Raw genomic sequence first — 56,561 nt, 5'->3', positions numbered from 1 at the left:
CGAACATATTGAAGGGCAAAGTCGCCCTGGTGACCGGCGGCTCGCGCGGGCTCGGCGCCGCCACGGCCGAGGCGCTGGCCGACCAGGGGGCGGATGTTGCGATCAGCTACGTCGCCTCTGCCGAAAAGGCCGAAGCCGTGGTCGAGACGCTGAGGGCGAGGGGTGTGCGGGCTCTGGCGATCCAAAGCGACCAGGCCGACATGGCGGCGGCCAAGCCCCTGGTCGACAAGGTGGTGGCCTATTTCGGCAAGCTCGACATCCTCGTCAACAATGCGGCGATCGCCGTGCAGGGCAAGACGGTCGACGATCCCGATCTCGATACGGTCAATCTCGATCGCCAATGGCAGATCAATGTCATGGGCGCCGTGGCGACCACGCGCGCGGCGGCGTCGGTGCTGTCGGATGGCGGCCGGATCATCTTCATCGGCTCGGCTCTCGGCACCCACGTCCCGTTCACCGGCGCTGCCGACTACGCGGGAACCAAGGCGGCGATCGTCGGATATGCCAAGGGCGTCGCCCGCGATCTTGGCGGACGCAATATCACCGTCAATGTCATCCAGCCGGGTGTGATGCCGACCGACATGGCGGCAGAGGTGCTGGGTGATGGTGTCCCCGAGGCGCTCATGAACCTGCACGCCATCCGCCGGATCGCAACGCTTGAGGAAGTCTCTGCCCTCATCTGTCATCTGGCCGGGCCGAACGGCGGCTACATCACCGGCGGCGTGATCGACGTGGCGGGTGGCCTGGCAATCTGAAGGTCGAAGACCAAGACTCTTACTCACGCAATTGAAGGAAAGAAGATGACCGAGAAATTTGGTGCAAAGTCGACCGCCGACGAGGTGCTTGATGGCGTTGACCTCAAGGGAAAGCGGTTTCTCATTACGGGCGTATCGTCGGGCATTGGGCTCGAAACCGCCCGCGCACTGGTGGCTCACGGCGCAAGCGTTGTCGGCGCAGTCAGGGATCTCGCCAAAGCCGAGCGGGCCACTGCATCGGTGCGTGACGCCGCGTCTGGCAGCCTGGAGATGATCGAGCTCGATCTGGCATCCCTGCAAAGCGTTCGCGCCTGTGCGGACAGGCTGTTGGCTGACGGCCGGCGGTTCGATTCCATCATTGCCAACGCCGGCGTCATGGCCACGCCGTTCGCTCGGACCGCCGACGGCTTCGAACTCCAGTTCGGGACCAACCATCTCAGTCATTTCGCTTTGGTCAATCGGATCGCGCCGCTGCTTGCCGATATCGGCCGCCTGGTGGTGCTGTCGTCGCAGGCGCATCGCGTCGCCGATGTCGATCTGGACGATCCGAATTTTGAGCGACAGGCCTATGACCCATGGGTCGCCTATGGCCGATCGAAGACGGCGACCTCTCTCTTCGCCGCAGAATTCGATAAGCGGCATCGCGATCGCGGCATCCGAGCCGCCTCGGTGATGCCCGGCAATAGCCTCACCGATCTCCCCCGCCATCTCCGGCAGGAAGACTTGCAGAGCCTGTTCGAGACCGTTGGCAAGGCCCGCGCCGAAGCCGGTCTGCCGCCGGCGGAGCTGAAAGACATCCCGCAGGTGGCCGCAACCTCGGTCTGGGCCGCAGTCGTGGCCGACAAGGACGAGATCGGCGGACATTATCTCGAAGATTGCGCCGTCGCGCCGATCAATGACACGCCCAACCCGTTTGCCGACGGCGTCAGGTCCTATGCGCTCGACGCCGACAAAGCCAAGCGGCTTTGGGCGAAAAGTGAGGAATTGATAGGCGCAAACACAGCCGCCATTTGAAGTCGGTAAGCTGGTGTCGGCTCTGAATCAGAGCCGACCCATCAACGGCACTGCAAAATTCTGGCGCTGATGTGATCTGTGGCAAGCTCCGCGACCGGCGCTGGCCTACCAAGCAGATATCCTTGGCCGATGTCGCAACCCAGGTCCTGAAGCCGCTGAAGCTGGCTCTCCTCTTCGATACCCTCGGCCGTTATCGTCACGCCAAGTCCCACACCGAGAGCGATGATCGCCCTGATCACCTTGTCTTGCTTATCGTCGGTTTCGAATGACGAGACGAAACTCCTGTCGATCTTGATCTTGTCGAACCGGTAGTTGGATAGTTGTGAGAGGCTGGAATAACCTGTTCCAAAGTCGTCGAGGGCAATCCCGACGCCGGCATTCACCAGATCATCGAGGACGATTCGTGCCGTAACAGCGTCTTGGATGATGGCGCTCTCCGTCACCTCAAGCTCGACCCTGTGCGCCGGCAGACCGACATCACTGAGCCCCAGCAACCGATCGCTCAGCTGGATCGGAGAAAGGTTGAATGACAGGACGAGCTCACTTGGCCAGGAAAGCGCATCGGTGCAGGCGTGGCGAAGCAGTTGGTCCGTCAATTCGACGATCAGCCCGGCTTCCTCTGCCACAGGAATGAATTCGTTCGGCGGGATGAATTCGCCGGAGGCGGTCTTCCAGCGTGCCAGCGCCTCGAAGCCGATAATCCTATTCGTCTTCAGGTCCACGAGCGGTTGATAATAGGGGACGATCTCGGCCTTCCTGATGGCTGCTCTCAGATCAGCTTCCACCCGGACCCGCTTTGCCAACTCGTCCTGCATCGAAGGCACGAAGGGCTTCACCAGATTGCGCCCCTGCTTTTTGGCGACATACATCGCGCAGTCCGAATGTCGGATGACCTGGCTTAGGTCATCGCCGTTCCCCGGATAAAGCGCGAAGCCGACACTGGCGCCGAGGTCGACGGCGACACCATTGAATGTGAACGGTTTGCCGATGACGGTCACTATGCGGTTCCCCAACGCGACAAGATCGGGATTTCCGGTGCGCCGCGCCAGAACAACGAACTCGTCTCCACCAAGGCGGAAAACGTGTTCACGGGGAAAGAGGGAAGAGAGCCGCTGAGCAACAGTCTTCAGCACCGCATCACCGTGATCGTGCCCCAGGAGGTCATTGACCTTCTTGAAGCCGTCGAGATCGATGCTGAACACGGCGTAGGTTTCTTCCCTTTGATCGCTCATCGCCTGCGCGCAGATGGAATCCAGAAACCTGCGGTTCGGCAGTTCGGTCAGCGTGTCGTGACAGGCAATCCAGTCCACGTTCTTTTCGGCCTGCAGCCTGCGATGAACCTCCCTCGAAAGATCGCGGATCCTCAGCGCGGAATAAATCAGCCCGAGAAACCCGGAGATATTAAGGGCAAGGAGCGCGTGGTCGAGCGGATAGTCATGATGCCTCTCGATGAACCCATCCAGCCCCTCATGCCAGTCGAAGAACCACGATAGGCAGAAGAGAAGCAGGAAGACCGCAAGCCAGGCAACGATCTCTACCTGAGGTCTGGTTGGTTGGATGCGAGGCATACGAACAGACTCCTGTTGTGTGACGAGCCGTCATGGCCAGTTTGGAGAACCGCATCGTCCCCGACATGTTTTCAATCAACAGCCGACATGGCTGATGCTCGCATCACCGAATGCCGGGTTGGGCATTGCAGTCGTTGATCAAGCTGCGCAGCACCGACAAGTCCGTAAGATTGTCTGACCTTCGAAGGTTAATGGCGGGTTGCATTGACGAAGGTGCGGGCGTTTCGCTGCGTGAATTGGATATCTTTCCCGTAAATCGGATGAGACCTCGATTCCATGGTGTCTGCCGGTCGCCGCTATTTGCGATTCTTCGAACGGCTGAAGAACCCGCCGGAGGATCAGTAGTCCTTGAAAAGGAATGGGCGTGACGGGTTTACAGCGCCCCCGCGTCTTTTCAGCATCTGCGCGTCGCCGGCGACCGCGGATCGGCTCGGCAATCTCGCCAGGGTAGGGCAGGGCCGATCAACCTGCCAGCATGGTGTCCGCCAGGCTGTAGCAGTGGCTCGCCTGATAGGCGTTCCGACCTCGGTTCATGTGCGTCACATTGAAAGTCCGAATGGCGCGCAGGATGCGGTGCTCCGCGACGAATTTGCGGATCGAGGCCGAGCCCTGCACAGTGATGCCGAAAATGTCCTCGCCGCGCGGAAAAAAATAACCGACGTCTTCGGGCGTCGTGACGCAGTCCTCAAGAAAAGGCTCATCCACATCGCCCTGCGCGGGTGAATGGTCCGTGGTGAAATGCGAAAGATGCACCAGGAATCGTGCACGCAGGCCCTCGCCGTCGGCGTAGAGCGTGAAAAGCTCCATCCAGCTCGCATTAACGCGGATGAGCGGCTTGTCTGAGGTCGAGGGCAGACATGAAACCGACCAGTAGTGACGCTCGGTCTTGCGCGGGATGGGGATGCAGCTTTGCCCGTATAGCCTGAGAATTTCCAGAATGTCTTGCGCCTGCGGGCGACGAAGCAGCTTCTCGTACCGGACGACATACTTGAACCGCTGTTCCAGGGACTCCAGGCGCTCTTCGGCGTCGATCAACTCCGCCTCGCCTTCTATCCAATCGCGCTGCTGCTCAGGATCCAGAAACTTGCGTAGACCCGTGATGCTGCGACGAGGAACCGCGCTCATGTCAGGTGCCATGTGAGATCCCGTGTCCTCATCGCTTCATCGGCCTGATCCCGCACGTGTCCATGCAGCCGCGCGACGTCGGCTCCTGGTGCTGAGGCGCCGTTGGCAGCACTTGGCTTACCGAGCGGTTTGCCGGCGCGGTGGACCAAACCACCGGCCGCACAATAACATCTAACCAACCAATGGCGAAAGACTGACCTTCGGCTGGACCGAAAGCCAAAGCTTACCGACGACCAGACCGCTGCGCACTTTTGCCGGAATTGTTCTAATAGACGAACGGATCGACCCCGGCGGTTCCATGGGTGCCCGGCTCTTTCGGATAGATCACGCCCTTGCGCAGGATGATGTTGGCATAGAGCCTGGGCTCGCCGGTCTGGATCAGCGCATGGGCAGCCTTCACCCTTCCGTAGAAATCCTGGCCGATCAGCGGCACCACCTGCCGGTGCGGTTCGTGGCGGGCGCAGCAGTCGATCATCTCCTCATGCACGGGATCGAGCTTGTCGCGTTCGGCCTTGACGGTCGAGCGGAAGATCGCCTCCGCCACGAAATCGTCGATCGGCAGAACGCTAAGCACGGCGTTGAGGACCGGGATGAGGTGGTGGCCGTCGAGCCGAATCAGCCGGCGGGCATGTTCGACGCCCGGATAATTGCCGTCGACGATGGCGATCTCGTCGCCGTGGCCCATGGCGCGAAGCGTCAAAAGCAGCTCCGGGCTCAACAGCGGATCAAGTCCTTTCAGCATGGTCTACCTCCTTGAAGAGTACGTTCTGGTCGGTGAGGTAACGCGCGAAGATCGGCAAGCTAGCGCCGCCGATGGCGCGCGCCTGCGCGCCGACCGCGCCCTCGATGATTTCAGGCATGACGACGCCCTGCAGGTCGAGCTTGGCCGCTTCGTCGATGGTGGCCTGCACCACGCGGCTGCGCACCCAGCTGGGAAAGCCGCCGTCGATCACAGCCGCGCTGAAATCGACGATCGAGGCGGCGGCGACGATCGCCTGCGCCAGCGCCTTGGCGCTGTCCTGGATCCAGGCTTCCATCGGCTCGCCGAAATCCACCCAGTCGTCGGCCGAATACCAGAGCGGCTCGGGATCGATGCCACGCTCGCGCAGCATGTTTTCGAGCACGAAGATCGAGGCGATTTCGAGCAGCTGCTTCGTCTCGCCGTTCTTGCCCCGCACAGGCAGCGGCCCGATCGCGCCTGCCGTGCCGGTGCGGCCGGAAAAGATCGCCGAATTCAAGACGATGCCGCCGCCGATGAAGGAGCCGATGAAGAAATAGACGAAATCCGGATAGGACGGCCCGACGCCGAAGACCAGCTCGGCGCCGCAGGCGCTGGTCGCATCGTTCTGCATGAAGACCGGATGGGAGACGCGGGAGGCGATGTCGGTCTGCAGGTCGATCTCCCGCCAGACCTCCATAGCGCCGGCCGGCGCCCCCACTTCTTCGGCCCAATTCCAGAGCTCGAAAGGCGCGGCGATGCCGAGGCCGGCAATACGGCCGCGCTGCTTGTCGTCGAGCCGCTCTTCGAGTTCCCGGATGCCCGAGGTGACGAAGGCGAGGATTTCATCCGGCAGCGGATAGGCATAGGTCCGGTGCAGCTGCATGCGGATGCGGCCGACGAAATCCATCAGCACCAGATCGGCGCTGCGCCGGCCCATCTTCAAGCCGAAGGAATAGACGGCATCGGGATTGATATGCATCGGGATCGATGGCTGGCCGACACGGCCGCGCACCGGTTCCCCGCGCGACAGCAGCCCTTCCTTTTCCAGCACCCGCATGATGACGGAGACGGTCTGCGCCGACAGCCCGCTGCGGCGTGCGATATCGGCCTTCGACAGTGCGCCGTAGAGACGCACCAGCGACAGCACGAGCCGTTCGTTATAGGCTCGCACCCTGACCTGGTTCGCACCTCCGGCCGGATTCAGAATTGGTGGCGGGACCGGCGTGTGTTCCGGTCCATCCAAGGACGACATGGCCGCTCCTCCCGATTGTTGGCCTATGCCCGAATTCGATCGAGCATGCCACATCGAATTAATAATTCAATTGGATTTATTTATTGACAAGCCAATTTCTTTTCGCTCTTAATTGCCGTCGTCAAGGGCACGGGACCGCTGGGAGGCATTAGCGATCCACGGCGAAGTGTCATATCTTAAGCTTCCGGCCCCGCAGGGGCGGCGCCGGTAAACTCTGGGAGGAGTTCCATGAAGAAATCTGTTCTCGCTTTCGGCGCGCTCGCGCTTGGTGTCACCTTTTCCGCTCCTGTCATGGCGGCTGACGTTGCTGCCTGCCTCATCACCAAGACCGACACCAACCCCTTCTTCGTCAAGATGAAGGAAGGTGCGACGGCCAAGGCCAAGGAACTCGGCGTTTCGCTGAAGTCCTATGCCGGCAAGGTCGACGGTGACAGCGAAAGCCAGGTGGCCGCGATCGAAAGCTGCATTGCCGACGGCGCAAAGGGCATCCTGATTGCTGCTTCCGACACCAAGGGCATCGTCTCTTCGGTCAAGAAGGCCCGTGAAGCCGGCCTGCTGGTCATCGCTCTCGACACACCGCTCGAGCCGGCCGATGCCGCCGACGCCACCTTCGCCACCGACAACCTGCTCGCCGGCAAGCTGATCGGCCAGTGGGCCAAGGAAACGATGGGCGACAAGGCCAAGGATGCCAAGGTCGGCTTCCTCGACCTGACCCCGTCGCAGCCGACGGTCGACGTTCTGCGCGACCAGGGCTTCATGATGGGCTTCGGCATCGATCCGAAGGACCCGAACAAGATCGGCGACGAGGACGATGCTCGTATCGTCGGTCATGACGTGACCAACGGCAATGAAGAAGGCGGCCGCAAGGCCATGGAAAACCTTCTGCAGAAAGATCCGAGCATCAACGTCATCCACACGATCAACGAGCCGGCCGCGGTCGGCGCCTATCAGGCGCTGAAGGCCGTCGGCATGGAAAAGAACGTGCTGATCGTCTCGGTCGACGGCGGTTGCCCGGGCGTGAAGTCGGTCAAGGAAGGCGTCATCGGCGCCACCTCGCAGCAATATCCGCTGATGATGGCAGCCCTTGGCGTCGAAGCGATCAAGAAGTTCGCCGACAATGGTGAAAAGCCGAAGCCGACCGAAGGCAAGTCCTTCTACGACACCGGCGTCTCACTCGTCACCGACAAGCCGGTTTCCGGCGTCAAGTCGATCGACACCAAGGAAGGCACGGACAAGTGCTGGGGCTGAGCCCTGATTGTTGAAAGCAGACCGGCCGGGGCTTGATCCCCGGCCGTTTTCGACGGACGATGTTCCGTCGCCTCACGAACCGGCTAATCAAAGACCGGATGGATATCGGTGACGGCCCCCGCGCGAGTTCGGCGCGCGGATGCGGAGGAGGAACCATGACCGGAACACAGGAATTCGAACGTGTCCTCGACGGCAGCGACAAGAGCGTTGCCTCCTTCGAGCACGAGAATGTCTCGCTGATCAAGCGCGCGCAGCATTTTCTCCACTCGACGCCGGCCGCCGTGCCGCTGATCGTGCTGGTGCTGGCGATTATCATCTTCGGGCTCACCATCGGCGGACGGTTCTTCTCGTCCTATACGCTGACGCTGATCCTGCAGCAGATCGCCATCGTCGGTATTCTTGGCGCCGCCCAGACGCTGGTCATCCTGACAGCCGGCATCGATCTTTCGATCGGCGTCATCATGGTGATCTCGGCGGTCATCATGGGCAATGTCGCCATCACTTACGGCATACCGACGCCGATTGCAGTGGTCGCCGGGCTTGTCGTCGGCGGCCTTTGCGGATTGCTGAACGGCTTCCTCGTCGCCTACATGAAGCTGCCGCCCTTCATCGTCACGCTCGGCACCTGGAATATCGTCATGGCGACGAATTTCATCTATTCCGCCAATGAGACGATCCGCGACACCGACGTCGACGAAAAGGCGCCGCTGCTTCATCTTTTCGCCGTGAGCTTCAAGCTCGGCAGCGCCGTGCTGACCCTCGGCGTCATCGCCATGGTGCTGCTCGTCCTGGTGCTCTGGTATGTCCTCAATCACACCGCCTGGGGCCGGCATGTCTATGCCGTCGGCGACGATCCGGAGGCAGCCAAGCTCTCGGGCATTCAGACCAAGAAGGTGCTGCTGACCGTTTACGCGATATCGGGCGTCATTGCCGGCTTGGCCGCCTGGGTCTCGATCGGCCGCAACGGCTCGATCTCGCCATCCTCCGCGGTGACGGATTTTAACCTACAGGCGATCACCGCGACGGTGATCGGCGGCATCTCGCTGTTCGGCGGCCGCGGCTCCATTCTCGGCACACTCTTCGGTGCCATGATCGTCGGCGTCGTCTCGATGGGCCTCAACATGCTCGGCGCCGACCCGCAATGGAAAGTCCTTTTGACAGGCGTGCTGATCATCGCCGCCGTCGCCATCGATCAATGGATCAGAAAGGTTTCGGTGTAATCATGGCTCGCGAACCTCTTCTCACTGCCCGGGGCCTCGTCAAGCGTTATGGCCGCGTGACCGCGCTCGACAATGCCGATTTCGACCTCTATCCGGGTGAAATCCTCGCCGTCATCGGCGATAACGGCGCCGGCAAATCCTCGCTCATCAAGGCGATATCGGGCGCCGTCACCCCGGACGAGGGGGTGATCACGCTCGAAGGCCGGCAGGTGCAGTTCCGCTCGCCGATGGAGGCGCGCGACGCCGGTATCGAGACCGTCTATCAGAATCTCGCTTTGTCGCCGGCGCTGTCGATCGCCGACAACATGTTCCTCGGCCGCGAGATTCGCAAACCGGGCGTGCTCGGCTCGATGTTCCGCATGCTCGACCGGCCGGCGATGGAAAAGCTGGCGCGCAACAAGCTCACCGAACTCGGCCTGATGACCATCCAGAACATCAACCAGGCAGTGGAAACGCTCTCCGGCGGTCAGCGCCAGGGTGTCGCGGTCGCCCGTGCCGCAGCCTTCGGCTCGAAGGTCATCATCATGGACGAACCGACGGCCGCCCTTGGCGTCAAGGAAAGCCGCCGCGTGCTGGAGCTGATCCTCGACGTGCGCGCCCGCGGCCTGCCGATCGTGCTGATCTCCCACAACATGCCGCATGTCTTCGAAGTGGCCGACCGGATCCATATCCATCGCCTCGGCCGGCGGCTGACGGTGATCGATCCGAAGGAATACACCATGTCCGACGCCGTCGCCTTCATGACCGGCGCCAAGGCGGTGCCGACGGAGCCCGTCGCCGCATGAATGCACGCATCGATGAAATCGCCGGCGCAGTTCTTGACCGCGCCGGTCATTCCAAGCGTTTCCTGGTCGCCATTGCCGGACCGCCGGGTGCCGGCAAATCGACCATGGCCGACAATCTGGCGGAAGCGCTGAAGGCGAAAGGCGAGAGTGTCGCGGTGCTGCCCATGGATGGTTTCCACATGGACAATGCCATTCTCATTGAACGCGGCCTGCTTGCCCGCAAGGGCATTCCGGAAACCTTCGATGTGCGTGGCTTCCTGGATATCGTCCGCGCGGTTCGCCCCGCAGATCAGGAAGTTCTCGTCCCCGTCTTCGACCGCTCGCGCGAGCTTGCGATTGCCTCTGCCCGCCCGATCGCTCCCGGGGATCGTTTCATCATCATCGAAGGCAACTATCTGCTCTTCACGCAGGGCAAATGGGCCGAACTCGACGGCATCTTCGACTATACGATCATGCTCGCCCCACCAATCGAGGTGCTGGAAGAGCGCCTTTGGGATCGCTGGCGCGGTTACAACCTGACCGAAGAGGCCGCCAACGCCAAGGTCTACGGCAACGATCTGCCGAACGGCCGGCTGATCCTCGAAAACCGCCGCCCAGCCGATGTGACGCTGGAGATCGCGCTGGCGTGATGCCGCGGCGATTGTTTTCATGTAAAAGATAGTGCTATCGAGACGGCAGACGCATCGCTTCGGAGGCCTGCCATGCAATCGATCACCATCCGCCGTCCTGATGACTGGCACCTGCATCTGCGCGATGGCGCCATGCTGGAGGGCGTGATCGCCGATACGAGCCGCACCTTCGCCCGCGCCATCATCATGCCCAATCTCGTGCCGCCGGTCGTCACCACCACCGATGCCAAGGCCTATCTTGAGCGCATCCTCAAGGCCTTGCCGGAGGGTCATCGCTTCCAGCCGCTGATGACGCTTTACCTGACCGAACATACCAGCCCCGATGACGTCGAGGAGGGGAAGAACAGCGGCCTCATCACCGCCGTCAAGCTTTATCCCGCCGGCGCCACGACCAATTCGCATGGCGGCGTCCGCGACATGGAAAAGGCGATGCCGGTGCTGGAGCGCATGGCAAAGATCGGCCTGCCGCTCTGCGTCCATGGCGAGGTGACGACGCCGGAGGTCGATATCTTCGATCGCGAGGCCGTCTTCATCGAGACCGTGCTCGATCCGCTGCGGCAGCGCCTGCCGGAGCTGAAGGTGACGATGGAGCATGTGACGACATCCGATGGCGTCGATTACATCAAGGCGGCCAGGGGCAATCTCGCCGGCTCGATCACCACCCACCATCTGATCATCAACCGCAACGCCATCCTCGTCGGCGGCATCCGCCCGCATTATTACTGCCTGCCGGTCGCCAAGCGCGAAAACCACCGGCTGGCCTTGCGTGCGGCGGCCGTCAGCGGCGACCCGCGCTTCTTCCTCGGCACGGATTCTGCCCCGCATGTCGATCCGCTGAAGGAATGCGCCTGCGGCTGCGCCGGCATCTACACCTCGGTCAATACGATGAGCTGCCTCGCCCATGTCTTCGAACAGGAGGGCGCGCTGGAGCGGCTCGAGGCCTTCGTGTCGCTGAACGGGCCGGCCTGGTACGGGCTTCTGCCGAACGAGGAGCGCATCACCCTGTCGAGGCAGGCCGAGCCGGTCGTCTTTCCCGCGAGGATTGAAACCGGCGCCGGTCCGGTGACGGTGTTCGATCCGATGTTTCCCCTGCATTGGCAGGTGGTGCAGCAGGCGTAAGCTTTCGGATTTCAATTTTAAATAGAATATTCATTTTAAACTTCAGCGCGACGTTAAACGCGTAACATTTGCATTGTGCGGTGCATCATTTGTTAACGGATGCATAAGACATTTCTCCTCGCGGACCGATAAGCCGCCATTCGAAGCGACACTAGCTGCGGAGACTGAAAAGCATGATGCTTGACTATAACTCCCTCTTGTTGGCGCTCGGCGTCTCCGCGGCCTGCCTTGCCGTGACGCTGATGGGCAGCTGGCTTGTCCGTCGCTCGGAAACCGTGCTGTTGACCGCCACCGTCGGCCTTGTCCTCGTCGTCAGCGGCATTTTCGTCTATAGCGCCTATGTCAATACGCCGGAGAAATGGCTGGGCGTCGCCAATTTCGTGCTGTTCCATGCCGGTTTTGCCACCATCTGGGGAGCCGGCAAACAATTCCTCACCGGCCGGCTATCTCTGCTCGCCATCGCGATCCGCGCGCTTGCGGCGATGGTCTTCTCCGTCGTGCCGATGCTGTCGGGTTATGACGGCCTGGCCTTCATCGCCGACAATCTTGCCATCGCTCTTTTGCTCTTTGCCACCGCCCGGCAATATTGGCTCGCCCGTGCCGAGGCGCCGGCGCCGCTGCTCGGCATTACCGTGCTCTATACGCTGACGGCGATCTCCTTCTTTCTCTGCGCCGCGGTGCTGATATCCGACGGCAAGCTGGTGCTGGGCCACGCCCCCAGCAACTGGGCCGAAGATCTGAGCCTTGCCGTCTGCATCGCCGGCATGACCGGGATCGGTGCGCTGTCGCTGGCGCTGCATCAATGGCGGCTCGCTGCCCGCCATCGTCTCGATGCAATCACCGATCCGCTGACCGGCCTGCTCAACCGCCGCGCCCTTTTCGATCAATACGGCACACGCCCGATGGGAACGACCACCGCCGTCATCGTCTTCGATATCGACCATTTCAAATCCGTCAACGATCGCTTCGGCCATGCCGCCGGCGACCGCGTGCTCAATGTCTTCGCCGGCGAACTTTCGGCCCATTGCCGCACCGGCGACACCGCTGCCCGGCTCGGCGGCGAGGAATTCGTACTGGTGCTGAAGGAGATCATGCCCGGCCGGGCCGAACTCACGGCTGAACGCATCCGCCGGGCATTCGAGGCGCGCGAGATCCATATCGACGACGAGGTGCTGACATGCACGGTCAGCGTCGGCGTCGCCCCCGGCCGTTCGAAGAGCTTGGATTTCGACACCATGCTGAGTGCCGCCGACAAGGCGCTCTACGTCGCCAAGCGCGCCGGCCGCAACCGGGTCGAGCTTGCCAGCTACCTCAAGGCGGTTCCCGTCGAGGCAACGCGCACCGCGTCTTGATTCCTGACCGACCCTCTCATATTATCGCCTTCGGCCGGATGCGGCCAGCCGCCCCGCGACGCTTCTGCGTTATGGTGAATGCATCCAGACAACATCCTTCACATCCCTTGCCGTTTGGCGATCGATGGCGAACGGGTCAGCAGACGCGGGCACTGATCTTCCTGTTTGCCGCCAACGGAAGGATGACATCATGCGCGATTTTCGCGATGCCAAGCTCATGGCAAAGACATTGCGGCAGGCCCTTGCCGACCGCGATATCTCGCTCACCCACAGCGAGACACTCGAAATCGTCGCCCGGCAGTTCGGGCTCGATCAGTGGAATATCCTCTCGGCAAAGATCGATGCGGCGGGGGCGAACCCCTCTGCCATCGGCATCGAGCCGCCGATGCCGATCTTCCGCATCTTCTCGGTCGAAAAGGCCATGGAGTTCTATTGCGGCTTTCTCGGCTTCCATCTCGATTGGGAGCACCGCTTCGGCGAAAACTTCCCGCTCTATTGCCAGGTCTCGCGCGACGGTATGGCGCTGCACCTCAGCGAACATTCCGGCGACGCGAGCCCCGGCGCCAAGGCCTTCGTCCGCGTCGCCAATATCAGGGCCTATCACGCCGAACTCTCAGGCAAGGACTATCGCTACATGAAGCCGGGCGTCGAGGAAGCACCGTGGGGGCTGGAGATGACCGTCACCGACCCCTTCAGCAACCGCATCGCCTTTTGCGAGCAGACGTAGTCGGTCAACTCCTCTTTCGCCACGCGTCGGCTAAGGAGAGACGCAAGGCGCTGCCACATGTCTCTTCTCCCCGCTGGGGAGAAGAGGGAAACCGCGGCACCCTCCAACGTACCTCATCCTGAGGTGCGCAGCCCGCAGGGCGAAGCCTCGAAGGACACGCCGCAGCACTGCTCCTTACATGCATCCAACGCGGGAACCCCCGCCTCGTCCTTCGAGGCCCCTTGCGGGGCACCTCAGGATGAGGCTCTCTTGAATGCCGGCGCCCCGGGGCGGTTGGCGTGGGACGGCGCCATGAGGTCGCGTGGACATGCCTGCCGAGAGGAACGAAATGAAATATCTTCCAGTCTTCGTCCTAACGCTTCTGTCGATTTTTTTCGGATGGTTATTCTATGAAAGGTACTGGAAGTTCCGAGATTGCATATCGCAGGCCCGATCCAGTTGCCTCACTCCCGACGGTGACAATCTAACGCAAGGCGGCTCTCTGTGGGCTGGTTTGGCAGGGCTGTTCTTGTTGATCGCTGTGATCTCAGCCTGGCGCTCTTTCCGAAGCCGGGATGCTGGCAAATAAGCTGGAGCGGCCAGCTCTTCCGCCACTTCTCAGATGATCATCAACGCCCGCACGAAGGCGACCGAGGCAAGCAGCGAGGCGATGGTTCGCACATGGTTCCACCACGTCCAGTCCCTGACATAGGTGGTCCAGAGCTGAACCGCTTCCGGGCCGTTGCCGCCGACCTTTGCCAGCGCATCGTTCATCGGCACGTTGAAGATGATGGTCGAGAGGAAGGAGGCGAAAATGTAGAGGGCTGCACCCGCCAGCATCAGAAAGGATGCCCCGCCGCGCCAGTCGATCAGGGCGAGCACGGCGATGACGAGGCAGAGGATCGCCGTCGGCACGAAGAGGCCCATGAAGGGCGAGCGGACGATCGTCACGTTGATCGAGTTCATCGCCGCAATGCCTTGCTCCGCCGGAATCCGCGAGAAGGCGCTCATGATGAAGGTCGAGAAGGCGACGAAGATGCCGGCGACGAGGCCGCTGCCGATCGCCGCGGCCACGAGGAAGAGGGTGAGAAAGATCTGCATGGTCAGGCGCTCCATAGTCCGGTTGCCGCGGTCCGGCGGGCATATTCGCTGAAATCGGTGGCGGGACGGCCGAGAATTTCGGCGACACCGCCCATGGTGCCGGAATTGCGCCCATCGAGCACCTGGCCGAAAAGCTCCTCCAGAAGATCGATCAGGCCCTGCGGCAGGCCGGCATCCGCAAGCCCGCCGGTGAAATCCGCCATCGACACCTGCTCATATTCGATCGGCCGCCCGGCGGCCTTGGCGATCTCGGCGACCGCCTGACGGAATGTCAGCGCCCGCGGGCCGGTCAGTTCGTAAGTCTTGTTGCGATGGCCGGGATCGGTCAAGGCGGCGACGGCGGCATCGGCGATGTCGTCGGCATCGATGAAAGGTTCGCTGATCTCGCCCGCCGACAATTGCAGGCGGCCGCTCAGGATCTGCTCCAGGAAGGCGCCCTCGCTGAAATTCTGGCAGAACCAGGAGGCGCGCAGGATGGTGGTGTTCATGCCGGACGCTTTCAGCGCCGTTTCGCTTCGCTGTGCGCCCTCTTCGCCGCGGCCGGAGAGCAGCACGATATGCTCAAGCCCGCATTCCACGGCGACCTTGGCGAGCGCTTCGATCGCCTCCGCCGCCCAGGCGACGGCAAGATCCGGCTGGAAGGCGACATAAGCGCTCGATGCGCCGTCAAGCGCGCCGCGCCAGGTTGACCTGTCCTCCCAGTCGAAGGGCCGTGCGCTGGAGCGCGATGCCGCGCGAACGGTGAGGCCGCGCTCTTCCAGACGTTTGATGATGCGGCCGCCGGTCTTTCCCGACCCACCGACGAGGACGATTTCGGAAGTCTGCATGTCAAAATTCCTCCCAAATTTTGAAAACAAGAGAAACTCTCTCATTTGCAAAATGAGATAATCTCTCTTATTTTGTTTGTCAACTTGGAAAAGGAGAGAGCATGTCGGAACAGCCGGTCGCAGCGCGCGGGCGCCAGCAGGAGTCTACCGGCCAGTTGCGCCGCATCCCCAGCCAGCAGCGCGGCCGCGAGCGCTTCGAAAAGATCCTCACCGTGGCCGCCGAGCTGATCGAAAGCCACGGCAGCGACGGGTTGAAGATGAGCGAGATCGTCGAAAAGGCCGGTCTCTCCTTTGGCGCCCTCTACCAGTATTTTCCCGACAAGACCTCGATCATCCGCACATTGGCCGAGCGCTTCAACGAAGAGGGCAGGCGCTGCGTCGAAGAGGAACTGGCGAAGGTGACCGACGCTGCGGCCCTGCAGGGCGCACTCGCCAATATCGTCGACGAATACTACGCCTTCTTCCGCCGCGAGCCTGTCATGCGCGACATCTGGCATGCGACCCATACCGACAAGCTGCTGCAGCAGGTCGATGCCGAGGACATGGAATTCCATGCCCAGGCATTTCTCGCCGTGCTGGTCCGCCTGTGGCCGGATCGCGACCGCAGGGAACTGCTCGCGATCGCCCGGCTGACGATGCAGCTGCTTGCCGCCGCCGTGCGTTATGCGGTGTCGCTGGATGCGGAAGAGGGCGCCCAGGCGATCGCCCTCTTCAAGAAGATGCAGATCGTTGATATCGGCCGCCTGCTGCAGCAATAGCCCGCCTTTCGTCTGGAAACGGCGGGCTCTTGCTGCTATTCCCGCAAGGATCCAAGCCGAAGGAGAGCCGCATGATCCAGACCACATTTCCCGACCGCGCCGTGATGGCTGAATTGCTGGCCAAGATGCTCTGGGAAATCAAGGCGGTGCATTTCAATGCCGCCCAGCCCTACAAACTCTCCTCCGGCATGGCGAGCCCTGTTTATATCGATTGCCGCAAGCTGCTCTCCTTCCCACGCATCCGCTCGACGGTGATGGATTTCGCCGCCAGCACCCTGCTGCGCGATGCCGGCTTCGAGCAGTTCGATTGCATCGCCGGTGGCGAGACCGCCGGCATCCCCTTCGCCGCCCTGCTGGCCGATCGTCTCGGCCTGCCGATGATCTATGTCCGCAAGCAGCCGAAGGGCCACGGTCGCAATGCCCAGATCGAAGGCAACATGCCGGAAGGGTCGCGCGTGCTTGTTATCGAAGACCTGACGACAGCAGGCGGCAGCATGTTCAAGTTCATCGATGCCGTCCGTGCCGCCGGCGGTATCGTCGATCACGGCATCGCGCTGTTCTTCTATGGCATCTTCGGCGAACAGCGCTTTGCCGATGGCAAGGTCAGGCTGCATCACATCGCCACCTGGCGTAATGTTCTGGCCGTTGCCAGGGAGCAGAAGCTCTTCGACGACAAGACGCTGTCGGAAGTCGAGGCCTTCCTCGATGCGCCGCTCGCCTGGTCGGGAAGGAATGGCGGGGTGAGTGAGCTTTCGCTCTAGCTAGTTGACAAAAGCTCGCTTAATCGGTTGATGCACACATAAGTGCTGTTGGAGGAATACGATGATTTTGTGCTGCGGCGAAGCCTTGATCGACATGCTGCCGAGGGACACGACGCTGGGCGAAAAGGGCTTTGCGCCCTATGCCGGCGGCGCGATCTTCAACACCGCAATCGCGCTCGGTCGCCTCGGCATCCCCACCGCCTTCTTCACCGGCATTGCCGATGACATGATGGGCGAAATCCTGCTGGAGACGCTGAAGGCGAGCAATGTCGATTACAGCCCATGCGCCATCACGCCGCGTCCCTCGACCATCGCCTTCGTCAAGCTGGTGAACGGCCAGGCGACCTATGCCTTCTACGACGAGGGCACGGCCGGCCGGATGATCACCACGGCCGACCTGCCGGATCTGGGCGACGATTGTGAAGCACTGCACTTCGGCGCGATCAGCCTGATCCCCAGCCCCTGCGGCGAAACCTATGAAGCCCTGCTCGACCGCGAAGCCGCTCGCCGCGTCATCTCGCTCGATCCGAATATCCGTCCCGGTTTCATCAAGGACAAGCCGTCGCATATGGCCCGCATCAAGCGCATGGCCGCGAAATCCGACATCGTCAAATTCTCCGACGAGGATCTCGAATGGTTCGGCCTGCAGGGCGACCATGATGCGCTCGCCGCCCACTGGCTGAACCACGGCGCCAAGCTCGTCGTCATCACCAAGGGCGCGGAAGGCGCGTCCGGTTATACCAAGGAGCGCAAGGTGACGGTGCCGAGCGAACGCGTCACCGTCGTCGACACAGTCGGCGCCGGCGATACCTTCGATGCCGGCATCCTGGCGTCGCTGAAGATGGATAATCTGCTGACCAAGGCGCAGGTCGCTTCGCTGGACGAAAAGGCGCTGCGCAACGCCCTGACCCTCGGCGCCAAAGCCGCCGCTGTCACCGTCTCCCGCGCCGGCGCCAATCCGCCCTGGGCACATGAGATCGGCCTTTAAGGCTTAAGCCGCGACCTCTCGATTCCCTCTTCTCCCCAGCGGGGGTCCGAAGGACGGGTTGAGACCGGTGGCTCAACCCTGGCAAAGGTGCCCTTAGGGCGGATGAGGGGGCCGGCGAAGCCGGTCTTAACGTCGCTCCTACGGGGTTCGGCCGCGCTGGAATCGTCTCGACCTTGTTCAGGGCGTTGGGGCACGGCATTTCGGGATGGGTTTTAGATGAGAGGGCGTGCCGTGCGGCCCCCTCATCCGCCTGCCGGCACCTTCTCCCCGAGGGGAGAAGAGATACGCGGTAACGTCTCGATTCCCTTTTCCCCCCCAGGGGATCCGAAGGACGGGTCGGCCCGAAGGGTCAGATGCGCGAGGACGGGTCGATGCCGATCGATCAGGAGACTATCCGGGGTCGCGCTCCGGGCGAAGCTCGGGAGCAAGCACGAGATCCCCCAAGAAGTTTTCGCACCAAAGCGAGACGTCGTGGGTTAGCAGATGCTCCATCATCATGCTCCAGCGGTCGCGGCGCTCCTCCAGCGACATGGAAAGGCCCTTGGCGATGGCATTGGCAGTACCTTCGACATCGTAAGGATTGACCAGCAGTGCGCCCTTCAACTCGCGAGCCGCGCCGGCGAAGCGCGATAACACCAATACGCCCGGCCGATCCGGGTCCTGGGCGGCGACATATTCCTTGGCGACGAGGTTCATGCCGTCGCGCAACGGCGTGACCAGCCCGATCGTCGCCAGCCGGTAGATGCCTGCGAGCACGTTGCGGCTGATCGATCGGTTGACATAGCGGATCGGCACCCAGTCGACCGTCCCGATGGCGCCGTTCACGCGGCCGGCCTGTTCGGCAACCATCTTCTGCATATGCTCGTATTCGGGAACTTCCGATCGCGATTTCGGCGTGACCTGCAGATAGGTGACCTTGTTCTGGTAGGCAGGATTGCTGGTGAGGAAGGTTTCGAACGCTTCCAGCCGCTGAATGATGCCCTTCGAATAATCGAGGCGGTCGACCCCGATGATCATGTCCCGGCCTTCAACGCTGCGCCGGGTCTTCTGTACCATGATATTGTTTGCGGCTCTCTCGGCGAATTCGGCGAAGGCAGCAGTTTCGATCCCGATCGGATAGGCGCCGGCCTTGAATATCCGCCCATGGGAATCGAACAATCCATTTCCGAGGTCGTCGCCAATTCCTTCCCTTCTGAGATACCCGGCAAAGTTCTGGAGGTCGTAGTCGGTCTGGAAGCCGACGACATCGTAATGCGAGAGCCCGCGCATGATTTCCTCATGGACGGGCATCGTGACGAGAATGTCGGCCGGCGGCCAGGGAATGTGCAGGAAGAAGCCGATCCGGTTTTTCAGCCCCATTTGGCGGAGTTCGGCTGCCAGCGGGATGAGGTGGTAATCATGAACCCAGATGATGTCGTCTGGCTCGATCATCGGCGCCAACCTATGAGCGAAGAAGCGGTTGACGCGGAAATAGCCGGCCATTTCCTTCCGGCCATATTCGGCGAGGTCCAGGCGGTAATGGCAGATGGGCCAGAGAACGCGGTTTGCAAAACCGCGATAATACTCCTCGACATCGGTGTCGGTGAGATCGGTCAGCGCATAGGTGATGTTGCCCTTCTGCAGTTGCGACAACGGGCCAGGTTCCCTGTCCCCGCTCGATTCTCCCGACCATCCCATCCAAATGCCGCCACGTTCCTGCAGGGCTGCCTGCAGCGCAACGGCCAGACCGCCGGCAGCGGCGCTCCCATCTTTGGCCGGCATGGGAACACGATTTGAAACGACGACAAGACGGCTCATGAGCTTCCTTTGTTGAAGATGGGCCATGAAAACGCTGTGTGACGAGCGTCTTGAGGCATCTCCTGAACTTGGGCAGGGACCATGCGGTGAAGGCGCCGACATCGACAGAGCCGACCCGGACGCGAGCGGTCCGGTGCAGATGCCAACAAGAACAACGAACGGCGCATTTTCCGCACAGATTTTGCTTGAATCTAGGGCGATTCCAACGAATTGAAAGAATTCATTCTACAATTTTTGATTAGAAGAACGTTCAATCCGGTTTCGCATGACGAAGCCCATCATGCGGAGGCACCAAGCCCGCCGATATCAGTTCATTATTTACGGCGGCAATGACGATGTTGGCGGCAGTCGGCACTGGGCGCGTGGGATCGGCCTTTGAGACGGGAGCCAGCGTCAGCCCCTCATCCGCCTGCCGGCACCTTCTCCCCGTTCAGACGGGGAGAAGGGAATATGCCGTGACCCTCTCCGTTCCTCACTCGCCTTTCGCAGGGCACGTCCCCTCTCCCCGTCAGAACGGGGAGAGGGTTAGGGTGAGAGGCAATCTCGATCGGTTACTTCGCAAGCTTCGCCAATGCCGCAACCAGGCCCTGCGTCGAAGAATCATGCGATGCCGCACTTTCCTTGCCTTCGACGACCGGCAGCAGGCCCGTTGCCAGTTCCTTGCCGAGCTCGACGCCCCACTGGTCGAAGGAGTTGATGCGGAAGAGTACGCCTTCGACGAAGACGCGGTGTTCGTAAAGCGCGATCAGGCGGCCGAGCGCGTAAGGCGTCAGGTTGTCATAGACGAAGGTGATCGACGGCCGGTTGCCGGTAAAGACGCGGTGGGGCGCGATGAAATCGGCCTTTTTGTCGTCCATGCCCTTGTCGGTCAGCTGCTTCTTGGCTTCTGCGAAGGTGCGCCCCTTCATCAGCGCTTCCGACTGGGCGAGAACGTTGGAGATCAGCAGCTGATGCTGATGCCGCAGCTCCGGCTCGAAGGCGTTGGCGGCGATCATGAACTCGGCCGGGATGATGCTCGTGCCCTGATGGATGAGCTGGTAGAAGGCGTGCTGGCCGTTGGTGCCGGGCTCGCCCCAGACAACAGGGCCGGAATTGCCTTCGACCGGCGTGCCGTCGATGGTGACGCCCTTGCCGTTCGATTCCATGTCGAGCTGCTGCAGATAGGCCGGGAAGCGCGACAGGCGCTGGTCATAGGGCAGGATGGCGCGTGTGGGATAACCGAGCACGTTGCGATGGTAGAAGCCGATCAGGCCGAGCAGCATCGGCAGGTTTTCGGTAATCGGCGCCTTACGGAAATGATTGTCGACGGCATGGGCGCCGTCGAGGAACTTGCCGAAATTCTCCGGCCCGACGGCGATCATCAGCGGCAGGCCGATCGCCGACCAGATCGAGTAGCGGCCGCCGACCCAGTCCCAGAAGCCGAAGACGCGGGCGCTGTCGATGCCGAAGGCGGCGACCTTGTCGAGCGCCGTCGAGACGGCGGCGAAATGGTGCTGCACGGCCGCTTCGCCGAGCGCCTTGGCGATGAAATTGCGCGCCGTCTGCGCATTGGTCATCGTCTCCACCGTCGTAAAGGTCTTCGAGGCGACAATGAACAGTGTCGTTTCCGGCTGCACCAGCTTCAGGATATCGGCGATATGGGCGCCGTCGATATTGGAGACGAAATGCGCGCGCGGGCCATCATGGAAGGGGGCAAGCGCCAGCGTCGCCATGACCGGCCCGAGATCCGAGCCGCCGATGCCGATATTGATGACGTCGGTGATCGCCTTGCCGGTCGCGCCCTTCAGCGTGCCGGAGCGGACGTCGTCGGCAAACTTGCCCATGGCGGCAAGCACGGCATTGACGTCGGGCATGACGTCCTTGCCGTCGACCAGAACCGGCGTGTTGGAACGGTTGCGCAGCGCGGTGTGCAGAACGGCGCGATCCTCGGTGAAGTTGATCGCCTTGCCGGAGAACATTTCCTCGCGCTTGGTCTCGACGCCGCCTTCTTCGGCGAGCTTCACCAACAGCTTGAGGATGTCGTCATTCACCGCCGTCTTGGAAAAATCCATCAGCAAGTCGTCAAGCGCGACGGAAAAGCGCGAAAAGCGCTGCGAATCGGCGGCGAAGGCGGCACGAATATCGGTTGCCTTGGTGGCATCAGCGGTGCTTTTCAGCTGTTCGACGATGGCGTTCATGGGAGGCTCCTTTGGAGGCGGAAAGGTTGCGGAAACTATTCGCTTTCTCACCCGCAAATCAAGTTCAGCCACCTGCCGAAATGGAAAAAAGCCACCCGCGGCAAGCGGATGGCCGTCAATTTCATCCAATCGTCAAATTCAGCCGCGCAGGTCCTTGCGCAGGATCTTGCCGACCGGCGACTTCGGCAGCTCGGTACGGAATTCGATGAAGCGCGGGCGTTTGTAGTTGGTGAGGTTGGCGATGCAATGGGCTTTCACCTCGGCTTCCGTCAGGTTCGGATCCTTCCTGACCACGAAGAGTTTTACCGCCTCGCCCGAATGTCCGTCCGGTACGCCGATGGCCGCGGCCTCGAGGATGCCGGCATGCATGGCGGCGACTTCCTCGATCTCGTTCGGATAGACGTTGAAGCCGGAGACCAGGATCATGTCCTTCTTGCGGTCGACAATCTTGGTATAGCCGCGGTCGTCCATGAAGCCCATGTCGCCCGAGCGGAAATAGCCGTCATCGGTCATCACCCGCGCCGTCTCCTCCGGCTTCTGCCAGTAGCCGGCCATCACCTGCGGCCCGCGGATGCAGATCTCGCCGACGTCGCCGAGCGGTAGCGAATTGCCAGCTTCGTCGCGGATGTCGAGTTCGGTGGAGGGAAGCGGCAGACCGATCGTGCCGGTGAACTCAGGCGAATCGAAGCGGTTGGCGGTGGCAACGGGCGATGTCTCGGAAAGGCCGTAGCCTTCCGTCACCGCCGTGCCCGTCATCTTCAGCCAGCGGTCGGCGACCGGGCGCTGCACGGCCATGCCACCGCCGAGCGACATGATCAGCGAGGAGAAGTCGAGCTTGGCGAAATCGGCATTGTTCATCAGCGCATTGAACAGCGTGTTGAGGCCGGGGAAGATATGCACCTTCGACTTTTCGAATTCCTTGACGAGACCGGGAATGTCGCGCGGATTGGCGATCAGGATATTGTGGGCGCCGAGCGACATGCCCATCAGCGAATTCACCGTCAGCGCGAAGATGTGGTAGAGCGGCAGGGCGCAGAGGAAATTCAGCACCTCCGGCTCTTTCTTGCGCTCGAAGGCCGATCGAAGCCAGAGCGACAGCTGCGCCTTGTTGGCAAGCAGGTTCTGATGCGTCAGCACCGCGCCCTTGGCAACGCCCGTCGTGCCGCCGGTATATTGCAGGAAGGCGATATCGCTGCCCGTCAGCGTCACCGGCTGGAGCTTTTTTCCCGCACCTTCACGGAGCACCTGGCCGAAGCTCTTGTGCTGAGGGATCGACCAGGAGGGAACGAGCTTCTTCACCTTGCGCACGACGAAATTGACGATCAGCCCCTTCGGCCCCAGCATTTCCCCGAGCGAGGTGACGACGACGTGGCGAAGGTCCGTCTTGTTGAGAACCTGCTCGACCGTGCGTGCGAAATTTTCCAGCACAAAGATCGCCTTGGCGCCGGAATCCTTCAACTGATGTTCGAGCTCGCGCGGCGTATAGAGCGGGTTGACGTTCACGACGACAAGGCCGGCGCGCAGGATGGCATAGGTGGCAATCGGGTTCTGCAGCACGTTCGGCATCATCACGGCGACGCGGTCGCCCTTCTGAAGGCCGGTGCTTTGCAGCCAGGCGGCGAGTTTGCGCGTCTGGCTCTCCAGCTCGCGGTAGCGCATCGCCTTTCCCATGCTGGAAAAGGCGGTCCGGTCGGCGTAACGGGCGCAGGATTTTTCGAGCAGTTCGGCGAGCGAGGCATATTCCAGCGGCGGAATCTCTGCCGGAACGATATCGGGATAGGCGGCAAGCCAGGGTTTGTCAGGCTTGGCTCCGTTCGGATGGACGGAAATGCTGTTCATCTTTGTCCTCTCTCCCTTGCTGCCACCGCCAGCGCCGAGCCGGCAATCGACCAGAAGGATCCTCCATCTTCCAGTCGGCAGCTTATGCCATTGCCTGAACGGTTCAAGCCGAATGAAGCTATACTAACCTTGACGTAAACGTCAACATTCGGTCGTCGCACGATCGTCGGACGGATGGGAACTTTGAGTCTGCCATAACGTTGATCTTGCATACTCATCATGAGGAAACACCAAAAAGGAGGTGCACAATGTTGAACCAGGATACCGACGCCACCCGCCGTGACCCGAATGTCAAGAGCACCCACTCGCTGATCGCCAGCGACCGCGTCGAAGGCACCCGTGTCTATGGGGCCGATGGTAAGCATATCGGCTCGATCGAACGCCTGATCATCGGAAAGCTCGACGGCCGTGTTGCCTATGCCGTGCTGAGTTTCGGCGGCTTCCTGGGCATCGGTCACGATCACTATCCGCTTCCCTGGGAAAAGCTGAACTACGACACCCAGCTGGATGGCTATCGCATCGACCTGACCAAGGAGCAGATCGAAGGCGCCCCGAGCTATTCGGACGATGACGACACCTGGTACAACGACAATGGCCGCCGGGTCTATGATTACTACGGCGTGCCGCCCTACTGGATGTAACGTCGTCCGATAGGCCGAGCTGGAAGGGCCCCGCGGATGCGGGGCCTTTTTAGTGTTTGGCGACAGACGTCTTTAGTGTTTGGCGACAGACGTCGCGACTCGCGCCCCTCATCCGGCTGCCGCCACCTTTGTAACTTCCCTTTATCCGCTCCTGGCGCTGTAATGCCTCTTGCGGTGGCGGATGGAAGACCGATGCACCTTTGGGACACCAAGCCCGTGGGAGAGCGTGGGTCTCCATCCGCTGTTCCATTGAACCCGAACAGTCGCCAGGGCCGCTTGCGAAAGCAAAGCCCGATTAGGCAAGGATGGGGATCAGATGGAGATTGTTGTTGGGATCGACGTTTCGAAAGAGCGCCTGGATGTTGCGATCCTGCCGCAAGGCGAGGTCTTTGCCGTCGGCAACGACCATGCCGGCATCGATGAACTGGTCGAGCGGCTCAAAGGCATCGGTGTTGATGCGATTGCGCTGGAAGCGACCGGCGGCTTCGAGATGCTGGCGGTTGCCGGACTGTCATCGGCGGGATTGACGGTGCTCGTCGTCAATCCGGCGCAAGTGCGCCTATGCCCATGCGATCGGCCGCAGGGCCAAGACCGATCCGATCGATGCCGCCGTCATCGCCGCCTTCGTTTTGGCGACGAAGCCCGAGATCCGGCCGTTGCGCGATGCCGAGACACAGGCGCTTTCCGAGCTTGTGGCCCGCCGGCGCCAGATCGTGCAGATGGTCGTGGCCGAGGAGAACCGGTTGCGCATGGCGCTGGCAAAGCAGGCGCAGAAAAGCATCAAGCGCTTGCTGAAAGCCTTGCGGCGCGAGCTCGAAAGCCTCGATGCCGATCTCGACAGCCATATCCGCAAGTCGCCGGTCTGGCGGGTGCGCGAGGCGCTGTTGACCTCGGTGCCGGGTGTCGGAGCGACGACAGCGCGCACGCTGCTGGCCGAACTGCCGGAGCTCGGCAGCCTCGACCGGCGCCAGATCGCATCGCTGGCTGGCCTTGCCCCATGGACGCGGCAGTCGGGAAAATGGAAAGGCAAGAGCTTCATCGGTGGCGGCAGAGGCAAAGTGCGCGCCGTCCTATTCATGGCCGCCCTCGTCGCCAGCCGATACAACCCCGACCTCAAGGCCTTCCGCGACCGGCTGGTCGCGGCCGGCAAGCCCAAGATCGTCGCCATCGTCGCAACCATGCGCAAGCTACTCACCATCCTCAACGCCATCATCAGGGACGGACGACCATGGCAAACCGCTTGACAAACAAGACAGTCGCTCTCCCCGTAAACGGGGCGAAGAGACCATGCCGCGAGCTCTCCGTCCCTCGCCAGCCTCTCGCAGGGCACCTCCCCTCTCCCCGTTTTTACGGGGAGAGGGTTAGGGTGAGGGGCAGCCACTAGCGCGAACCGACAACAAGATCATTGGCCGATCGCAGCACGGTGCCGACAGTGATGTCACCTGTTTCAATCGCTCTTGCCGTCTTCACAGCAAACACATGGCTCTCGCCCGGCAGCAGCGTCACCAGCATCGTGTCGACGACGGCATGCGGATCCAGCCGATCGGCCATCAGGCAAAGATCCTTGAGGAAATTTTGCGCCGTCACCTTGACCTCATACCCGCCGTCGATCCCGACGACATCGACCGTCAGCCGCGGCGCCGGCAGGGCAAGCTCGATATCCTCGACGAAATAGTGGAAGGCCCGCCTGTCGAGCATCTGCACGACGATGACCTCGTCCTTCGGTAAGTCGGGGGTGACGATATCCTCGGGCAGCGGAAATTCCTTTGCTTCGAAACGGTCGCAGAGCAGCCGCCAGAATTCGAATTCGGCAAGCACCGTGCCGTCAAGCTTCAGGCGTTTGCCGCTGATCTTCGCCCGCCAGAACAGCGTCCGTTCATTGACCGCAACCGCCGCAAGCCCGCCGCCGCGCGGCTGGATCGTCAGCAGGCGCGGATCATAGGCCGCCTTCAGCGCATACCAGAGCGGCTTGCGGCGTCCGGCGGAATCGAGGGCGGCCCAGGAGGTCACCGGCCAGCAATCGTTGAACTGCCAGACCACCGCACCCTTGCAGATATTGCGATGCGAGCGCATGTGCTCGACGCCGAAACGGATGGCACGCGCCTGGTTGAGCTGGGTGGCGAAATGCCAGTCATCCATTGTCCGAGGCTCCGGCAGATGGCCGGAGAGGCCGCGGATCAGCTTGTCGTTGCCCTCCGTTGCCTTCTGATGGTGGAAGACGCCGTTCGATTGCGGCGTCAGCGGCGCGTCATGCACGCTTTCTTCGATCGTCGCCCAGGCAGCCGGCGCCTGCCAGCCGAATTCGGAGCAGAAGCGCGGGATATAATTGCGGTAGACCTCGTAGCCGACATCGTTCCACACGTCCCAGATATGTTTGCAGCCATGGCCGTCGGCATTCGGTTCGATCTCCATCGAGCCGGAATAGGGACTGCCGGGATAATAGGGCCGGTCCGGATCGAGTTCGGCGCAGAGTTTCGGCAGCAGGTCGAGATAATAACCGAGCCCCCAGCTTTCGCCCGCCTTGATGATCGGCCGCCAGCCCCATTCGTCGAAGCCCCAGATGTTCTCGTTATTGCCGTTCCAGAGGACGAGCGAGGCATGCGGCATCAGCCGCACGACATTGTCACGCACCTCCGCCTCGACCTCGCTTCTGAGCGGCTCCTCCTCCGGATAGGCGGCGCAGGCAAAGAGGAAATCCTGCCAGACCAGCATGCCCATGCGGTCGCAGGCCTCATAGAACTCGTCGGCCTCGAAGATGCCGCCGCCCCAGACGCGCAGCATATGAATATTGGCGGCCTTTGCCTCCTCGATCCGCGCGGCATAACGCTCGGCCGTCACCCGCGGAGGAAAACAATCGTCCGGAATCCAGTTCGCCCCGCAGATGAAGAGCGGCACGTCGTTGATGACGAAGGTAAAGGCCGAGCCGTGTTCGTCGGCCGAAGTATCGAGCCGCAGCGAGCGAAAACCGAGTTCGCGCTGATAGCTGTCGAGCAGACCGTCGCTGGCGTCGTCGATCAGCCTCAGCGTCATTGGATAGAGCGGCTGCGCGCCAAGATGGTGCGGCCACCAGAGCTGCGGCGAGGGGAGGGCAAGCTCGAAGGAAACCGCATCTTCGTCCGGCCCAATCGCCACCGTCTTGGTCACGCCGCCGATTTCGGCAACGAGCCTCAACGGCGTCTTATCTCCATGCCGCGCCAGCCGGGCATGGACCTTCACCAGGCCGTCGCCGCCGGCAAGTGTTGCCGATACCCGTGTCTCGGCAAGCCGCGCCCGGTCCCAGCTTTCCAGCCGTACAGGCTTCCAGAGACCTGCCGTCACCAGCGTCGGCCCCCAGTCCCAGCCGAAATTACAGGCCATCTTGCGCATCAGATTGCCCGGTCCCGGGTAGTTGTTGGGACGGTAGCCGTAATGTTTTTCCATCTCCGCTCCATAGGCGTAGGCGGAGCGGAAGGTGACCGTGAGTTCGTTCTGGCCAGCCTTCAGAAGCCGGGAAACATCGAAACGATAGCTGCGGTGCATGTTGAAGGTACGGCCGATCTCTTCGCCGTTGAGGGTGATCACCGCGATCGTATCGAGCCCGTCGAAGACCAGTTCCTGCACCCTGGCATCGTCAGGTATCGCCTCGAAGCTGCAGCGATAGGTCCAGTCGGTCTTGCCGATCCAGTCATTGGTGATTTCGTTGACGTCGATATAGGGATCGGGGATCAGCCGGTTGGCGAGAAGGTCGAGATGCACGCAGCCCGGCACCGTCGCGGGTATTGCAGCCGGCAGACCGGGCCTGGCTGTATCGTTGCAGGAGAGCGTCCAGCCGGAATTGAGCGCAGTCTTTTCGATCATGGCGGGCTCCTGATGCATGCCGCTTGAAGCTGTGGGATTATCTGTGGATTGGAACGTATCGGTGGTTCGGCCAGATGCCTCAGAGAAACCGGCCGTGGCGCTGCAGCACCTCGATCTTGTAGCCATCGGGATCGCTGATGAAGAAGAACAGGCCAAAGAGCTTGCCGTCGCGGTTGAACTCCACCAGTTCACCGGGCTTGAGCCCGAGCTTTGACAGCCGCTCGCGCTCGACCGCCACCTCTTCGACCGAGACGGCGAGATGGCCGTAGGCATTGCCGAGGACATAGGGCGCGGTCCGGCCCTTGTTGACGGTCAGTTCCAGCTCGAAGCCGGTCTCGGCATTGCTCATATAGATCAGCGTGAAGGTTTCGAAATCGACGCGGTCGGCGACCGAAAGGCCGAATGCCCTCTCGTAGAATTCGACGGAGCGCGCCTCATCGAGAACGCGGATCATGGAGTGGATCATCTTCGCCAAGTCTGCCTCCCAATGTGCCGATCACCGCAGCCTTGGTACCCGTCCTCTTACGCCGCGCGCAAGCCGATTCTTCGGGTGATCACTCCTTCGACCAAGCCCATGGCATCATAGATCAGCACCGCCATCAGGCCGACGATCAGGCCGCCCTGCAGGATGAAGGCGGTATTGTCGGAGATCAGCCCGGCGATGATGACCTCGCCGAGGCCCTTGGCCGCAACCGTCGAGCCGATCGTCGCCGTGCCGATATTGATCACGGTGGCGACCTTCAGCCCCTCGAGGATCAGCGGCAGGGCAAGCGGCAGCTCGACGCGAAACAGCCGCTGCGTGCCGTTCATGCCCATGCCGTCGGCGGCATCGAGCACCTGCGGCGAAACCTGCTTCAGCCCGGCGACGGTGTTTTCGAAGATCGGCAGCAGGCCGTAGAGAAAGAGCGCGATCAGCGTCGGCATGGCGCCGAAGCCGGTGGCGGGAACGGCGAGCGCCAGCACTGCGACCGGCGGAAAGGTCTGCCCGGCATTGGCGATGGCGCGCGACAGCGGCAGGAAGTCAGCCCCGCTTTCCCGCGTCACGAAGATGCCGCCGATAACGGCGAGCACGGCGCTGCAGACGATCGAGCCGATCACCAGCTGCAGATGGCCGGCGGCCAGCGAAGCAAGGCTGTTCTGCGTATAGACGGCAGGCGCATTGTTGCTGGTCAGCGGCACCAGCATGAAGGAAAGCCACTCCGTCCTGAACAGCAGGATGAGCAGCAAAGCCAGCGCCGCCAGGCGGAAGAGATTGGCGACGACGAGCTTCATGCCTTGCGGCCCAGTTCGAGCAGCCGCGTCATCGAGATCGATCCCACCGGCGCCTTTTGCGCATCCTGCACCGCCGCCTCGTCGACCCCCTGCCAGATCATTTCGGCCAATGCATCACGCAGGCTGAGCGATTGCGGCAGGGCATAGGCGAGACCGTTCTTGGCCGGCTCCATGCTTTCCTTCAGCGGCAGCAGCGACATCAGCTTCAGCGCCCGGTCGGAGGTGCCGGTCAATTGCTGCACGAAGGGATCGGCGGGTTCGGTGAGGATCTTTTCCGGCGTCGAGCATTGCAGCAATCTGCCCTCGCTCATCACCGCGATCTGGTTGCCGAGATGGAAGGCCTCGTCCATGTCGTGGGTGACGAGGATGACCGTCGTGCCGAACTGCTTCTGGATCGCCAAGAGGTCGTCCTGCGCCTTGCCGCGGATGACCGGATCGAGCGCGCCGAAGGGTTCGTCCATCAACAGCAGTTCCGGTTCGGCCGCCAGCGCCCGGGCGACGCCGACGCGCTGCTGCTGGCCGCCGGAGAGCTGATGCGGATATTTGTCGGCAAATGTTGCCGGATCGAGGTTAAAAAGCCCGAGCAGTTCCTCGACCCGCTTGGCGATGCGGGCGGAATCCCAATCCAGAAGCTGCGGCACGGTGGCGATATTCTGCGCCACGGTCCGGTGCGGAAAGAGGCCGTGCCCCTGGATCGCATAGCCGATCTTGCGACGAAGCTCGGTCACTGGAACGTCCATCACATTCTGGCCGCCGACGAAGATTTCGCCCTCGGTGATCGGCACCAGCCGGTTGATCATCCGCATCAGCGTCGATTTGCCGGAGCCAGATGTGCCGACGATGACGGTGATCTCGCCCTTCTCGACGCTCATCGAGACGTTGTCGACGACGGTAGCCGTGCCGTAGCGCTTGGTGACGTTCCTGATCTCGATCATGGTCATGCGGCAGATCCCCGGATGCTTTCGATGACCGCATCGAGGATGACGGCCGATGAGAAGGCGAAGAAGACGGTCGGCACGGCGCCGAGTAGGACGAGGTCCATGGCCGTCTGGCCGAGCCCCTGGAAAATGAAGATACCGAAGCCGCCACCACCGATCAGTGCGGCGATCGTCACCATGCCGATCGCCTGCACCAGCACGATGCGGATGCCGGTGAGGATGACGGGAAAGGCGAGCGGCATGTCGATTCCAACAAGAATCTGCCACCGTGTCAGCCCCATGCCGGCCGCGGCGTCCCGCACCGAGGGATCGACGCCCTGCAGGCCGACGACGGTGTTGGCGACGATCGGCAGCAGCGAATAGAGCACCAGCGCGATCAAGGCAGGCGCCGTGCCGATGCCGCGGATGCCGATTGCGGCGGCGAGCGGCACATGGGTGGCGAGGTAACCGAGCGGCAGCATCAACAGGCCGAAGAGCGCCAGACTCGGGATCGTCTGGATGAGGCTGAGGCCCTGCAGCACGATGGCGCGTAGCCTCGGTACCCAGAAGCAGAGGATGCCGAGCGGCAGGCCGAGAATAATGGCGATCGCAAGCGAGCCGAACGCCAAGAGCAGATGCGAGATCGCCTCCGTCTCGAACTGCGGAGCCCGCGTCGAAAATTCCTTCATGATCGAAAGGCTGTCGAGCAGGCCGGAGGAGAGCGAGATGAAGAGCAGCGCCGTATAGGCTGCAAGGGCTGCGATCCGCATCCAGGGCGCAAGGCGGATCTTCACCAGCGCATCGGATATGACGAGGCCGATCACCGCAAACAGCACCCAGAAGCCGCCGCCGGGCGTCATGCGCGCCACCGTGCTGCCGGGCGGCGTTGCCGCGGTCGAGACGAGGCCGATCGCAACGATCAGCGCCGCAAGGCAGAGTGTCGCAATCGCAAGCCGCGCGATCGCATGGCGTAGGAACAGCGTGGCGAAGGCGGTGAGAAGGAGAAGGATGGTCAGGATGATGACGGAAGGCTGGGGAAGAAGCTGCATCAGCAGCATCGGCTTGCCGGCGGCGATGCGATTTGCCTTCACGTAGATGAAGGGCATCAGTGCCGTCGCCGCGATGCCGCCGGCCACCAGAACCACGCCGAGCCGGTCCAGCCTGCGGACCGCTAAGGTTTCTTCCATTAAATCAACCCTGTCTGGCCAACCCTGTCAGGAAAGCCAATCCTGTCAGGAAAGAAAGCTCCGCCCGTAATCGGGCGGAGCGGGCAATGACTACTTCAGGAAGCCTTTTTCCTTGAGATAGGCTTCGGCGACCGACTTTGCCGGCTCGCCGTCGACCTGGATCTTGGCGTTGAGCTTGCGCAACTCGTCGGCGGTCAGGCTCTTGAAGATCGGCGAGAGCACTTCCTCGATCTTCGGATTGGCCTTCAACACCTCTTCGCGGATGATCGGCGTCGGGGCATAGACCTGCTGCACGTTCTTGTCGTCTTCGAGAACGGTGAGTTCGGCCGCTTCGATGGCGCCGTCGGTGCCGTAGACCATGGCGGTGTTGACGCCGTTCGTCTGGTCGGCGGCCGCCTTGATTGTAGCCGCCGTGTCGCCGCCGGAAAGAACGACCATCTGGTCGGGCTTCAGCTGGAAGCCGTAGGTCGTCTGGAAGGCGGGAAGCGCGCCGGCCGAATTGACGAATTCGGCGGAGGCGGCAAGCTTGGCGGCACCGCCGCCGGCAACCCATTTGCCGAAGTCGGTGAGGCTCTTCAACTTGTTCGGGCCGGCGACGTCGCTGCGCACGGCGAGCGCCCAGGTGTTGTTGGCAGGCGACGGCGTCAGCCAGACGATCTTGTTGGCATCGTAATCGAGCTTCTTCGCCAGCTCATAGCCCTGGTCGATGTTCTTCCAGGCGGCGTCATCGGCCTTGTTGAAGAAGAAGCCGGCATTGCCGGTATATTCGGGATAGATGTCGATTTCGCCTGCGGTAATCGCCTTGCGCACGACCGGTGTCGCGCCAAGCGCGATGCGGTCCTGCGTCTTGATGCCGTTCGCTTCGAGAGCGAGCGCAATGACGTTGCCGAGCAGCGTGCCTTCCGTGTCGATCTTCGACGAGACGACGACGTCGGCGGCATGGGCCGCACCCACCGCGAAGGCGGAGAGCGAAACGGCAAGTGCGAGTTTCTTCAGCATGGAATATCCCCTTGTTAAACACCGTTGAATGAGGCTCAAGCCCTTGGCGGGAGGCTTGCGCGCAGAAAAATCCGCCGGCGAAGGCGACCAAGTCGCCATCATGCCGGAATTGCGTGCGTCATGGAAATAGCGTTCATGCCCGAAAAATCGATGCAAGCCCCCTCCAGTATTTGCGGTCGCTGCACGATTATGGCGGCGAATGCACGTCCGCGCGCGGAAACGCATTCCCTTTTCCAAGGCCGGCGCGATTTGTTTTTGTCCCCTTGCGTGTTTCCACGATATTCCCAGGCTCTGTTGCGGATTCCCGCCGCCCGGATTTTTCTATGATCGAACGATAGCCCGGCTCTCCGGAGGCAGGGATATCTTTTTTCCTGAACACATCATATCGTCCGGTTTTTCCAGCACTTTCCGGAGGTGGCCGTTTGCATCTTGGTGCCCTGTTCATCGCCAGCCATGTCCTGACCTCCGGTTCGGTCCGCGAGACCGCGCGGCGCTTCCAGCTGTCGCCCTCCACCGTCTCGACGGCAATTCATAATCTTGAGACCGAACTGGCGATGAAGCTGACGGAACGCGCCTCCGGGGAGCTCGCGACCCTGATTGCGAGCGGCAGGGTGCTGGAAGGCTTGGAGCCGATCATGGCTGCGATCGGTGAGCTCGGCCAATGGGTCGGTCACGACGGCGCCAGCGCCGAGATCGACGAGGCCTGGACATCCCGCATTCCCGTCAAGATCGTCACGATGGAGCGTTTTCTCGAAGTTGCCGACCAGGGCAGCATCAACCGGGCCGCCCGCCGACTTCGCCTCGGTCAGCCGCAGCTTTCGCTTCAGCTTGCCAATCTTGAGAAATTTCTCAAGCATCGCCTGTTCGAGCGGCAGGCACAGGGCTCGGTGCTGACGGAGGAGGGCAGGCGCGCCTACCAGATTTTCATGGCGATCAGCCAGGCGTGGAACGATCTGAAATCGTCGGCCGACGAGCGCTATCGGCGCACCGCCCGGTCGCTGCGCATCGGCTCGATCATTCCGACCGGATCGGAAAGCTGGGTGGCGCGCTGCCTGGGATCGCTGGTCTCGGAATGGAATCTGCGCCGCAACAACAATGCGATCTCGCTGGTGTCGATGACCGCCGACGATCTACGCGAGGCGCTGAAGAACGGCCGCATCGATGTCGCGATCCTGGATTCGGTCTTCGGGCTGGAAAACTTCCGGCATCGCGAATTGCTGCAGACCGACATGGTGGTGATCGCGCCGCCTGACAGTACCGAGACCAGCGTTGCCGAACTCGTTGCCGGCCACCCGATCTGCATGCCGAGCCCGCGCACCGGCCTCGGTCATGCGGCCATGGCCTTCAGCTACGAACGCGCGCCCAACCGGCGCCTGCGCGGCCAGGATATCACCGCGGCGGATTCGCTGCCCGTGATCGTCGACCTCGTCGCCAATCATGGTTACGTCTCCTTCCTCGGCCGCGTCAGCGCCATGCCGATTGCCGACAAGGTGCGCATCGTCGATCTCGACGAGCATTTGCCGATGTCCTATCACGTCGCCTTCAACCATCGCAAAGCCGCCGCCGATGCCTGCACTGTCATCATCGAGGCGGCGGCGAGAATTACGTCGGAAGCCGTCGTGCGAACCATAAGACCGACGGACGCCGGAGCCAGGGAGACTGCAGCGTGACGATCTTGCTCGAAGTGTGCGTGGACAGCGCCGAAGGCCTTGCCGCCGCGATCGAGGGTGGCGCCGGGCGCATCGAGCTCTGCTCGGCGCTCGAGCTCGGCGGCCTGACGCCGCTGCCGAGCCTGATGCGGATCGCTGCCAAGGCCTCCATTCCGGTCTATGCGATGATCCGCCCTCACGCCGGGCCCTTCATTTTCGACGGGGCGGACGAGGAGGCGATGATGATCGATATCGATGCCGTGCGCACATCAGGCCTTGCCGGCGTCGTCATCGGCGCCAACCGGCCGGATGGTACGCTAGACATGCCGTTGATCCACCGTTTGAAGGCGCATGCGGCCGGCCTCGGCTCGACGCTGCATCGCGCTTTCGATCTGGTGCCCGATGCCGACCAGGCGCTGGAACAGGCGGTCGAGCTCGGCTGCGAACGCATCCTGACATCAGGCTGCGCGCTGAAGGCGGCCGACGGCCTCGAAACGCTGAAGCGCATTTCGGCAAAGGCCGCCGGCCGGATCGCCATCATGCCCGGCAGCGGCATCCGCCCGGCAAATGTCGGCGAGATATTGAAGGCGACCGGCGCCCGCGAGGTCCACGGTTCCTGCAGCTCGCCGGTCGAAAGCGCCGATCCGCGCGCGGTGGCCTTCGGCTTCGAGGCGAGAAGCACGAACAAGACGGATGTCGCCGTCGTCAGGCAGATGCGCAGGGCGATTGAGGCGACGGGTTAGGATTTGTAGCACGCGCCAAAGCGACGGCTATCGGGTCACCTCGGCCTTGGAGGTCGCCGAGACCAGCCCCTCATCCGGCTGCCTGTCCCTTCTCCCCGCCTGCGGGGAGAAGGGACAGGCCGCGGACCTCTCCGTCCCCCCTATATCTCGCAGGGCACGTCCCCTCTCCCCGTCAGAACGGGGAGAGGGTTAGGGTGAGGGGCAGCCATGATCTTGAACAGATCTCAAGCCCCGCAAAGACCGCTCATCACTCGCGGTCGTGGACGACGCCCATGATATCGCCCCTGCGCGAGACGCTGACGAGGAGATCGTCCCCGTCTCGCCATGCCCTGATCAGATATCGCTCACCCACGTCCTTCACATCTCTGACGCGATAGCCGCGCCGTTCGAGGAGGCGAACGGCATCGTCCGGCCCGAAATTGTCCCGACCCGAGCGCCATTCGCTTCGCTGGTCGTGGTGGCGATTCCATCGCTGCAGAAAATCCGTTTCCGTCTGGTTATCGTCAGGATCGGCATAGAAATCCGATCCCTGGCCTTCCTGGATGACCACCTGCGCGCGAGCCGGCACGACAAGTGGCATTGTCAGCGCCGCAGCCATTGCCAAGGAAGCAATTCGCATTTTCATCGCCCGACCCTTTCCATCACTCAATTGATGAACATCTGCCGAGTATCCGGCGGGCCCCACTTATGGACACTTCCGTTTTCTACTGTGTGCTTTTTGATTGAGAAATGTTGCGCGAAATCGCGGGCACAGGTTCGAGTCGGAACCGCGTTGTTTCCGGGCGCACCCATTAGAACGTCTCGTGGAAGACCAAGGGTCAATGGCTCCCGGCGGGATTTGCCAGAAGCGTTCAAGGCAATCGCGATACGACGTCGTACCTCGGGATTGCCCTAAGCACGGACGCTGATCACCGCCTTGATCAGCCCATTCTTCTCATGCGCCCAGCGCGCGAGATCGCGCGGCGCATCGGCAAGCGTCGTGCGGTGGGTGATGAGCTTGTCCACCGGCACCAGCCCTTTGGCGATCGAATCCGCCACATGCTCGAAATCGACGCGGGTGGCGTTACGGCTGCCGATCACCATCATCTCGCGCTTGTGGAATTCGGGGTCGGAGAAGCGGATATCGTCCTTGACGACGCTGACCAGCACCAGCGCGCCGCCATGGGCGACGAAGGAGAAGGCCTTCTCCATCGAAGGGCCGTAACCCGTCGCGTCGAAGACCACGTCGAAACCGTCGCCATCGGTCTTTTCCCGCACGGCCTCCGCTGTTTGCTCGTTGGCAACGATGCCGGAGGTGAAGCCGAAGCGTTCCGACGCCATCTGCAGCCGCTCGGTGCTGGTATCGAGCAGCGTCACCTCATGGCCTGCGATGCGCGAGAAGATCGCCGCCCCGAGCCCGATCGGCCCGGCGCCGATGACGAGCGCCCGTGCACCGGCACCGGTCATCGAACGGCGCACCGCATGCGCGCCGATCGCCAGGAACTCGGTCGTCGCCGCCGCTTCGAGGCTTACACCTTTGGCGGCATAGAGGTTCTCGGCCGGAACCGAAATCTCCTCGCAGAAGGCGCCATCCGTATGGACGCCGAGCACCTTGATGTTGGTGCAGCAATTCGGTTTGCCCTGACGGCAGGCGACACATTGCCCGCAGGAGAGATAGGGATTGACGATGACGGGCGTGCCGACTGCGATAGTGACGCCGTCGCCCGCTTCCAGCACCGTCGCCGAGATCTCGTGCCCCATCACCCTGGGATATTCGAGGAAGGGATGTTTGCCCTCGAAGATGTGGTAGTCGGTGCCGCAAATGCCGACATGGCTGACGGCAAGCCGCACCCAGCCGGCGGCGGGAGCCGTAGGTGAAGGACGCTCGACGATATCGAGCACGCCGGGCTCCCGGCAAAGAACTGCTTTCATGACGGGTCTCACATTCCTGGTTCTTTACTCTCTGTCGTGCCACTGCTGTTCGGTTCGTGCGGATAGCTGCCCCTCACCCTAACCCTCTCCCCGTAAACGGGGCGAGGGGACGTGCCCTGCACGACGTCAATGGGGACGGAGAGGTTTGCGGCATATCCCCTTCTCCCCGTCAAAACGGGGAGAAGGTGCCGGCAGGCGGATGAGGGGCCGGCCGGCGATCTCTTGCTCGCCTCTCAATTGCTCCGGCGGCGGCGCAGCTGGTCGAAGAACACGATCACGATGATCAGCAGACCGGTGATGATGCGCTGCCAGAAGGAGTTGACGTTCAGAAGGTTCGCGCCGTTGTTGATGGTGGCGAGAATGAAGGCGCCGATCAGCGGGCCATGCACCGAGCCGACCGCGCCGAACAGGCTGGTGCCGCCGATGACGGAGGAGGCGATCGCCTGCAGTTCCCAGCCGTCGGCCTGCGTCGCATTGCCGATGGCGATGCGCGAGGCAAGCAGCACGCCGACGAAGGCGGCGAAGGAGGCCGACAGGATATAGGCGAGGTAGATCATACCCTTGACGTTGACGCCGGAAAGGCGCGCCGCCTCGGCGTTCGAACCGACCGCGAAGAGATACCGGCCCCAGCGGCTCAGATGCAGGAAGATGAAGGATGGGACCGCCACCAGGATGACCATCCAGAACAGGCTCGGAATACTGAGCAGATCGGCGCGGGCGAAATTGCTGAAGCCTTCATTGGTGATGTTGATCGTCGAACCGTTGGTGATCAAGAGGCCGATGCCGCGCAGCGATGTCAGGGTTGCCAGCGTGATGATGAACGGCGGCAGGCCCATATGCACGATGCCGAAGCCATGGAAGGCGCCGATCGCCACACCCATGAGCAGCGTCAGCGCGATCGCACCCCAGACCGGCACGCCCGCCTGCAGCAGCCAGGCGATGATCACGGTGCAGAAGCCGACGATGGCGCCGACCGAAAGGTCGATGCCGGCGGTGATGATGACGAAGGTCTGGCCGAGCGCCAGGATCGCCGTCATCGCACCCTGACGCAGCAGGTTGGAGATATTGAGCGGCGTCCAGAAGCTCGGAGTGACAACGCCAAGCACGATCCAGAGGAAGATCAGCAGGCCGATCAGCGTCAGGCCGAACAGGATGTTCATTTTCCGGCGCGGCGGCGGCGCGACGATTTCGGTGGGGGTGGCAGTCATGAATTTTCTCCCTCTTATTCTTTTGGCTCAGACGCCGATCGCTTCGCTGAGCACTTCTTCATGCGTCGCCGCGTGGTAATCATGGCTCGCGACGATTTTGCCGGCGCGGAAGACGTGCAGCCGGTCGGCCAGTTCGTAGACCTCGGGCAGGTAGGAGGAGATCAGGATGATGCCGGCGCCCTCCTTCAGAAGCTTGGCGAACAGCCGGTAGATTTCCGCCTTGGTGCCGACGTCGACGCCGACGGTCGGCTCGTCGAAGATGAAAAGCCGGGCGCCGTGGCTCAGCCACTTGCCGATGACGATCTTCTGCTGGTTGCCACCCGACATGCTGGAGGCCGGAACGCGCCGGCTCGGCGTCTTGATGCTGAGATTGCGGATCTGCTGGTCGGCATTGGCCGATTCGCGCGCGTGGTTGATCACCGGCCCGTGGCTCAGCCGCCCGTACACCGGCAGGTTGATGTTGAGGCCGATCGGCAGGTTGAGGCAAAGCCCCTGGTCGCGCCGGCTTTCCGGCGCCAGCGCAATGCCGAGCTCCATGGCGGTGCGTTCGTTGCGGATATCGACAGGCTTGCCCATCCATTGGACATCGCCTGCTGTCGTCGGCTGGCGGCCGTAGAGCCCGAGCGCGAATTCGCTGCGCCCGGCGCCGATCAGGCCATAGAGGCCGACGATCTGTCCTGATTTGACGCTCAGCGACACATCTTCGAAGCCCGGGCCGGAGAGGCCGTTGACCGTGAGGATCGTCTCGCCGATCGCAATCTCTTCCTTGTGGTAGATCTGTTCGATCGAGCGGTTGATCATCAGCGCGATCAGCTCGGCGTCGTTGGTCTCGCCGATCAGGCGCGTACCGACATGCGTGCCGTCGCGCAGCACCGAGACACGGTCGGCAAGCTCGAACACTTCCTCCATGCGGTGGCTGATATAGACGATGGTGACGCCTTCGCCCTGCAGCCGGCGGATCAGCTTGAAGAGCTGCGCCGATTCCTGGCGCGTCAGATAGGCCGTGGGTTCGTCGAAGATCAGGAACTGCGTGCCGCGCATCGCCGCGCGCGCCGTCGCCACCAACTGCTGCTGGCCGATCGTCAGTGAGCTCAACAGCGCACCGGCCGGCAGGCCGAAGCCGAGATCGTCGAGCACGGCCTGCGCCATCTTCTCCATCTGCTTCTTGCGCATCAGGCCGAAGCGGTTGACCTCGTCGCCGAGGAAGAGATTGGCGGCGACCGTCAGGTGCCGGCAGAGCACGACTTCCTGGTGCACGGCGTTGATGCCGCGCGCAATCGTCTCGTTCGGCGTCGCCAGCCCCACCGGCTGGCCGCACCACAGCACTTCGCCGGCGGTGCGGGTGATGACGCCGGTCAGCAATTTGATGAGGGTGGATTTGCCGGCGCCGTTTTCGCCGACGATGGCGTGGATTTCGCCGGCAAGAAAGGTCAGCGTCGCTGGCTTCAGCGCCTGCACATGACCGTAATTCTTCTGCAGGCCCTTGAGTTCGAGGATAGGCGATCCGGCGGGAATTCGATTGGCTTCTTTCAGCGTCGCACTGTCATCATGGCGATGACTGACCTCTTCCAGTCCGATCATGGACCTCTCCTCCTTGTATCGCCTCTGCTCTCCACCCCTGGTGACCATACCATGGATAGAAAAGGCCGCGCCGGTTTTTGAAGCCGGCGCGGCCTGTCTGTCGTTGTTACTTGATCTTCGGGTTCAGCAGCGCGTCGATCTTCGGATCGGCCATATTCGCCTTGGTGACGAGGTTTGCGCCGGTGTCGACATTCTCTTCGACCTTCTCGCCCTTGGAGACGGCAAGCGCGGTCTTCACGCCGTCATAACCCATGCGGTAGGGGTCCTGAACGACGAGGCCGGCGATCGCACCGTCCTTGAGGAAGCCGACCGTCTTGTCGTCGCTGTCGAAGCCGATGACCTTGATCTTGTCGCCGAGCTTGTTTTCGGCGATCGCCTGGCCAACGCCCTGCGCCAGGATCAGGTTCGAGGCGAAGACACCGACGAGGTTCGGGTTTGCCGTGATCAGGTCGGTCATCATGTTGAGGCCGGTCGTTGCCTGGCCGTCGCCGTACTTGTCGGCGATGACCTTAAGACCCGGATATTTGGTCTTCACCTGATCCAGGAAGCCTTCGCGGCGCTGTTCCAGCGAGCCGACGCCCGGAAGGTTGGTGAGGATGACGATTTCGCCCTCTTCCTTACCCGACATTCCCTTGATGGCGGCAGCCAGACCATCGGCGGCGATGCGGCCGCCCTGAACGTTGTCGGTCGTCAGGAACGACTTGAACGCCTTGGAGTCGGCGCCCGAGTCGATGCCGATGATCGGAACCGACTTGGCCGCTTCATCGATCGGCTTGCCGAGCGCCTTGAATTCGGTCGGCGAAATGACGACAGCGGCCGGCTTGCCGGCAACGGCGTTCTCCAGAATGCTGATCTGGCCGTTGACGTCGGATTCGGCTTGTGCGCCGAGTTCCGGCACGTTGACGCCGAGATCCTTGCCGGCCTTGCGGGCGCCGGCCAGAACGATCTGCCAATAGAAGGACGTCGTGTCCTTGACGATGATCGGGATCGTCACGTCGGCGGCAAACGATGGTGCCGGCATTGCCGAGGCGATGACTGCGGCACCTGCAAGCGCGGTAAAGGCGCGGCGGGATAGAAGGGATTTCACGATACTCATAAGGGTTCTCCTCTCAGGGTGCGTTCTCCTCCAAATAAATCGGCCGCAGAACGCAGGCGGACGATTTTTATCGATAAAAAACATTTGCCAGGTGAAGCTAGCCGAGGCGCAATCAAATTGCAAGAGCGTCAAACCGGCTTTTTTGCTTTGCTAAACTCCTGCCAAGCAACTGATTTTATTCCAATACCACGCTGCCCTAAAATAGGGATCAGGCCTTGTTGATCTCGTGCGGATGGACGACGCCCTTTTTCAAAATCAGGTTGCCGTACAGCCGGAATTCCGTCGTCGCGACGATGTAGGTCGCCTTGCGGGCCATCGCGTAGAAAGCAAAACGCTCCACCGGCACGATGCGGAAATCGCCGGCGCACTTGGCAACGATCTGCTGGAATTCGGTGCAGACCTCCGGCACCGCATCGGGATCGCCGACCACCTCCATCCGCCACGCCGCTTCCGGCACGAAGGTGTCGAGCGGCATATGCGTCAGGATGGCCTCGGCCATGTCAGTGGCGCTGACGCCGTCGGCGCGAATGACCGGCGGGCCCATCGAGCCCGAGGGAAAATTGGCGTCCGATATGACGATATCGTCGCCATGTCCCATGGTCTTCAGCGCATGGAGCAGGTCGGGGCCAAGCAGCGGATGGATACCCTTGAGCATAATCTCTCCTCAGACTCGCACGGCTTCGGCGCCGAGCGGCGGCGCGACCAGCGTATAGGGTTCGAATTCGGCATAGATCGCGTCGGCAAGCCGCGGCTCGACGATCTCCATATTGCGCGTGAGGCTCGACGGCTTGGCCGTGCCGATCAGCACCGATGCGACGATCGCCTCGCGCAGCGGAAACTGCAGGGCGGGCGCCGCCAGCGGCACGCCGTGGCGTTTGGCGATCGCCTCCATGGCGCCGACCTTGGCAAGCACATCGTCATCGGCGGGCATATAGTCGAAATGCGAACCCGGTACCGGACCGGTGGCGAGGATGCCGGAGTTGAAAACGCCGCCGACGACGAGCGAGGTGCCCTTCTGCCGGCAGAGCGGCAGCAGTTCGGCGACGGCCGAGCGGTCGAGCAGCGTGTAGCGGCCGGCCATCAGGATGCAGTCGAGATCGGAATGGCGCATGACGTCGAGGCAGACGGGCACTTCGTTGACGCCGAGGCCGAAGGCGGAGATCGCGCCAGACGACTTGAGTTCCTCCAGCGCCTTCACGCCGGAATCGAGAAACTGCTTCTGGTAGACCGCATTCTTCGCCGCGCCATGTGTGTAGACGCCGAGATCGTGCACATAAAGAATATCGATGCGATTGAGGCCGAGGCGCGCATAGCTGAATTCGACCGAGCGCATGATGCCGTCATAGGAATAGTCGTAATCGGCATCGAAGGAGAGCGGGTCGACATAGCTGTAATCAGGCACCGTGCCGGTCGGCACCGGCCGAAGCAGCCGGCCGACCTTGGTGGACAGCACGTAAGAGCCATCCGGCTGGTCGCGCAGGAAATCGCCGACCCGCCGTTCGGCAAGGCCGAGCCCATACCAGGGCGCCACGTCGAAATAGCGGATGCCGCTATCCCAGGCCGCCTGCAGCGTGTCCATTGCCTGCTCGCGCGGGCAGGCGCGGTAGAGACCGCCGAGAGCGGCTGCGCCGAAACTGATTTCGGTCACCTCCAGCTTGGTCTTGCCGATCTTTCTCGTCTTCATCATTCCTCCTCACGAAGAAGCTGAACTATCTGGAGCAATCCCAGGAAAAGTGTGAAGCGGTTTTCGTCCGGGATTGCGTAAAACAAAAAGGTCAGAGCGTCGCACCGAGATGCCAGGGCACGAATTCATTGTCGCCGTAGCCGAAGAGCTCGCTCTTGGTCTTCTTGCCCGAAGCCGTATCGACGATGAGGTCGAAGATCTCGCGGCCCTTGCCGCTGATCGTCGCATCGCCGGTGGCGATCGTGCCGCAATCGATGTCCATGTCCTCTTCCATCGAGGCATAGAGCGCCGAATTGCTGGAAAGCTTCAGCGACGGCGCCGGCCGGCAACCGAAGCAGCTGCCGCGGCCTGTGGTAAAGGCGATCATGTTTGCCCCGCCGGCCACCTGGCCGGTTGCCGAGACGGGGTCGTAGCCGGGCGTGTCCATGAAGACGAGGCCGGGGGCCGTGACCCGCTCGGCATAACCATAGACCGCCGTCAGCGGCGAACGCCCGCCCTTGGCAACCGCGCCGAGCGACTTTTCGAGAATGGTGGTGAGACCACCGCGCTTGTTGCCGGGCGAGGGGTTGTTGTCGAGCGAGGCGCCGTGCAGGGCGACGTAATCCTCCCACCAGGCAATCTTGTCGTCGAGCTTCTTTGCCACCTCATCGCTGACGGCGCGGCTGCGCAGCAGATGTTCCGCACCATAGATTTCCGAGGTTTCCGACAGGATCGCCGTGCCGCCGGCCGCTGCCAGCAGGTCGGCCGCGACACCGAGCGCCGGATTGGCGGTGATGCCGGAAAAGCCGTCGGAGCCGCCGCATTGCAGGCCGATGATGATCTCACCGATCGACATCGGTACGCGCTTTTCCTTGCCGACATCGGCGGCGATTTCGCGCAGCATGCCCATGGCGCGTTCCACCGCGCGGCGCGAACCGCCGGCATCCTGGATGTTGAAATGCCGCTTCGAGGCGCCCGCACCACTCTGGCCGTAAAGCGTCAGCTGGTTGACCTCGCAGCCGAGGCCGATCATCAGCACGCCGCCGAAATTCACATGCCTTGTATAGCCGGCGAGCGTCCGGTGCAGCACGTTCATGCCGTCGCCGGTCGAACTCATGCCGCAGCCCTGGTCGTGCACGATCGGCACGAAACCGTCGATGCCCTCATAATGCGGCAGGATCGTCCGGTTCGCCTCGTCGGCGATTGCCCGGCAGACCGTGGTGGAACAGTTCACGCTGGCGATGATGCCGATATAGTTGCGGGTCGCGGCCCGCCCGTCGGCGCGGCGATAGCCCATGAAGGTGCGCCCGACGTCGTCGGCTGTGGCCGTTTCCGGCGCCGAATTGGCGGTCGCCGCCAGCCGGTCGTTTTCGAAATGCAGGTTGTGGCTGTGCACATGGTCGCCGGCCTTGACCTCGGCCGTCGTGCGGCCGATCGCCTGTCCGTATTTCACCACGGGCGAGCCGAGCGGAATATCCGCTATCGCCACCTTGTGGCCGGGGTCGATCTTCTCGCGGGTCTGAATGCCGGCAACCGTCGAACCCGGCGCGATTGCCGCCGTTGCGACCGCGACATTGTCACCGGCCGAAAGGATGATCCAAGGCAGTTTGTCCAATTTATTCTCCCTGGGAAAGGCTCGCTACATCGGCGAAAGCGCATTGATTTTGTTTTTTATCTACAATAAACATTTTCAAGTCAACGGGAATATTGATCCTGTGGACGAGGGAGGCAATGAGCCGCAGGCGACCGGAAATAAGCTAAAGGTCGTTTGAACAAGCCCCGGTCCGCTCCGTCCTGCTTTGAAGCGGGGCGACGGTCACGAGGGCGGAAAGCGGGGTCTGGTGGCAAGGCAGAATACGGTCTTCAAGGAAGCCTATAACAGGTATGCCGTAGCCCTGCGCACGGATACCGCGCTGCCCTCGGAACCGGAGATCGCCGCCCAACTCGGCGTCAGCCGCTCGACGGCGCGCGCCATCCTGACGCGGCTCAGCGAAGAAGGCATCATCCGCTGGAACAAGCGCCAGAAGATCGTGCTGCGCCAGCCGACCGACCACGACCTCTTTCCCTCCGAAGAAACCGACTCCCTGCATGATATCATCGAGCGCAGCTTCATGCAGCGCATCCTTGCCGATGATGCAGCACCCGGCATGCAGATCAACGAGCTGGAGCTTGCCCGCGAGATCGGCACCGGAACGACCAGCGTGCGCGAATTCCTGATCCGCTTCTCCCGCTTCGGCCTCATCGAGAAGCGCCCGAACAGCCACTGGACGCTCAAAGGCTTCACCCGCGAATTCGCCCTCGAACTTGCCGATGTGCGCGAAATGTTCGAGCTGCATTCCGCCGCCGAATTCGGCCGGCTTTCCAGGGATAATCAGAGCTGGGCCGATCTTGCGGCTATGCGCGACGAACATCACGCCATGCTTGCCGACATCAACCAGCGCTTCAAGGATTTCTCCGTCCTCGACGAACGCTTCCACTTGCTGATCCACCGCGCCTCGAAAAACCGCTTCATCGCGGATTTCTACGACGCCATCGCCATCGTCTTCCACTATCACTACCAGTGGAACAAGACCGCCGCCCGCCAGCGCAACGAGCGCGCCATCCACGAACATCTGGATTATATCGCAGCGCTGGAATCCGGCGACCAGGCGGCAATCGAAACCGCCTGCCGCGCGCATCTTCACTCCGCCCGCCAGACCCTGCTGCAATCCCTGCCGCAGGTCGCGACGGAGAGCGCCTGAGCGGGGGACATCTCGGACCAGAGATCGCCGATGCCAGCCCCTCATCCGCCTGCCGACACCAACCGGGGTCGAGCCACGGGTCTCGACCCGTCCTTCGGACCCCCGCTTGCGGGGCGAAGGGGAGATGTGGCGACCTCTCCGTCCCTCTTTCGCGTCCCGTATGGCACGTCCCCTCTCCCCGTCAGAACGGGGAGAGGGTTAGGGTGAGGGGCAGATTACGGCGGATGGCAGCCATCATGAAACATTTCGATGTGTAAGCCGTTATCGCGCTTATGACCGACGCTAAACTCAAACCGAAATCGGTCGACGGCACCGAACCGCACGGTGCCGGGAACTCGCCCCAGGAGACGGCATCGACTGTCGAGGTCATGCCGCCGCCAGATGCCATCGAACCCGATCCGGAGCTGACGCCTGAAGAGGCCGAGCAGGCGCGCAAGCGGTATTTGCTCAAGCGTTTCTGGATCAGCGCGCGCCGTTACTGGGGCCGCGGTGGCGACAAGTTCGCTTGGCCCTTCTCGATCGGGCTATTGGCGATGATCTGCATGAATGTCGGCTTCCAGTACGGAATCAATCTGTGGAACCGCGGGATCTTCGACGCCATAGAGCGGCACGATGCCGGCACCGTCTATTTCCTGAGCGCCGTATTCGTGCCGCTCGTGCTCGGAACTGTCGCCATTGTCACGATACAAGTCGCCGTTCGCATGATGATCCAACGTCGCTGGCGTTCCTGGCTGACGACCGCCGTCATCGCGCGCTGGCTCGCAAACGGCCGTTACTATCAGTTGAATCTCATCGGCGGCGACCACAAGAACCCCGAGGCGCGCATCTCGGAGGATTTGCGGATTGCCACCGAAGCACCTGTCGATTTCATCGCCGGTGTCATTTCCGCATTTCTGGCGGCCTCGACCTTCATCGTGGTGCTCTGGACGATCGGCGGGGCCCTCACTCTGCCGATGGGGGGCTCGACCGTCACCATTCCCGGCTTTCTCGTCATCACTGCGGTCCTCTACGCCGCGATCACCTCCAGCTCGATGGCGGTCATCGGCCGCTATTTCGTCCACGTCTCCGAGGCCAAAAATCAGGCAGAAGCCGAGTTTCGCTACACGCTGACGCATGTCAGGGAAAACGGCGAGAGCATCGCGCTTCTCGGTGGTGAAGAGGAGGAGCGTAACGACCTCGACAAAACCTTCGCCAATGTGCTGAAGCAATGGGCGCTCCTTGCCCGCCAGCACATGCGCACGACGGTTGTGTCGCATGGGTCGATGCTGATTGCGCCTGTTGTGCCGGTTCTGCTTTGCGCACCAAAATTTCTCGAAGGCAGCATGACCCTCGGACAGGTCATGCAGGCCGCCTCTGCTTTTGCCATCGTTCAGGGCGCGTTCGGCTGGCTGGTCGACAACTATCCGCGTCTTGCCGATTGGAATGCCTGTGCACGGCGCATCGCCTCGCTGATGATGTCGCTTGACGGGTTGGAGCGCGCCGAACAGAGCGACTCTCTGGGGCGCATCAAGCATGGTGAAACCGAAGGCGAGGCGATGCTCAGCCTCAACGATCTCTCCGTGTCGCTTGACGATGGCACCGCCGTGGTCACGGAAACCCGGGTCGAGATCGAACCCGGCGAGCGGGTGCTTGTGTCGGGTGAATCCGGGTCGGGCAAGAGCACGCTGGTGCGGGCCATCGCAGGTCTCTGGCCGTGGGGCGGCGGCAGCGTCAATTTCCACGCCGACAGGCGATTGTTCATGTTGCCGCAACGGCCCTATATCCCTTCGGGCACGCTTCGCCGTGCTGTCGCCTATCCCGGCGCCGCCGATAGCTGGCCGCTGGATGAGATCAGGTCGGCCCTCGACAAGGTGGGACTGGATTATCTGAACGACAAGATCGAGGAAGATGCGCCCTGGGACCAGACCTTGTCGGGTGGCGAAAAGCAGCGGCTCGCCTTTGCGCGTCTGCTGCTGCACCAACCCGATATCATCGTGCTGGATGAAGCAACGGCAGCACTCGATGAGAAGAGCCAGGATAAGATGATGCAGATGGTGATCGATGAATTGCCGGAGGTCACCATCCTAAGCGTCGCGCATCGCGTTGAGCTGGAAGTCTTCCATAGCCGCAAGATCACGCTCGAGCGGCGCGAGGGCGGCGCTAAGCTTGTCAGCGATATCGATCTGATCAAGCGCAAGAGAAAACGGAACTTGCTGTCACGCGTTTTGGAGAAGCGCCGCTCTCCGCCGAAAGGCAGCACGACCTCGAATGAAGGCGGCACAGTCCCCGAATAGAAATTGAAGGCCGCTCGCGGGTGAGCAACAGTTGCCTATTGCTCATTCTGGGGCAGGTTGTCGGTGATGTCGTAGTAGTCGCCTTTGTCAGCGACAAAGATATGCATTTTCAGTTTGGTTTCGGTCGGGCTATCAAATGCACCCATCGCGACAGCAATCCAGTCGTGATGGGGTGGATCCCAAAACAGCGATGATCCACACACCCCGCAAAATCCACGCCTCACCTTTTCTGAGGATTGATACCAGGTAACACTTTCTCCTCCCTGGATGGTGATCTGACGCTTTGGCACGTCGGTTGAAGCGAAGAAGTGGCCGGATTGTTTTCGACATTTGGAGCAATGGCACGCGTCCGGCGCTGGTAGATCGCCTTCGATCTCGAAAGTTACCGCACCACACAGGCAGGATCCTTTGTGCATAAGTGTTCCTCTCTCTAAAGCTGCGCCGAGGATTCCGTGCTCGCAATCTGATCCAGATTTTCGATCAGCCGCTTGAGCAGATCGACAAGTTGCTCCGCTTCCGCATCCGTGAACCCGGTCAATGCCTCCTTATTCCCTTCGAACAAGGCCGCAATCGCCTCCGGCATGCGTTCCTCTGCAGCCTTCGCCAGCACGATGCGGCTGCTGCGACCGTCATCCGGGTCGGGTGTCCGCCGGATTAGGCCATCCCTCTCCATGCGAGCGAGCATCTGCGCCATCGGCGGCTGCTCGACCCTGGCAAAGCGGGCGAGGTCGCGTTGCGTGCTGGCCTTGCCATTTTGCAGCGCGACCAGGACAGGCAACTGGCCGACACCGAAGCCGAGCGGTTTGAGGCGTGACTCGCTGAGGCGGGCAAAGCCCCGCGCCGCAAGACTGATGAAATGCCCCGGCGTAGAAAGCACATCCTCGTCCAATTCCGATCACCTCTTGCCTGCGCTTGACCGCGAGATATATATGTACGTATGTATATTGATGTGCAGCATCAGGCAAGGCCGTTTCGATGCCGCCAGCGAATGTTTCAATCTCCATAGAGGAAACGACATGTCTCAAAACGACGTCGAAATGATCAAGCGCATCTATGCCAGCTTCAACGCCAGAGACATCGACGCTGTCCTTGCCGTTCTTTCCGATGATGTCGCCTGGGCCAACGGCATGGATGGCGGCCACGTTCATGGCCGTGAGGCCGTGCGCGACTATTGGACACGCCAATGGGCCGTCATCAATCCGCACGTCGAGCCGGTCGCATTTGACGAAACCGAAGATGGCGCCGTCGCTGTCGAGGTGATCCAGTCGGTCTTTGACCTCGATGGCCGGCCGCTGGAAGGGCAGGCTCATGACCTTAAGGACAAGACGGTGACGCATATCTTTCGCATGGAAGGCGACAAGATCGTCCGCTTCGATATCCGGGATGGCCTGTAAGCTGGTACTCCCTATGCGGGGATGACCGCTCCCGTTGCGACGCGCCATTGTCAGGCCTGCCTGGCTCGTGCGTTCAATTCGCGCTTAACCGGCGGTATCGGTTCAGAGCCTGCGCGCTTCCAGACGCCGCTTGTCGCGCTCGACATAGTCGGAGCCGAGCTCCGTCAGACGGAATTGCCGTTTCTGAAATTCCCCGCGGATCAAGATGAAGCCTTGCTCTTCGGCTTCGCTCAATGTCTTCAGGCTGGTGCCTTTAGGGGGAGACTGCCAAGCCATGCCATCGGCGCTGTGCAGCAAGACCATGATCTTTATAATTTTGTTTCTCCATGGCCGGTACATACAGCCGGGTTGCGTCGCATCAGCAATCCGCTTGTTCCGCATTGTTGATTTGGCACCATCCAGGAGAAGCCCATTGATTTAAAAGGATTATTTTTGGCTAATCCGGAGTTTCGCAAAAGCTATTGTATAAAAGCTCCAATAGTCTTGGTCAATTCAATCACTCCGTCCGAACAGGTTTGGTCATGCCTGGCGATTGGCCCGATTGCGCTTATTTCCATTGAATCCTGCCATCAGCGGCGCATTCCCGCCCGAGGCCGATCTTCCGCTATCGGCACGAAGGGCTGCACTCCTCAGGCGCTGCGTCTCGCAACATGATCCCGTATTGCCACTGCACTTTCCGCTGGCGACATGAAAGTCACATCCAACGTCAGTGCGTGTTGGTGCGGGATATCAAGAACCAGCGCCTGTTGGCTTCGGCTCCTCGACGTCTCGACGTCGGTCGTTTTCAAGTGGTCGCGCCGCGCGGGGGACGAAACGCGACGCTCCAATTCTTCTTCGGCACACAGCAATCTCACCGGCACGAAAACCGCGGCGCGCTGTCCGGCGGCGTCATAGAACTGCTGGTACGTCCGCGCGCTCCGCTCATCGCCTTCGACACCGGCATGGGTGAAGATGAAATTCGCCGACGGGCCGCTATAGGACGTGATTGCGTCCAGGACGGCCTGCCGGACCCTGCCGGTGTACTCCCATATGCCATTCGGCAGCGGAGCGGTCTGATCCTCGTCGAGGAGGCGCAAGATCGGGTTGTTGAACCAGTGATTATCAACGATCTTTGCTGATATCAGCGAGCCGAGTTCTTTGGCGATTGTCAGCTTGCCGACGCCCGGAAACCCCAAGAGCAACACGAAAACACTCATCGTTCGACAACTCTCCCAACACATCCATCGGTGTGAAAACGCGGCATTTTTGCGCTTCCACAAGCCGAACAGCTTAATGCGAAGCCGCCTCGCTTGGGACGGCCGCCGCCTCGCGCTTCTGGCTCGGCCCGACCGGGATCAGCCAGGTGGTAAAGAAGGTCAGCACCGCAACGACGACCACGCCCCAGAAGCTCCAGTGCAGGGCCGCATTGAAGACGGCGCGGATCGCCGGATCAGCGGCGAGCGCTGAAAGCCCGGTCGGCTGGTTCAGCACCTCGTGCAGGCCCGCCGCCGCCTCGCCGCTCGCATAATGGTTGATGCCGGCATTGAGGATGGCGCCGAGCACGGTGGCGCCGAGCGTATTGCCGAGACTGCGGGAAAAGATGATCGAGGCAGTGGCGCTGCCGCGCATCGACCATTCGACGCTGTCCTGCACCAGCACGATGCTGGTGAGACTGATGAGACCCATGCCGAAGCCCATGAAGAACGAGCCGGCGCCGGCGATGACCGGGGAACTGTCAGGAGTCAGGAACAACAGGAAACAGGCGCCGAAAGGAAACATCAGGCTGCCGACGCGCAGCGTGCGGCGGATGCCGAAGGCCTTGTAGAGGCGGCTGGAGAGCATCACCGCCAAGGGCCAGCCGACGACGAGCATGGTGAGCGTGAATCCCGCGACAAGAGGCGAGCGGCCGAGCACGCCCTGCACATAGAGCGGCAGGATTGTCGAAAGCCCGATCAGCGCCATGCCGGCCAGCAGCGTCGCCGTATTGCTGGTCGCGATCAGCCTTCGGCTCCAGAGCGGGATCGAGATGATCGGCTCCGGTGCCCGCTTCTCCTGGGCGAGAAAGAGCAGGCCCGAGACCACGAAGACGGCGAAAAGCGAAAGCAGGATCCAGGCGCTGGCATCGGTTTCCGTCAGCATGACGAGAAGTGCCACGATCGAGATCGAAAACAGCACCGATCCGAGGTAATCGATCTTTGCCTGCTTGTGCGCCACGTCCTCCTTCAGGAAGATCATGAAGGCGATGACAGAGATGACGCCGATCGGCAGGTTGATCCAGAAGATCCAGGCCCAGGAGATGTTGTCGACGATGATGCCGCCGGCAAGCGGCCCGACGACGGCCGAGGTCGCCCAGACGGTCGCCATCGCGCCCTGCACGCGACCGCGCTCCTCCAGCTTGAAGAGATCGCCGATGATCGTCATAGTCACCGGCTGGATGGCGCCGGCGCCCAGCCCCTGCAGCAGCCGGAACAGCACCAGCGACATCATCGACCAGGCAAACCCGCAGAGAGCCGAGCCGACGAGGAAGATCAGGATGCCGCAGATCAGCACCGGCTTGCGCCCGAAAATGTCGGAAAGCTTGCCGTAGATGACCGTCGTCGTCGACTGCGCCAGCAGGAAGGCCGAAAACACCCAGCTGTAATAGGAAAAGCCGCCGAGCTCCCCGACGATGCGCGGCATCGCGGTCGCCACGATCGTCGCCTCGATCGCCACCATGAAGGTCGCCAGCATGATGGTGGCGACGATAAGCACGCGGTTCGAGCGTTGCGCTGCATTCGACATGACGATCCTCTTCGGGTGCTCCGCAGATGCCGGAAATATCGGCAGGCTGGCGAGATGTGGGGCGATGCGCCGCTTGCGGAGTGATGCCGTCCTTTTACGACCTCAAGCCCGGCCGGTAAAGCAGGCCACGACCGCTTTCTGACGCCAGCCATTGCTTTCGCGTGATGTCGGCGAAGTTTCGGTCGAAAGCGAAGGCCCGGCGCCATTCCGCTCCGGGCCTTCGTTTTGTCAGAAGGTAAGGCGAACAATCACCTCATCCTCATTGCGGGCATGCCTCGCCCAGCGAGCCGGTGTCCGCGCTTCCGCTGATGCAACCCGGCGTCTGCTGTAGGTTGGGATTGACCCCGCCGGGATTGATTGTGCTGCGGCCGCTGTTGAGATTGACGCCGCCATTGCCGGTCGTGCTGCCGGTGGTGCCGGAATCGGTGCCGACAGAGCCGGTGCCCGATGCACCGCCGCCGACAGACCCAGTGCCAGTCGACCCGACCCCGCCGGAGCCAGCACCCGAACTCCCCGATCCGCCGATAACAGGCGCCACCGAAAGCCGCCCATTGGCATCCGCACCCCCAGCCGTCTGCGCCAGCGCCGGGCCGGCCAGACCGATCGAAAGCAGCGATATCGCGATGAACTTGCAGGACATGATTTTCTCCATGCTTGTTGTCTCAGGGAGAAAACCTGCTGGGCGGGGGCATTGTTCCTGTCGGGGTTGCGGTTTTCACGGTCGTTTGATGGCGACAAACGCGGAGCACGAGGTGCGAGGCTCATGATGCACCCCAGAAATCGGGCCAAACTTGAATGCTTGGGAATACGGTCTAGCGTGCGAATGCTAAAAGACTAGCAGTGACAACCGTAACTGCGAACGCGCCAAAAAGCGTAAGATAAGCGACAGCCCAAATCACCCATAAGCCCATGGTGAGCAGCGGATCTGGAGACCACCACATTCCTAGGAGATATTTAAAGCATAGGCAAACAATTAGCGCACCAATGAAAACACCGAACGCCCGCAGACATGGTTTTGATAAGGTTTTTGGTGTGCCACCGACCACAGAAAAAGTAACCAGGCAACAGAGCGGCGCGAGAATCGACGCAGCTGTATTTAACGTAGGCTGAAACATGTCGCTTATGAGGGACATGTTGGTCAGCTTCTCTTGCCACGGCGCCAGAAGCGTTGCGAAGGCGGGTAAGCCCCACAGTGGCCACTTTTCGATAAAAAAAGCGATTGACGTCATTGGCCAACCTGATGAAATTCGAAAGGAATGCTAGCTACAACGCTGCCATCATCTGCGATTAATTCGAGGGCGGCATTCGCCTTTTTTAGTCGCGCGGCGTCGATTGCCGTCACATCGGTGTATGCACTAAACGATTGTTTAGCTCCGCCCTTCCATGCTGACTCCAAAGTCAATTCCTTGCCGTCGGCTAGCTTGTCTTGGAGCGCTTGGTCCCCAATTCTGAGGCGGATTGGTGGTATCATTAGGCGTGTGCCATCGCCAACCTCGTAGCTGCAAGACACTGTTATACCTTCAATCTGGTTATCTGCGTTCAGCTGTAGTGATGACGACATTTCCATGTGGACAGGCACCAGGGATTTTGAACCCTCTTCGATTGACGCAATGTCGTCGGTTCCGAAGGTAGGTGTGCCTGCTATGCCGATGGGAAAATACACTAAAGATTCAGTTCTCAGATTCTGTGGGATTTTCTGGTCCACCATATTCAATTGGCCAGCGGCACTAACGGTAACGAGCGGTGGTTTAAATTCGGCACGTGCGTCGTCTTTAGGCCGAACCGCATTAGTCTCAAGCTTTGTTAATCCGGCTCCGTACCAAAGCGAGCTTTTCACGTTAATAAAATTGTCCTTATCCGCACTTTGATAGACGTAAGCCGCGGCGTCTGGAGGAACAAATGTATTAAGGCTGGGGCTGCCGTCCGTTTGCCATCGAATGTAGACCGATCGTGATTGGCTATTATTCCTCACGCAATTGCAGTACGGATGGCTGTCATAATCTTTCCACTTCCAAGACTTAAAACTGAAATCGTACTGGCCACCGCGCACCATACCGCCTCCGATTAGCGGTTTAGGGCAAATTTCCGCAGCGGATGCCATTTGCGCAACAGAAACAACTCCTACTATGAGGCTACTGTACCTGAAAGATCTAATAGACATTTGACACCCCCTCAGATGTCGGAGCAGTAGATTGCAATTTTTGCTAGAAATCGAGTCTTTTCTGTAAAGTACGGAAAACACTACTAAAGCGTTTCAACCTCGAACCAAAGTGGGTGTGCTTTGCCACTGCCCAATGCCACACGACACACGAAGTGGGCGGCGACTGGATCGCTAGGCCCATTGTAGCCAGCGCCGGCGGTATCGGCGCCCGAACTCCCCGATCTGGCATGATCGGCTCCACCGAAGGCCGCCATTGGCATCCGCACCCCCGGCCTGCGCCAGCGCGGAGCCGGCCAGACCGATAGAAAGCAGTGATATCCCGATGAATTTGCAGGACATGGTTTTCTCCGTGCTTGTTGTCAGGGAGAAAACCTGCTTGGCGGGGGCATTGTTCTTGTGTTGCTCAGCGAGAGCCGTGCGGCCGGCTCGGATAGAGCTGACAATGTCATAGCTGAAGCAACGCTCGGACACTCGATAGCTGCGAATATGAAGTATAGATGATCGATTAGGAGCTTAGGTTTTACCCGCCATTGTTCGATACTTCTGATGAGGGTGCTGAATCATTTCGGGAATTGTGTAGGAAACACAGCCCTCGGCTAACAGCGGCTGGATATATTTTGTTGACACGTGGGGCGCCGATTTTCCCAGCAATTCTGAAATCTCTGCTAATGAGAGGTCCTTCCATTTGCAGAGTCGAATAATAAGTTCGAGTGTCGGTTCAGTTTTGAGCCTTTGGGAAAGTTGTGCCGTCTTTACGTCTTTCTTTAAGCGGTCTGGCATCGTCAAAAAAAGACCTTTAAGATCAGTGGCTTGCGGAATATCCTCTTGCTTACCATCCATGGTAGCCTTGCGATCTTTGGTTGAACCATCCATGGTAACGAGCCTTATGAATTCTGGTCCGGGGACGTAGGTGGTCCGCGCACCGCTTCCTTGCTCGATCAGCAATTCCATTGAACGCAGCTTGCGAAGGTTTCTGCTTGCCACAAGCGTATCTACGCTATTCAAACTCCGGTATATTGAGTTGCTAATCGCTCCCACTTCGCGAACGAAAATCAGGCCTTTCACTTGATCTTGAGATAATTCCAATCCTTTGAAATTCCCAAGCCATGCGATGTCCTTTTCATCAAGGAAATGGTGGAAAAGGAAACTAGCTGTAAATTCATCGACGTTTCTATCCGACTCGAATGTGGGCGCAGCCAGACCATACTGAGCCATGACCTGCTTCATGACTCGGATACCGCTCCCCTTCGTTTCCGCATACCGTGTTTCGTGCAAAACTTCGCGATATGCGGATTGCGCAGAGCGGACCCAGATTCATCGAACCGGTCTTCTGATTTGAGGGAATATCCAGGATTCTTAATTACAATTCGGTTTGGAAACCGAATGACCTGCACTGGCTTGTTGACGCGATAGTTTCTATGCATCAGGCAATTAATTATCGCCTCTCTAACAACGCGATAGGGGATAACAGGCGCTTCGGTTCGTTGCGCTTCGTTTTGATTTTCAATCCTAAATGCTTTTGGCAGATCGTCAGCAACGGTCGCCATAATGCGCGAAGCGATCAATAGGAGCGGTCCGCGGATTTCGACCGCTTCGAACGGCGTGAGTGGGTTTTCAGCCCAACTGTGAGAGCTCACGCGAAGATAGTCGACACGGTGGCTTGGAAACAAGCGCCGTAAGGCGCCTTGCGTTCCGAAAAGCAGCATGCCTGCGAGCGTTACCTTGATTTTTCCATCGATCTTCTTAACCGCGCCGAGTGCATGAAGCATGTCTTCGTCGGGCATATCCAATTCAGATGCGCCGCTGTACGCCTCTCTGCGAGCTTTCCTGTAGGCCTGCACCGCGTTCGGATCGATGTCATGCCACGAGGCTTCCTTTACGATTTGGATGTCAGGTGTTTCCTGTCCTTGCTCCGCGAAGAACGCTGACATGTCTTCGTCAGTGCATCTTACATCGCTAGGGCCAACTCGCCGAAAGGCCCCCTTGGGCAATCCCGTTGCTTTGAAGTAAACCGGCTTCTGAGCCTTTGGGACTTCAGGCACGATCAGCTTCAAGACCACTTTCTTGCCGATGCGCTCGGGTTCTATGTCGATCCTCAACGGGATATTGAATGCCGTGTTGCAGGTCGTGACGATATCGCTGCTAAGCTTGTCAGGATTGCCAATTCCGCTGGCTACATAATGAGGGAACAAACCCATCTCCTTGGTTACTCCAAGCAGAACTATACCCCCACCCAAGCCTGGCTCGTTAGAAAGAGCACATATAGTTTCATACAAAGATTTTCCTGGGTCATCGGACTTGATTGCTTTTGCCTCCAAGTCCTCTGACTCGTCGATCTCATTGAGTCGATCAATAAGCTTCGCCGCAGTTTCACTCTGTATCATGCTGGTTCCCAGGCAACGGAATTGGCCTCATTTTTGGGATACGTGGCGGCAATACGCAATAGGTATGTCCTGCCTGACAGAACGGATGATCAGCGATATAGAGTTTGTCCGGCTTATCACGAGAGATAATCACCGATCCGGCGTATCACGCGGCATCCGTCCTGTCATATGACCTTTTGGTCGAGTGCACGGCGTTTCGCCACCCCGCTGAACCATCCTGTAATTTCGCTGCACGATCGGAGCCCGATCGGTTATAGAAAACAGCAAGCTAAACAAGGCGTGTCAAAACTCACCACCTAGATACGCCGAATTTTGGTATGCATTGATCTTCTTTCTCCACTCGCAGTTTCGAGGTGGAGTTTTAAAGCAGACGGGGCCGCAGCTCGAGAAGCCGCGCGTCCC

The 56,561-nt window shown here is 61.1% G+C and carries 51 protein-coding genes and 1 pseudogene (1 of these 52 cut by a window edge); 19 read left to right on the top strand and 33 right to left on the bottom strand.

Annotated elements, in window-relative coordinates:
• Positions 1 to 755, top strand: the 3' portion of a protein-coding gene (locus GR198_RS28765; RefSeq protein WP_164069909.1) for an SDR family NAD(P)-dependent oxidoreductase. It extends 4 nt beyond the left edge of the window; 755 of the gene's 759 nt are visible here — the last part of the coding sequence; its start codon lies beyond the left edge, outside the window; it ends in the stop codon at positions 753 to 755.
• Positions 756 to 800: 45 nt separating this feature from the next.
• Positions 801 to 1,769 (top strand): SDR family NAD(P)-dependent oxidoreductase, encoded by a 969-nt coding sequence (locus tag GR198_RS28760; protein WP_164069908.1) that lies wholly within the window; start codon positions 801 to 803, stop codon positions 1,767 to 1,769.
• A gap of 41 nt (positions 1,770 to 1,810) precedes the next feature.
• On the opposite strand, the gene GR198_RS28755 is transcribed toward GR198_RS28760, so the two are convergent.
• The 4 genes from GR198_RS28755 to GR198_RS28740 form a co-directional block, all read right to left on the bottom strand.
• Positions 1,811 to 3,337 carry a putative bifunctional diguanylate cyclase/phosphodiesterase gene (locus GR198_RS28755; RefSeq protein ID WP_164069907.1) on the bottom strand — a complete coding sequence of 509 codons (1,527 nt, stop codon included), beginning with the start codon at positions 3,335 to 3,337 and terminating at the stop codon, positions 1,811 to 1,813.
• Between the two features lie 462 nt (positions 3,338 to 3,799).
• Positions 3,800 to 4,474 carry a hypothetical protein gene (locus GR198_RS28750; protein WP_164069906.1) on the bottom strand — a complete coding sequence of 225 codons (675 nt, stop codon included), beginning with the start codon at positions 4,472 to 4,474 and terminating at the stop codon, positions 3,800 to 3,802.
• A 253-nt stretch (positions 4,475 to 4,727) separates the two neighbouring features.
• Positions 4,728 to 5,204, bottom strand: a complete 477-nt coding sequence (locus tag GR198_RS28745) for an RbsD/FucU family protein (RefSeq protein WP_164069905.1) — start codon at positions 5,202 to 5,204, stop codon at positions 4,728 to 4,730.
• Positions 5,188 to 6,435, bottom strand: coding sequence for an ROK family transcriptional regulator (locus GR198_RS28740; protein ID WP_164069904.1), 1,248 nt, complete (start codon positions 6,433 to 6,435; stop codon positions 5,188 to 5,190). The genes GR198_RS28745 and GR198_RS28740 overlap by 17 nt, the downstream gene beginning before the upstream one ends.
• Positions 6,436 to 6,663: 228 nt before the next feature.
• Here GR198_RS28740 and GR198_RS28735 point away from each other — a divergent pair, with 228 nt between their 5' ends.
• From GR198_RS28735 to GR198_RS28705, 7 genes are all read left to right on the top strand, one after another.
• A complete protein-coding gene (locus tag GR198_RS28735; RefSeq protein WP_017958798.1) occupies positions 6,664 to 7,683 on the top strand; it encodes a sugar ABC transporter substrate-binding protein in 1,020 nt (339 codons plus the stop codon).
• 155 nt (positions 7,684 to 7,838) lie between these two features.
• Positions 7,839 to 8,903 (top strand): ABC transporter permease, encoded by a 1,065-nt coding sequence (locus GR198_RS28730; protein ID WP_029873827.1) that lies wholly within the window; start codon positions 7,839 to 7,841, stop codon positions 8,901 to 8,903.
• A gap of 2 nt (positions 8,904 to 8,905) precedes the next feature.
• The gene (locus tag GR198_RS28725) at positions 8,906 to 9,688 is read left to right on the top strand and encodes an ATP-binding cassette domain-containing protein (RefSeq protein WP_029873826.1); all 783 of its coding nucleotides are present in this window, start codon (positions 8,906 to 8,908) and stop codon (positions 9,686 to 9,688) included.
• On the top strand, positions 9,685 to 10,317 hold the full coding sequence (locus GR198_RS28720; RefSeq protein ID WP_029873825.1) for a nucleoside triphosphate hydrolase: 633 nt from the start codon (positions 9,685 to 9,687) through the stop codon (positions 10,315 to 10,317). The genes GR198_RS28725 and GR198_RS28720 overlap by 4 nt, the downstream gene beginning before the upstream one ends.
• A 72-nt stretch (positions 10,318 to 10,389) precedes the next feature.
• Entirely contained in the window at positions 10,390 to 11,436 is a 1,047-nt protein-coding gene (pyrC, locus tag GR198_RS28715) for a dihydroorotase (RefSeq protein WP_164069903.1), read from the top strand.
• Between the two features lie 173 nt (positions 11,437 to 11,609).
• Positions 11,610 to 12,788 (top strand): GGDEF domain-containing protein, encoded by a 1,179-nt coding sequence (locus tag GR198_RS28710; RefSeq protein ID WP_164069902.1) that lies wholly within the window; start codon positions 11,610 to 11,612, stop codon positions 12,786 to 12,788.
• 190 nt (positions 12,789 to 12,978) lie between these two features.
• Positions 12,979 to 13,515, top strand: coding sequence for a glyoxalase superfamily protein (locus GR198_RS28705; RefSeq protein WP_130761620.1), 537 nt, complete (start codon positions 12,979 to 12,981; stop codon positions 13,513 to 13,515).
• A 597-nt stretch (positions 13,516 to 14,112) separates the two neighbouring features.
• On the opposite strand, the gene GR198_RS28700 is transcribed toward GR198_RS28705, so the two are convergent.
• Entirely contained in the window at positions 14,113 to 14,610 is a 498-nt protein-coding gene (locus GR198_RS28700) for an anthrone oxygenase family protein (protein ID WP_204337252.1), read from the bottom strand.
• Positions 14,598 to 15,422: an NmrA family NAD(P)-binding protein gene (locus GR198_RS28695; RefSeq protein ID WP_164069900.1), complete on the bottom strand. Its 825-nt coding sequence runs from the start codon at positions 15,420 to 15,422 to the stop codon at positions 14,598 to 14,600. The genes GR198_RS28700 and GR198_RS28695 overlap by 13 nt, the downstream gene beginning before the upstream one ends.
• A 101-nt stretch (positions 15,423 to 15,523) precedes the next feature.
• Here GR198_RS28695 and GR198_RS28690 point away from each other — a divergent pair, with 101 nt between their 5' ends.
• The 3 genes from GR198_RS28690 (at position 15,524) to GR198_RS28680 (ending at position 17,929) form a co-directional block, all read left to right on the top strand.
• The gene (locus tag GR198_RS28690) at positions 15,524 to 16,180 is read left to right on the top strand and encodes a TetR/AcrR family transcriptional regulator (protein WP_164069899.1); all 657 of its coding nucleotides are present in this window, start codon (positions 15,524 to 15,526) and stop codon (positions 16,178 to 16,180) included.
• A 71-nt stretch (positions 16,181 to 16,251) separates the two neighbouring features.
• Positions 16,252 to 16,941, top strand: coding sequence for an orotate phosphoribosyltransferase (locus GR198_RS28685; RefSeq protein WP_003556154.1), 690 nt, complete (start codon positions 16,252 to 16,254; stop codon positions 16,939 to 16,941).
• A 61-nt stretch (positions 16,942 to 17,002) separates the two neighbouring features.
• Positions 17,003 to 17,929, top strand: a complete 927-nt coding sequence (locus GR198_RS28680; RefSeq protein ID WP_164069898.1) for a carbohydrate kinase family protein — start codon at positions 17,003 to 17,005, stop codon at positions 17,927 to 17,929.
• 390 nt (positions 17,930 to 18,319) lie between these two features.
• Here the strand turns inward: GR198_RS28680 and otsA are convergent, their stop codons facing one another.
• From otsA to GR198_RS28665, 3 genes are all read right to left on the bottom strand, one after another.
• Positions 18,320 to 19,726 (bottom strand): alpha,alpha-trehalose-phosphate synthase (UDP-forming), encoded by a 1,407-nt coding sequence (otsA, locus tag GR198_RS28675; protein WP_029873816.1) that lies wholly within the window; start codon positions 19,724 to 19,726, stop codon positions 18,320 to 18,322.
• A 551-nt stretch (positions 19,727 to 20,277) separates the two neighbouring features.
• Positions 20,278 to 21,903, bottom strand: a complete 1,626-nt coding sequence (pgi, locus tag GR198_RS28670; protein WP_164069897.1) for a glucose-6-phosphate isomerase — start codon at positions 21,901 to 21,903, stop codon at positions 20,278 to 20,280.
• A gap of 138 nt (positions 21,904 to 22,041) precedes the next feature.
• Positions 22,042 to 23,742, bottom strand: a complete 1,701-nt coding sequence (locus GR198_RS28665) for a long-chain fatty acid--CoA ligase (protein ID WP_029873814.1) — start codon at positions 23,740 to 23,742, stop codon at positions 22,042 to 22,044.
• A gap of 248 nt (positions 23,743 to 23,990) precedes the next feature.
• Between GR198_RS28665 and GR198_RS28660 the strand changes: the two genes are divergently transcribed.
• Positions 23,991 to 24,383, top strand: coding sequence for a PRC-barrel domain-containing protein (locus GR198_RS28660; RefSeq protein WP_011650296.1), 393 nt, complete (start codon positions 23,991 to 23,993; stop codon positions 24,381 to 24,383).
• A gap of 355 nt (positions 24,384 to 24,738) precedes the next feature.
• A pseudogene (locus GR198_RS28655) lies at positions 24,739 to 25,627 on the top strand (IS110 family transposase).
• Positions 25,628 to 25,763: 136 nt separating this feature from the next.
• Here GR198_RS28655 and GR198_RS28650 read toward each other — a convergent pair.
• The 6 genes from GR198_RS28650 to osmF all read right to left on the bottom strand — a co-directional run bounded on the left by GR198_RS28650 (position 25,764) and on the right by osmF (position 32,595).
• The gene (locus GR198_RS28650) at positions 25,764 to 28,220 is read right to left on the bottom strand and encodes a glycoside hydrolase family 2 protein (RefSeq protein ID WP_164069896.1); all 2,457 of its coding nucleotides are present in this window, start codon (positions 28,218 to 28,220) and stop codon (positions 25,764 to 25,766) included.
• Between the two features lie 79 nt (positions 28,221 to 28,299).
• Positions 28,300 to 28,695 (bottom strand): VOC family protein, encoded by a 396-nt coding sequence (locus tag GR198_RS28645; RefSeq protein ID WP_164069895.1) that lies wholly within the window; start codon positions 28,693 to 28,695, stop codon positions 28,300 to 28,302.
• A gap of 47 nt (positions 28,696 to 28,742) precedes the next feature.
• Positions 28,743 to 29,492 carry an ABC transporter permease gene (locus GR198_RS28640; RefSeq protein WP_164026890.1) on the bottom strand — a complete coding sequence of 250 codons (750 nt, stop codon included), beginning with the start codon at positions 29,490 to 29,492 and terminating at the stop codon, positions 28,743 to 28,745.
• Positions 29,489 to 30,433: an ABC transporter ATP-binding protein gene (locus GR198_RS28635; RefSeq protein ID WP_164026891.1), complete on the bottom strand. Its 945-nt coding sequence runs from the start codon at positions 30,431 to 30,433 to the stop codon at positions 29,489 to 29,491. The genes GR198_RS28640 and GR198_RS28635 overlap by 4 nt, the downstream gene beginning before the upstream one ends.
• Positions 30,430 to 31,596 (bottom strand): ABC transporter permease, encoded by a 1,167-nt coding sequence (locus GR198_RS28630; protein ID WP_164069894.1) that lies wholly within the window; start codon positions 31,594 to 31,596, stop codon positions 30,430 to 30,432. Before GR198_RS28630 ends, GR198_RS28635 begins: the two co-directional genes overlap by 4 nt.
• A 90-nt stretch (positions 31,597 to 31,686) precedes the next feature.
• Positions 31,687 to 32,595, bottom strand: coding sequence for a glycine betaine ABC transporter substrate-binding protein OsmF (gene osmF / locus GR198_RS28625; RefSeq protein WP_003545119.1), 909 nt, complete (start codon positions 32,593 to 32,595; stop codon positions 31,687 to 31,689).
• 422 nt (positions 32,596 to 33,017) lie between these two features.
• On the opposite strand from osmF, the gene GR198_RS28620 reads away from it, so the two are divergent.
• Complete coding sequence (locus tag GR198_RS28620) at positions 33,018 to 34,265, top strand: LysR family transcriptional regulator (RefSeq protein WP_164026893.1); 1,248 nt, start codon at positions 33,018 to 33,020, stop codon at positions 34,263 to 34,265.
• Positions 34,262 to 34,987, top strand: a complete 726-nt coding sequence (locus GR198_RS28615) for a copper homeostasis protein CutC (RefSeq protein ID WP_164069893.1) — start codon at positions 34,262 to 34,264, stop codon at positions 34,985 to 34,987. Before GR198_RS28620 ends, GR198_RS28615 begins: the two co-directional genes overlap by 4 nt.
• Positions 34,988 to 35,234: 247 nt before the next feature.
• Here the strand turns inward: GR198_RS28615 and GR198_RS28610 are convergent, their stop codons facing one another.
• From GR198_RS28610 to GR198_RS28575, 8 genes are all read right to left on the bottom strand, one after another.
• A complete protein-coding gene (locus tag GR198_RS28610; protein WP_164055437.1) occupies positions 35,235 to 35,612 on the bottom strand; it encodes a hypothetical protein in 378 nt (125 codons plus the stop codon).
• A gap of 266 nt (positions 35,613 to 35,878) precedes the next feature.
• Positions 35,879 to 36,898, bottom strand: a complete 1,020-nt coding sequence (locus GR198_RS28605; RefSeq protein WP_164055438.1) for a zinc-binding alcohol dehydrogenase family protein — start codon at positions 36,896 to 36,898, stop codon at positions 35,879 to 35,881.
• A 233-nt stretch (positions 36,899 to 37,131) separates the two neighbouring features.
• Entirely contained in the window at positions 37,132 to 38,106 is a 975-nt protein-coding gene (locus tag GR198_RS28600; protein ID WP_003545129.1) for an ABC transporter permease, read from the bottom strand.
• Positions 38,107 to 38,133: 27 nt separating this feature from the next.
• A complete protein-coding gene (locus tag GR198_RS28595; protein WP_164069892.1) occupies positions 38,134 to 39,687 on the bottom strand; it encodes a sugar ABC transporter ATP-binding protein in 1,554 nt (517 codons plus the stop codon).
• A gap of 106 nt (positions 39,688 to 39,793) precedes the next feature.
• Positions 39,794 to 40,783: an ABC transporter substrate-binding protein gene (locus GR198_RS28590; RefSeq protein WP_029875452.1), complete on the bottom strand. Its 990-nt coding sequence runs from the start codon at positions 40,781 to 40,783 to the stop codon at positions 39,794 to 39,796.
• 208 nt (positions 40,784 to 40,991) lie between these two features.
• Positions 40,992 to 41,438, bottom strand: coding sequence for an RbsD/FucU family protein (locus GR198_RS28585; protein ID WP_029875451.1), 447 nt, complete (start codon positions 41,436 to 41,438; stop codon positions 40,992 to 40,994).
• 9 nt (positions 41,439 to 41,447) lie between these two features.
• The gene (locus tag GR198_RS28580; protein WP_164069891.1) at positions 41,448 to 42,467 is read right to left on the bottom strand and encodes an aldo/keto reductase; all 1,020 of its coding nucleotides are present in this window, start codon (positions 42,465 to 42,467) and stop codon (positions 41,448 to 41,450) included.
• A 91-nt stretch (positions 42,468 to 42,558) separates the two neighbouring features.
• Positions 42,559 to 44,061 carry a UxaA family hydrolase gene (locus GR198_RS28575; protein WP_011650310.1) on the bottom strand — a complete coding sequence of 501 codons (1,503 nt, stop codon included), beginning with the start codon at positions 44,059 to 44,061 and terminating at the stop codon, positions 42,559 to 42,561.
• 226 nt (positions 44,062 to 44,287) lie between these two features.
• Here GR198_RS28575 and GR198_RS28565 point away from each other — a divergent pair, with 226 nt between their 5' ends.
• Positions 44,288 to 45,187, top strand: coding sequence for a GntR family transcriptional regulator (locus GR198_RS28565; protein WP_130741335.1), 900 nt, complete (start codon positions 44,288 to 44,290; stop codon positions 45,185 to 45,187).
• 272 nt (positions 45,188 to 45,459) lie between these two features.
• Complete coding sequence (locus tag GR198_RS28560; protein ID WP_164069890.1) at positions 45,460 to 47,460, top strand: ABC transporter ATP-binding protein/permease; 2,001 nt, start codon at positions 45,460 to 45,462, stop codon at positions 47,458 to 47,460.
• A 35-nt stretch (positions 47,461 to 47,495) separates the two neighbouring features.
• Here the strand turns inward: GR198_RS28560 and GR198_RS28555 are convergent, their stop codons facing one another.
• Both GR198_RS28555 and GR198_RS28550 read right to left on the bottom strand, forming a co-directional pair.
• Positions 47,496 to 47,876 carry a GFA family protein gene (locus GR198_RS28555; protein WP_164069889.1) on the bottom strand — a complete coding sequence of 127 codons (381 nt, stop codon included), beginning with the start codon at positions 47,874 to 47,876 and terminating at the stop codon, positions 47,496 to 47,498.
• 14 nt (positions 47,877 to 47,890) lie between these two features.
• The gene (locus GR198_RS28550) at positions 47,891 to 48,349 is read right to left on the bottom strand and encodes a MarR family winged helix-turn-helix transcriptional regulator (protein WP_164069888.1); all 459 of its coding nucleotides are present in this window, start codon (positions 48,347 to 48,349) and stop codon (positions 47,891 to 47,893) included.
• Between the two features lie 127 nt (positions 48,350 to 48,476).
• On the opposite strand from GR198_RS28550, the gene GR198_RS28545 reads away from it, so the two are divergent.
• Complete coding sequence (locus GR198_RS28545) at positions 48,477 to 48,854, top strand: nuclear transport factor 2 family protein (protein WP_164069887.1); 378 nt, start codon at positions 48,477 to 48,479, stop codon at positions 48,852 to 48,854.
• 102 nt (positions 48,855 to 48,956) lie between these two features.
• Here GR198_RS28545 and GR198_RS28540 read toward each other — a convergent pair whose 3' ends face one another.
• The 8 genes from GR198_RS28540 to GR198_RS28505 form a co-directional block, all read right to left on the bottom strand.
• Complete coding sequence (locus tag GR198_RS28540; protein ID WP_017990167.1) at positions 48,957 to 49,157, bottom strand: hypothetical protein; 201 nt, start codon at positions 49,155 to 49,157, stop codon at positions 48,957 to 48,959.
• Positions 49,158 to 49,483: 326 nt separating this feature from the next.
• Complete coding sequence (locus tag GR198_RS28535; RefSeq protein ID WP_164069886.1) at positions 49,484 to 50,050, bottom strand: chloramphenicol phosphotransferase; 567 nt, start codon at positions 50,048 to 50,050, stop codon at positions 49,484 to 49,486.
• Between the two features lie 73 nt (positions 50,051 to 50,123).
• A complete protein-coding gene (locus GR198_RS28530) occupies positions 50,124 to 51,614 on the bottom strand; it encodes an MDR family MFS transporter (RefSeq protein WP_164069885.1) in 1,491 nt (496 codons plus the stop codon).
• 259 nt (positions 51,615 to 51,873) lie between these two features.
• On the bottom strand, positions 51,874 to 52,254 hold the full coding sequence (locus tag GR198_RS28525; protein ID WP_164069884.1) for a hypothetical protein: 381 nt from the start codon (positions 52,252 to 52,254) through the stop codon (positions 51,874 to 51,876).
• Between the two features lie 172 nt (positions 52,255 to 52,426).
• A complete protein-coding gene (locus GR198_RS28520; RefSeq protein ID WP_164069883.1) occupies positions 52,427 to 52,843 on the bottom strand; it encodes a hypothetical protein in 417 nt (138 codons plus the stop codon).
• Entirely contained in the window at positions 52,840 to 53,667 is an 828-nt protein-coding gene (locus tag GR198_RS28515) for a hypothetical protein (RefSeq protein ID WP_164069882.1), read from the bottom strand. Before GR198_RS28515 ends, GR198_RS28520 begins: the two co-directional genes overlap by 4 nt.
• Before the next feature lie 621 nt (positions 53,668 to 54,288).
• Positions 54,289 to 55,002 carry a Fic family protein gene (locus GR198_RS28510; RefSeq protein WP_164069881.1) on the bottom strand — a complete coding sequence of 238 codons (714 nt, stop codon included), beginning with the start codon at positions 55,000 to 55,002 and terminating at the stop codon, positions 54,289 to 54,291.
• Positions 54,999 to 56,159: an RNA-binding domain-containing protein gene (locus tag GR198_RS28505; RefSeq protein ID WP_164069880.1), complete on the bottom strand. Its 1,161-nt coding sequence runs from the start codon at positions 56,157 to 56,159 to the stop codon at positions 54,999 to 55,001. Before GR198_RS28505 ends, GR198_RS28510 begins: the two co-directional genes overlap by 4 nt.
• Between the last annotated feature and the right edge of the window lie 402 nt (positions 56,160 to 56,561).

Origin of the sequence: Rhizobium leguminosarum (assembly GCF_010668065.1) — a bacterium.
GTDB lineage: Bacteria > Pseudomonadota > Alphaproteobacteria > Rhizobiales > Rhizobiaceae > Rhizobium > Rhizobium leguminosarum_S.
The sequence above is the reverse complement of the archived record's forward strand: the minus strand, read 5'-3'. Positions and strand labels throughout refer to the sequence as shown.

Excerpts from the sequence above, each read along its gene's own strand:
- GR198_RS28760 (WP_164069908.1), top strand. The coding sequence starts at position 801 with ATGACCGAGAAATTTGGTGCAAAGTCGACCGCCGACGAGGTGCTTGAT.
- GR198_RS28755 (WP_164069907.1), bottom strand. The coding sequence starts at position 3,337 with ATGCCTCGCATCCAACCAACCAGACCTCAGGTAGAGATCGTTGCCTGG.
- GR198_RS28750 (WP_164069906.1), bottom strand. The coding sequence starts at position 4,474 with ATGGCACCTGACATGAGCGCGGTTCCTCGTCGCAGCATCACGGGTCTA.
- GR198_RS28745 (WP_164069905.1), bottom strand. The coding sequence starts at position 5,204 with ATGCTGAAAGGACTTGATCCGCTGTTGAGCCCGGAGCTGCTTTTGACG.
- GR198_RS28740 (WP_164069904.1), bottom strand. The coding sequence starts at position 6,435 with ATGTCGTCCTTGGATGGACCGGAACACACGCCGGTCCCGCCACCAATT.
- GR198_RS28735 (WP_017958798.1), top strand. The coding sequence starts at position 6,664 with ATGAAGAAATCTGTTCTCGCTTTCGGCGCGCTCGCGCTTGGTGTCACC.
- GR198_RS28730 (WP_029873827.1), top strand. The coding sequence starts at position 7,839 with ATGACCGGAACACAGGAATTCGAACGTGTCCTCGACGGCAGCGACAAG.
- GR198_RS28725 (WP_029873826.1), top strand. The coding sequence starts at position 8,906 with ATGGCTCGCGAACCTCTTCTCACTGCCCGGGGCCTCGTCAAGCGTTAT.
- GR198_RS28720 (WP_029873825.1), top strand. The coding sequence starts at position 9,685 with ATGAATGCACGCATCGATGAAATCGCCGGCGCAGTTCTTGACCGCGCC.
- pyrC (WP_164069903.1), top strand. The coding sequence starts at position 10,390 with ATGCAATCGATCACCATCCGCCGTCCTGATGACTGGCACCTGCATCTG.
- GR198_RS28710 (WP_164069902.1), top strand. The coding sequence starts at position 11,610 with ATGATGCTTGACTATAACTCCCTCTTGTTGGCGCTCGGCGTCTCCGCG.
- GR198_RS28705 (WP_130761620.1), top strand. The coding sequence starts at position 12,979 with ATGCGCGATTTTCGCGATGCCAAGCTCATGGCAAAGACATTGCGGCAG.
- GR198_RS28700 (WP_204337252.1), bottom strand. The coding sequence starts at position 14,610 with ATGGAGCGCCTGACCATGCAGATCTTTCTCACCCTCTTCCTCGTGGCC.
- GR198_RS28695 (WP_164069900.1), bottom strand. The coding sequence starts at position 15,422 with ATGCAGACTTCCGAAATCGTCCTCGTCGGTGGGTCGGGAAAGACCGGC.
- GR198_RS28690 (WP_164069899.1), top strand. The coding sequence starts at position 15,524 with ATGTCGGAACAGCCGGTCGCAGCGCGCGGGCGCCAGCAGGAGTCTACC.
- GR198_RS28685 (WP_003556154.1), top strand. The coding sequence starts at position 16,252 with ATGATCCAGACCACATTTCCCGACCGCGCCGTGATGGCTGAATTGCTG.
- GR198_RS28680 (WP_164069898.1), top strand. The coding sequence starts at position 17,003 with ATGATTTTGTGCTGCGGCGAAGCCTTGATCGACATGCTGCCGAGGGAC.
- otsA (WP_029873816.1), bottom strand. The coding sequence starts at position 19,726 with ATGAGCCGTCTTGTCGTCGTTTCAAATCGTGTTCCCATGCCGGCCAAA.
- pgi (WP_164069897.1), bottom strand. The coding sequence starts at position 21,903 with ATGAACGCCATCGTCGAACAGCTGAAAAGCACCGCTGATGCCACCAAG.
- GR198_RS28665 (WP_029873814.1), bottom strand. The coding sequence starts at position 23,742 with ATGAACAGCATTTCCGTCCATCCGAACGGAGCCAAGCCTGACAAACCC.
- GR198_RS28660 (WP_011650296.1), top strand. The coding sequence starts at position 23,991 with ATGTTGAACCAGGATACCGACGCCACCCGCCGTGACCCGAATGTCAAG.
- GR198_RS28650 (WP_164069896.1), bottom strand. The coding sequence starts at position 28,220 with ATGATCGAAAAGACTGCGCTCAATTCCGGCTGGACGCTCTCCTGCAAC.
- GR198_RS28640 (WP_164026890.1), bottom strand. The coding sequence starts at position 29,492 with ATGAAGCTCGTCGTCGCCAATCTCTTCCGCCTGGCGGCGCTGGCTTTG.
- GR198_RS28635 (WP_164026891.1), bottom strand. The coding sequence starts at position 30,433 with ATGACCATGATCGAGATCAGGAACGTCACCAAGCGCTACGGCACGGCT.
- GR198_RS28630 (WP_164069894.1), bottom strand. The coding sequence starts at position 31,596 with ATGGAAGAAACCTTAGCGGTCCGCAGGCTGGACCGGCTCGGCGTGGTT.
- osmF (WP_003545119.1), bottom strand. The coding sequence starts at position 32,595 with ATGCTGAAGAAACTCGCACTTGCCGTTTCGCTCTCCGCCTTCGCGGTG.
- GR198_RS28610 (WP_164055437.1), bottom strand. The coding sequence starts at position 35,612 with ATGAAAATGCGAATTGCTTCCTTGGCAATGGCTGCGGCGCTGACAATG.
- GR198_RS28605 (WP_164055438.1), bottom strand. The coding sequence starts at position 36,898 with ATGAAAGCAGTTCTTTGCCGGGAGCCCGGCGTGCTCGATATCGTCGAG.
- GR198_RS28600 (WP_003545129.1), bottom strand. The coding sequence starts at position 38,106 with ATGACTGCCACCCCCACCGAAATCGTCGCGCCGCCGCCGCGCCGGAAA.
- GR198_RS28595 (WP_164069892.1), bottom strand. The coding sequence starts at position 39,687 with ATGATCGGACTGGAAGAGGTCAGTCATCGCCATGATGACAGTGCGACG.
- GR198_RS28590 (WP_029875452.1), bottom strand. The coding sequence starts at position 40,783 with ATGAGTATCGTGAAATCCCTTCTATCCCGCCGCGCCTTTACCGCGCTT.
- GR198_RS28585 (WP_029875451.1), bottom strand. The coding sequence starts at position 41,438 with ATGCTCAAGGGTATCCATCCGCTGCTTGGCCCCGACCTGCTCCATGCG.
- GR198_RS28580 (WP_164069891.1), bottom strand. The coding sequence starts at position 42,467 with ATGAAGACGAGAAAGATCGGCAAGACCAAGCTGGAGGTGACCGAAATC.
- GR198_RS28560 (WP_164069890.1), top strand. The coding sequence starts at position 45,460 with ATGACCGACGCTAAACTCAAACCGAAATCGGTCGACGGCACCGAACCG.
- GR198_RS28555 (WP_164069889.1), bottom strand. The coding sequence starts at position 47,876 with ATGCACAAAGGATCCTGCCTGTGTGGTGCGGTAACTTTCGAGATCGAA.
- GR198_RS28545 (WP_164069887.1), top strand. The coding sequence starts at position 48,477 with ATGTCTCAAAACGACGTCGAAATGATCAAGCGCATCTATGCCAGCTTC.
- GR198_RS28540 (WP_017990167.1), bottom strand. The coding sequence starts at position 49,157 with ATGGTCTTGCTGCACAGCGCCGATGGCATGGCTTGGCAGTCTCCCCCT.
- GR198_RS28535 (WP_164069886.1), bottom strand. The coding sequence starts at position 50,050 with ATGAGTGTTTTCGTGTTGCTCTTGGGGTTTCCGGGCGTCGGCAAGCTG.
- GR198_RS28530 (WP_164069885.1), bottom strand. The coding sequence starts at position 51,614 with ATGTCGAATGCAGCGCAACGCTCGAACCGCGTGCTTATCGTCGCCACC.
- GR198_RS28525 (WP_164069884.1), bottom strand. The coding sequence starts at position 52,254 with ATGTCCTGCAAGTTCATCGCGATATCGCTGCTTTCGATCGGTCTGGCC.
- GR198_RS28520 (WP_164069883.1), bottom strand. The coding sequence starts at position 52,843 with ATGACGTCAATCGCTTTTTTTATCGAAAAGTGGCCACTGTGGGGCTTA.
- GR198_RS28515 (WP_164069882.1), bottom strand. The coding sequence starts at position 53,667 with ATGGTGCGCGGTGGCCAGTACGATTTCAGTTTTAAGTCTTGGAAGTGG.
- GR198_RS28510 (WP_164069881.1), bottom strand. The coding sequence starts at position 55,002 with ATGAAGCAGGTCATGGCTCAGTATGGTCTGGCTGCGCCCACATTCGAG.
- GR198_RS28505 (WP_164069880.1), bottom strand. The coding sequence starts at position 56,159 with ATGATACAGAGTGAAACTGCGGCGAAGCTTATTGATCGACTCAATGAG.